Genomic DNA, 57671 nt, shown 5'->3' with positions numbered 1-57671 from the left:
ACCCATTTTGCCCACGCTGCCTGGCACAACACTTCGCCAGCCATCGGCAAAATCCAGTACACCATGATCGGTGACCCAACTCTGACCATCTCCCGCAACTTTGACGTGCTGATCGAAGAAGCTGGCTTGGCTGACCGCGGTACTTTCGTGATCAACCCGGAAGGTCAGATCAAGATCGTCGAACTGAACGACGGTGGTGTTGGCCGTGATGCTTCCGAGCTGCTGCGCAAGATCAAGGCTGCTCAATACGTCGCTGCCCACCCAGGCGAAGTGTGCCCAGCCAAGTGGAAAGAAGGCGAGGCCACTCTGGCTCCGTCCCTGGACCTGGTCGGCAAGATCTAAGTCTGTGAAGACGTATCAAGGGCGGGAATCCGCACTTAAGTAAGCTGCATCCGCCCTCAAAACGCCCGGGCGAGATTCGCTCGGGCGTTTTTTTGTCTGCAATAAACCGAATGAACAGGAAATCGCCCGTATGTTGGACGCCAATCTTAAAGCTCAGTTGAAGTCATACCTGGAACGGGTCACCCAGCCGATCGAGATCGTCGCCTCCCTCGACGACGGCGCGAAATCCCAGGAAATGCTTGCTCTTTTACAGGACGTCATCAGCCTCACCACGCTGATTACCCTGAAAACCGATGGCGATGATGCGCGCCGGCCATCGTTCTCCATCAACCGCCCGGGTGCCGATATCAGCCTGCGCTTCGCCGGCATCCCCATGGGTCATGAATTCACTTCGCTGGTGCTGGCTCTGTTGCAAGTCGGTGGCCACCCGTCGAAGGCCAGTGTCGAAGTGATTGAACAGATCCGCGCCCTTAAAGGTGAGTTCAGCTTCGAGACATACTTTTCGCTGTCGTGCCAGAACTGCCCGGACGTGGTCCAGGCCCTGAACCTGATGGCTGTGTTGAACCCCAATATCCGTCACGTGGCCATCGACGGCGCGCTGTTCCAGGCCGAAGTCGACGAGCGCCAGGTCATGGCGGTGCCCAGTGTCTACTTGAATGGGGTGAACTTCGGCCAGGGCCGCATGGGCCTGGAAGAAATTCTTGCCAAGCTCGACACTAGCGGCCTCGAAAAAGCCGCCGAGAAAATCAGTGCCAAAGAGGCGTTCGATGTATTGGTTGTCGGCGGCGGCCCAGCCGGTTCCTCGGCGGCCATCTACGCAGCCCGTAAAGGTATCCGTACCGGTGTAGCGGCGGAACGTTTTGGTGGCCAGGTGCTAGACACCATGTCCATTGAGAACTTTATCTCGGTACAGGAAACCGAAGGGCCGAAACTGGCCAGTGCGTTGGAAGCGCATGTGCGTCAGTACGACGTGGACATCATGAACCTGCAGCGCGCCAGCAGCCTGGTGCCGGCGAAAAATGCCGGTGAGTTGCATGAGATTCGCTTCGAAAGCGGTGCGACCCTCAAGTCCAAGACCGTTATCCTGGCCACTGGCGCCCGTTGGAGAGAGATGGGTGTGCCGGGCGAGCAGGAATACAAGGCCAAGGGCGTGTGCTTCTGCCCGCACTGCGATGGGCCGCTGTTCAAGGGCAAGCGAGTTGCGGTGATCGGCGGCGGTAACTCCGGTGTGGAAGCGGCTATTGATCTGGCCGGGATCGTCAACCATGTCACGTTGCTGGAGTTTGACAGCAAGTTGCGCGCCGATGCGGTGCTGCAACGCAAGCTTTACAGCTTGCCGAACGTGGATGTGATTACCAGCGCGCTGACCAGCGAAGTCAAAGGCGATGGTCAGAAAGTCACCGGCCTTGCCTACAAGGATCGCGACAGTGGTGAGTTCAAGACTATCGACCTGGAAGGTATCTTCGTGCAGATCGGTTTGTTGCCCAACACCGACTGGCTCAAAGGCACGGTGGAGCTGACGCCTCGCGGCGAGATCATCGTGGATGCTCGTGGCGAGACTTCACTGCCGGGTGTATTTGCGGCCGGTGACGTCACTACCGTGCCCTACAAGCAGATCGTCATTGCGGTGGGCGAGGGTGCCAAGGCCTCCCTGAGTGCATTCGATCACTTGATTCGCACATCAGCCCCGGCATAAGTGACACGCGAAAAACCAAAAAAGCCCCATGAGCAATCATGGGGCTTTTTTATTCCTGCGTACTGCGCGAGACGCGCCGCGTGTTACATCGGCGCCGGCTGGATGATCTCGACCCAGTAACCATCCGGGTCCTTGATGAAGGCCAGGCTCTTCATGCGGCCATCCGTCAGGCGCTTCTGGAAATCGCAGCCCAGCGCTTCGAAACGCTCGCACGCAGCGACGATATCCGGTACCGAAATACAGATATGGCCAAAGCCACGCGGGTCGGTATTGCCGTTGTGATAGGCAAAGTCGGCGTCGTTTTCGGTGCCGTGGTTATGGGTCAGCTCAAGGATGCCCGGAATCGATTTCATCCACTGGGTGCGCTCGGCGGCGTCGGCCGGGATTTGGGCCTTGTCCACCAGGGCGAGGAAATACAGGCTGAATTCGGCTTCCGGGAAGTCGCGTTTTTCAACCAGGGAGAAACCCAGCACGCGGGTGTAGAAGTCCAGCGATTTGGTGATGTCCTTGACCCGCAACATGGTGTGGTTAAACACAAAATTTGCAGTGGCGGTGTCAGGTTGGGCAGTGACGCCCGGGAAGGTGTTCAGTTCGTGCAGGCTCATGGGCCCTCCAGAAAAAATGGGGCAAAGCGGTCCCTTGGCGTGCGGCAAGCATCCGTGCTGCCGGCTCATGATACGCAAGGGCTACCTGCCGCGCCAAATGAAAAAACGCACGCGGCCCTTGCGAGCGGCGGGTCCGGGGCCGCAAACTTTGCGGCTTGAACCCTGGGCGTTTTTCATAATGATCGAGTTTCGTAAATCGCTGTTGAGTACGTTGTGCCTGATGCTGGGGAGCCCGTTCGTATTGGCGGCCGACCCGGAGATTCATTGGCCCAGCGGCTGGCAGGTCGAAGAAGTCATACCTGACGACGAAGTCCCCGCGAAGGCTCAAACAGTGTCTCGCCAGCGCGCGATCAAAAATGATGAAAACGGCGCAACCCTGATGGTCATGGAGTTGACCGGCACGCCAATTGAAACCGGACATAAAGTTAATCTTCCAGGCGTGTTACTGGAAATGCGCAAATCGATTCAGAAAGATTTCGCCCAGGGCGGTTATCAAAGCGTGTGCAGCAAGATGCATCCTACGACACTGAGTCGCCTTGAAGCGTTGGAGACTACTTGCGTGATAACCGAAAATGGACGGCACGTGTTGTCACAAACATTAGTCGGCGCAGTGGATACAGATAAGGCCTATGTATTTTCTTACGCGGGCCAGGCGCAAGCCTACGAGGCGAGCAAAGACGAAGTCAGTTCGGTGCGTAACAGCCTGAAACTTTGAATCGACCCTTTTTAGTGGTTTTGAACAAAATGAACGGCTGGTTAAGTTCGCTTTCGAACCGTCAACTGCAAAAAAGCCCCGCATGTGCGGGGCTTTTTTAGTGCGGGATGATTAGCCGCGCAGCCAGGAATCTACCGTGGCAGCGCCGTACTCTTCTTTCCACGCTTTCAGGCCGCGGTGGTTGCCGCCTTTGGTCTCGATCAGCTCACCGGTATGCGGGTTGTGGTAAACCTTGACGACCCGTGCACGGCGCTGCTTTGGCGCTGCGGCGATGGTAGCACCCGCCTTGCGCGGGGCTGGATCAAGAATGGCGATGACATCGCGCAGACTTTTGCCGTAGCTGTCCATCAGCTTTTTGAGCTTTTCTTCGAATTCGATTTCTTTCTTCAAGCCTGCGTCATTCTTCAAGGATTCCAGCTGGGCCAGCTGCTCTTGAAGGGCTTTTTCTGCTGCGCGAAATTCGGCGAGTCTGGACAAAATCTGTACTCCAATAGTGTAGTGGCTGATATCAACTGCAGACAAAGCTATAAGCCAGAAACGTTAACACGACGTCAACGAAGAAGACCCTTCTGCGAGTTCTGCACAGGCAGAAAAATTGTAGTAGTTAATCCCTCTGGAGTAAATCATGTCTTCTGTCCAAATAACAATCTTTCATCGGTTGCCTAACGATTTAATGAACTCATCGCAGGGTAGCGGCTTGCCGAACAGGTAACCTTGTAAGAAATCCACACCTTGGGCGACGAGGTATTCACACTGTTCTGCTGTTTCCACGCCTTCGGCAACAATGCCAAGGTCAAGCTTGGCTGACAGTTCTATGATGCTGTCCAGAATATGCCGTGACAGTGCATCCACACCGATCATGGCGACAAAGCTCTGATCAATCTTCAAGTAGTCGACATTGAAGTTGCGCAAGTAACCGAGGCTGGAATGGCCGGTGCCGAAGTCATCGATCGCGATCATCACCCCCAACTGATGCAGGGCGTCAAACAGGCTGCGGGTGGTTTCGGTGGGCTCGATCAGTTCGCGTTCGGTCAGCTCCAGTACCAAGGTGACCTGGCCGGGCGGGAAGGCTGCGAGAAACTCCTGGCAATCGTTCACCAGTTCGAGGTCCTGGCAATGCCGCGCGGTAATGTTCACGCCAATATGAAAACCGGGGTTGAAGCGTTCGGCATGGGGCGCCAGTTGCGCGGCGGTCTGGCGCAGCAGGGCGCGGGTCATCGGCACGATGAGGCCGGAGTCTTCGGCCAGGGGAATAAACAAATCTGGCCGCACCAGGCCCTCTTTAGGATGTTTCCAGCGCATCAGCACTTCGCAACCGGCCCACTGACGCGTATCACCGCGCACCACGGGTTGGAAGTACGGGATAAATTCGTTGGCGCTTAATGCACGTTGCAGTTCGTGGGTGGGTGCCGACGAGCGTTTTTGCAGCCAATGGGCGAGGATGCCAGCCAGCAAACCAAAGAACGCCACCAGGCTGAACACCGCCGGATAGCGGGCCTGCATATAACGCCAGGTTTCCCCGGCAGGCATCCCGGCCTCGACGCTGTAGTGATAGCGCGCCGACGCCAGGTGATGATGCGCCACGACGAACACGGGCACTGCGTCGTTATGCACTTTGCCGTCGGCATCCAGCCAATTGGGCCCGACTTGCAGCACCAAATAGGCGTAACGACTGATCAGGCGCAAGGCATTGGTGAGGTGGTAGCTGTCGATCGAGGCAAACGCGCCTTGCTCACCCTCCACCAGGCGGTAAACCAGTAACGCAGTATCTGGCGTGACAGGGTTGCCATTCATCAACCACAACCGGCCATCCACATAGTCGTCCGGGTTGACCGGCGATTGGTAGTCGCCGCCAAACAGTGAGCTGCAATAAATGTTTTTCTGCCAGGACAACGTGGTGGCGCGTACGAACGGCCGGCGCGTGACCTGTTCGCGCAGCGCCAGTTTCGCCGCGTTATCGCACGGCTTGCCTGCCAATGGCAGCAAATCCCGGGCGGCGAGGGCGGTATTGTCGAGCATCAAATCGAACTGGCGCACTGCTTCCTGAGCCGTTTGTGTGGTGCTTTGTTCAAGTGTGCGTTCAGCTTGCCAGTAAAGAATCGCGACCCCCAGCAGAATCGGGAGCAGTCCACAGGTTGCGCTGATGACGTAACGTGTGGCTCGGCCTCGTGGGCCTTTGGAGGTCAGGGGCATAGGGACAGTCAGTCGCTGAAAAAAGAAGGGTATGTGCCGATGATAGATGGCATTGCCCAAGTACGCTCGCTACCTATTGTTGATTCTGGGCTGTGGGCCCATTCACGCGTGTCCCGGGTGCTTAACCAGCCGGCGCGCTTGCTACAAACCTCTTGCACGAAGCAGGGCAATGGGGATTTGATAAGAGTACGGACAAATCTGTTTACGCTGTGTAGAATCGGTTTACGCATACAAGAATATGGACTTGCGCTCACGCAAGCCTCGGCCGTCAGAGACTGATGACACCATGAAGCTACTCGGCTCCCCCCTCATCTTTGGTGACTTCCTCGCCCGCAGCGTGCGGGGTCTTTCCTGTGCGCCACCCTCGAACCTCATCCTTGCTCGCAACTGATCAATTGCTACCTACAAGAATGATGAGGCATCGAAATGACCGACCAATATGAAAACCCGATGGGCCTGATGGGCTTTGAATTTATCGAATTCGCATCGCCGACGCCTGGCACGCTGGAGCCGATCTTCGAGATCATGGGCTTCACCAAGGTGGCGACCCACCGTTCCAAGGACGTGCACCTGTATCGCCAGGGCGAGATCAACCTGATCCTCAACAACGAACCCGGCAGTCTCGCCGCCTACTTCGCGGCCGAACATGGGCCGTCGGTGTGCGGCATGGCATTCCGCGTCAAGGACTCGCAAAAAGCCTACAACCGGGCCCTGGAACTGGGCGCCCAGCCGATTCATATTGAAACCGGGCCGATGGAACTGAACCTGCCGGCGATCAAGGGTATCGGCGGTTCGCCGCTGTACCTGATCGACCGCTTCGGCGAAGGTAACTCGATCTATGACATCGATTTCGTCTATCTCGAAGGCGTTGACCGCAATCCGGTAGGCGCCGGCCTCAAGGTCATCGACCACCTGACCCATAACGTCTATCGCGGACGCATGATCTACTGGGCCAACTTCTACGAAAAACTGTTCAACTTCCGCGAAGCGCGCTATTTCGACATCAAGGGCGAATACACTGGCCTGACCTCCAAAGCCATGAGCGCACCGGATGGCAAGATCCGCATCCCGTTGAACGAAGAATCATCCAAGGGCGCCGGGCAGATCGAAGAGTTCCTGATGCAGTTCAACGGCGAGGGCATCCAGCACGTGGCGTTCCTCACCGACGACCTGGTCAAAACCTGGGACGCGTTGAAGAAGATCGGCATGCGTTTTATGACCGCACCGCCAGACACTTACTACGAAATGCTGGAAGGCCGCCTGCCGAACCACGGCGAGCCGGTAGACCAGTTGCAATCGCGTGGCATCCTGCTGGATGGTTCCTCGATTGCAGGCGATAAGCGCCTGCTTTTGCAGATCTTCTCGGAAACCCTGATGGGGCCGGTGTTCTTCGAGTTCATTCAGCGCAAGGGCGACGATGGATTTGGCGAAGGCAATTTCAAGGCACTGTTCGAGTCGATTGAGCGCGACCAGGTGCGTCGTGGCGTACTGACTGCCGAGTAATTCAATGGATAACGAAAAAACCCGGTTTTTACCGGGTTTTTTTGTGTCGGTTATATCGGGTTGTAATTGCCGGGCGGTGAAATAGGAACAAATGGTTTTTCAAATATCACACAGAGGCGAGGAGCGCAGAAAAACCTGCGCTTCCATTCCGAAGAGGTCCGCTTATGAATGTGAATTGTCCTACCCCTCAACGCCCGATCGAGCCCAGCCTACCAGCGGAACAGACCGAGCCAGTTCGCTATGTGCGTTCATCCGATGATGCAGACCTGGTCAATCAGGCGCGTAAGAAGTTTCTGGATGATGGCGAAACCGAGTTCCTGGGCGACACCCTCAGTGCCGAGGGTTATCAGTTGGTGAAGGCTGTGGTCTCACGCAACAAACCGGGTGCGCCCGGAGTGCAGGTCTCGACATTCGCGGTTGATGGCGCCCAGTCCAATGACATGATGGTGATCAAGCGGGTGCCGCCTACAGAAGATGGGCCTAATCTCGTCCTGTATATGCCGGAAGATGACGTGACCTCGTTTCATGAGTTCAAGGATGCAGAGGAAATGACGGCCTGGCTCAAGGACGTAGCCAATGACCCGACTGAGCGAAAGCGATTTACCCAGCATTTTTCCAATCCTGAAGCACCCAAACAGCAGGAACGGGTCAACAAGCAGTTCGGCGAGTTCGCGGCTGGCGATATTAATGCGGTCGTGGGTAGTTTCGGCCATGAGCGGGGGGATATTTTCGAGCGGTTGAACAAAGACGCCTCGGTCCCACCCGCTCAGGTCGACGGGCTGGTGCGAACGCAGCTCTATAAACTGGAACCAGATGGAAAGGCGTTTTATGTCGGGTATCGGCCAGATGGAGAAGCCATCGTCTATAGCTACGACGCTTATGGAAACTTGCAAGGCGGCGGCCAAAAAAAGGACGCCAAGGCGAGGAGATTTTATTTCGTCCAAAACGGGTTGAACCAAAACAAACCGCTTGAACCCATGACCTTCAACGAGTTCCGCAAGAAAATAACCAGTGTCTCCCTGGACAACGTGCGCGCTAATGACCTAATGGGTCTTTACGACGAGTTCCTGAAGCAACTCAGAAGTCCTGGGCATGGCCTCGCCACCGCGTTGAAAGCGCTGGGTCTTTCTGACAACGTGGCGAATTCCATCGAAACCATCCTGAAAGACCCCATCAAAGGAACGCTGCTTGAATTGAATCACGACAATCGTGTCGGCAAGGTGTTTGGTGTTGATAAGGCAGAGATGGATGCCAACTTGGAAAGGGTGGGCAGTCAAATCCAGAGCAACATCCCCCATTACGGTAAGTGGAGGAAAAGGTTGGAGAACACAGCCGACGTCATTGAACAAAGCGTAGGTACGCCTGAATTACCGACGACCGAAGTCAGGACCTGACTCGACAGAGGGGAATGGATACCCCACGCCATTGCGCCACTTCCATCCAGCCACTCAAGCTCGGTGTTGACGCACTAGATGTTTGAACCCTTCATACACCAGGACCATCACCGCCAGCCAGATCGGGATATAGGTCAGCCATTGCCCGCCTTGGATGCCTTCGCCCAACAGCAGTGCCACCGCCAGCAGCAGCACCGGTTCTACGTAGCTCAGCAGCCCGAACAGGCTGAAGGCCAGCAAGCGACTGGCAATGATGTAGCTCACCAGCGCCGAAGCGCTGATCAAGCCCAGCATCGGAATCAACCCGTATAGCTTGGGATGCACATCGAGCACCGCAAAACCCTGTTCGCCGCTCTGCACAAACCACCAGGCCACCGGCAGCATCAGCGCCATATCCAGCCACAGCCCGCCCAAATGATCGGTGGTCAGGTATTTGCGCACCACGAAATACACCGGGTAGCCTATGATCACCACCAGCGTTGCCCAGGAAAAACCACCAGCCTGATACAACTCGTTCAGTACGCCCAGCGCGGCAAACACCACGGCGATCTGTTGCAACCGTGACAACCGCTCGCCATAGACCAGGCGCCCGGTGAGCACCATGGTCAGCGGCAGCAGGAAGTACCCCACGGACACGTCCAGGCTGCGCCCATTCAGCGGCGCCCACATAAACAGCCACAACTGCACGCCGAGCAAGGCAGAAGACACCAGCACCCCGGCGATCAGGCGCGGCTTGGCCGCCAACATCCGCAACAGTTCCCACACCCGCCGCCACTCGCCGCTGACGATCATGAACACCGTCATGCACGGTACTGTAAGCAACATGCGCCAGCCGAAAATCTCCAGACCACTCAACGGTGTGAGCAGTGACGTGAAGTAATACATCACGGCAAACAACACCGAGGCCAAGACCGATAACACCACACCTTTAGACACACTGTCCTCGCGAAAGCCGATTCATATCCAGTTCCAGGAGGGGAGTATGGCGTTTTTTGCGAGAAATAGAATGCGGGCGGGAGTTTGCTTCCACCCACATTTCAATCTCCATGCTATCAGGCAGATTTCAGTCCGCTCGCAACGCCACGCGGCCGGAAACAAAATGGCCCAGGTCGTTGAACCCCGGAGTGGACGAGTGCCCGGGCGTGACCAGCGAATCAATGAAGGCCTCATCCTCAGGCGTGATGTTTACGTTCAGCGCGTGAGTGTAGGCATCCCACTGCGCCTCGGTACGCGGCCCCACAATCGCCGAACTCACTGCCGCGTTGTTCAGCACCCAGGCAATTGCGAACTCTACAATCCCCACGCCACGTCCCTGGGTGTATTGCTGGATCAGCTGGGCGATGCGTAGCGACTCCACCCGCCATTCGGTTTCCAGGATGCGCTTGTCCTGGCGCGCGGCACGGCTGCCTGGCTCGGGTGTAACGTCAGGTGCGTACTTGCCACTGAGCACCCCACGTGCCAGCGGGCTGTAAGGCACTACACCCAAACCATAGGCTGCCGCCGCTGTGATTTGCTCGACCTCGGCCTGGCGGTTGACGATGTTATACAGCGGCTGGCTGATAATGGGTTTATCTACCCCCAGGCGCTCGGCCACGCGAATCACTTCAGCGATGCGCCAACCGCGATAATTGGACAGGCCCCAGTAGCGGATCTTGCCTTGGCGGATCAGGTCGCCAATGGCCGACACGGTTACCTCCAAAGGCGTGTCGTGATCTTCACGGTGCAGATAGTAGATGTCCAGGTAATCGGTATCCAGGCGCGCAAGGCTGGCTTCCAACGCATTGAAGATGCGCTTGCGGTTCAGCCCGCTGCGGTTGGGCAAACCATCGGCGGGGCCGAAGCCGACCTTGGTGGCCAGCACCCAATCCTGGCGATTGCGCGCAATGGCTTCGCCGACGATCTCTTCGGAGCGCCCGCCGGTGTAGACGTCGGCGGTGTCGATAAAATTGATACCCTGGTCCCAGGCCTTGTCGATGATACGCAGCGAGTCTTCGGTGCTGGTTTGTTCGCCAAACATCATGGTGCCGAGCGTCAGTGCGCTGACTTTCAACCCGGACTGGCCCAATGTGCGGTAAATCATGCAAAGCTCCTCATTGCAGGCAAATGTGAGTCATGCAATACCAGACCCGACGGCTCTGGAACAAGCCCTGGGCGCATTTCTTCATCCGCGCAGCAATGTCTGGCAGCGGGCCTGTAAAAAACGATGCAGCACTTTCACCCGCTCCGATACTTGCAGACGGTGAGGGCACATCAGGTTGAACGGCGTGGGTTCGCCTTGCCAGTCGGGAAGCAGCGGCACCAGCCGCCCGGCCTGGATGTCTCGGGCCACATCCAGGTTGGCTTTATAGGCAATGCCATGGCCGGCCAGCGCCCAGCGCCGAACGATTTCGCCGTCATCGCTGAGGTAGTCGCCGCTGACTTCGACCTCCTGCAGCAGTGTGCCCTGGCGGAAATACCAGGTGCTATTGGCCTGCCCGCGGCGCATGTAGCGCAGCGTACTGTGCTGCGCCAAATCTGCAGGCACCTGCGGTGCACCGTAGCGCGCCAGGTAGTCGGGGCTGGCGCAGACGATGCGCTGGTGGCCGGGCACCACTGGCAGCGCCACCAGGCTGGAATCCCTCGGCACGCCAAAGCGCAGGGCGATATCGACGGTGTCGCGAAACAAATCGGCATTGCTGTCGTTGAGTAACAATTGCAGGCGGATGTTCGGATGCTCGAGCTTGAACTCATCCAGCCAGCCCAGCAGCACATTGCGGCCAAAGTCCGAGGGAGCGGCCAATTGCAATAAACCACTGAGGCTTTGGCCTTGTTGCTTGATGGCATGTTCGCCTTCGCACAGGGCTTCCAGCGCCACTCGCACGCTGTCCAGATAACGCCGGCCTTCTTCGGTCAGGCGCATGCTGCGGGTGGAGCGGGCAAGCAGTCGGATGCCGAGCCGGGTTTCAAGACGCTTGAGGGCAATACTGGCCGCTGCTGGGGTAAGGCCGAGGCTACGGGCGGCAGCGGTCAGGCTACCGGTGTCGGCGCTGCGCACAAAGACTTCAAGGTCGAGAATCGAGCCCATTGATAAAAATCCTTTAAAGATCTTGTCGTTTTACCCGGATTTTTCACCGATTGCCAAGCTGTGAAGATGAAGGCTCACTTTCTTATCCAGGTAGTTTTCACATGGTCTCTTCTCTGAGCGGTAAAACCGTCATCGTTATTGGCGGCAGCAGCGGTATCGGCGCGGCAGTGGCCCAGGCGGCCATCGCTCGCGGCGCGCACGTGGTGCTGGCCGGGCGTCGCTTGACCTCCGGCATCGAGAACGGCGTACGCAGCGAACCGGTGGACGTCACCGATAGCGCGTCGTTGCAGCGATTGTTCGAAACGGTGGGGCATTTTGACCACCTGGTCTACACCTCGGGCCCTTCGGTGCGGGCCAAGCCCCTGATCGAAACCGACCTTGACGAAGCCCAGGAAAATTTCGATGTGAAACTCTGGGGCGCGCTGCGTGCGATTCAACAGGCGCTGCCGTTCCTGAATGAACACGGCAGCATCAGCCTGACTTCCGGTCAGTTGGGGCGCAAGCTGGCACCGGGGCAGTTCATCAAGACCGGCATCAACGCTGCGACCGAAGCATTGGGCAAGCAACTGGCCAAGGAACTGGCGCCACGTCGAGTCAATGTCATCAGCCCGGGCGTGATTGACACCCCGGCCTATGCCGGGTTGGCGCAAGAGCAGCGCGTGGCGATGTTTGCCAACGCAGGCGGGGCATTGCCGGTTGGCCGGGTAGGGCAGGCTGAAGACGTGGCGGCGGGGTATGTGCTGGCCATGGAGAACAGCTTTATAACGGGAAGCATCATCGACATCGACGGCGGCGGGCAGCTGTAACCGCCCACCGCCGGTGCCCTTTGGTTAATGACGGGCCTTGTCCAGTGTAAACGTCCCTATGGCAGTAAACTCAGGCCCGTCATTTCTTCGAAAGGAACAGGCAAACTCACCCGAGCCATGCTCGTCAGTGACTTCTTTGTTCAGTTTCAGCACCCCAGCATGGGCTGTCACCGTCCCATAAGTGTCGAGTCGTTGAAACTGAACGCGGACGTCATTATTGCCGGCCAGGTCATGGATCAATCCCTTCGCGTCGTTATAGACCACGATGGCAAAAATATTCCGAGTCCGCGGCAAGCCGTCATCGTAATAGTCGCCCATGAAGATTCGGCGATCCGGGCGGTGGCCCCCGAAGTCGGAGCTATCAATCCGCAGGTCGGTTTTGAAAGAGTAAGAACCCGGTAGCGGCCCACCCTCGAAAGTCAGGTCCAGTTCACCCTTGGCCGGATACTGGGCGCTGTGAACCATTGACACGCCTGTCAGGTCGACATCACCTTTTGTCAGCGTTATTTGTTTATCGCTACCAAACTGCGCTTTACCCGAGAAAGACGCCTGCATCCGTTCACCGTCGAATGACACTGTTATCTCCCCGGCAGTTGCCCAATAGGGAGAAATGCCCGAGTTTTCATACGCAGAAAAGAGCAACCTGGCTTGCCCATCGGCAAAGCTATAGCTGTGTTCGGTCCCGTCACTCGGTAGCTCAGCGGGAAGATAAATATCAATGCCATAAAAATGGTTGGGCTCTGGCGAGAGACGTTTTGTCGCCACCAAATGCCATATTCCATTTGGCTCCTGGTACATATCCATTTTATCCGCGTCACCTTGGAAGGTCAGGTTGTGTGCGCCTGCTACTGTGACTGTTAACTTACCTTGGGTGCCCTGTGCTGTTTTACTGATCATCTCGATAGCCCTTCAAGAAGTGAAATGAATTCACAGTGAAGGCTAAATGCGATCCAAAAATTTGAATACTGTCAAAAGTGACAGGTATAAAAAGCAAGCCTTTAATTCCATTCAAGGCAGCGTGTGCCGACGCAAACACCCTCACGCCTTCCAAGAGCATCTGCGCCGTCCCATGGAGGTTAAACCTTGAGCGCACGCGTCATCCGCAAAGCCAACATACTCCCACCCACAATCACCGCCGCCAGCAGGTACAACGCCACATCGGTTGAACCAGTGGCATCTTTCACAAAACCGACGATATACGGGCTGAGAAACCCCGCCATCTGCCCCATGGAGTTGATCAACGCCAAGCCACCCGCTGCGGCACCGGCACTGAGCATGGCGGTGGGCACCGGCCAGAACATTGGCAGGCCGGTAAGTGCACCCATGGTGGCGATGGTCAAGCCAAGGATGGCGATGGCCGGGGTGGTGGCGAAGTTAACCGCAATCACCAGGCCGATGGCGCCCATCAGCATCGGCACTACCAAGTGCCAGCGGCGTTCCTTGCGCAAGTCAGCGGAGCGGCCCACCAGCAGCATGAACACCGCCGCCAGCAAATAGGGGATCGCGCTGAGCCAGCCAATCACCAGGTTGTCGCTGAACCCCAGGTTCTTGATGATCGAAGGCAGCCAGAAGTTGATCGCATACACGCCGCTCTGGATGCAGAAGTAGATCAGGCCGAACGCCCAGATCGCCGGGTTCTTGAAGACTTCGGCCAGCGAATCGCTGGTGGTTGCGGGCTTGTTCGCCAGGTCCGTGGACTGGTCGGCTTCCAACACTGCGCGCTCATGGGGCTTGAGCCACTTGGCATTGGCGAAGCTGTCACTGAGCAGAAAGTAGGCGAGGGCGCCGAGGATCACAGTCGGGATGCCCTGCAGCAGGAACATCCACTGCCAGCCCGCCAGGCCACCTTGGCCGGCTGCGAAGTGGTTGAGGATCCACCCAGAGAACGGGCTGCCGAGCAAGCCGGACACCGGGATTGCCGACATGAACAGCGCCATGATCCGCCCACGGCGGAAGGTCGGGAACCACTGCGAGAGGTACAGCACCACGCCGGGGAAGAAGCCGGCTTCAGCGGCACCGGTAAACAGGCGTAAGGTGTAGAAATGCGTCGGCGTGGTCACAAACAGCAAGCAGGTAGACAGCGTCCCCCACACGATCATCATCAACGCGATCCAGCGCCGTGGGCCGAACCGGGTGAGTGCCAGGTTGCTCGGCACGCCGCACAGCACGTAGCCGATAAAGAAAATCCCGGCGCCCAGGCCGTACACGGTTTCGCTGAACTTCAACGCATCGAGCATCTGCAGCTTGGCAAAGCCAACGTTTACCCGGTCGAGGTAATTGAACAGGTAGCAGATAAAGATGAAGGGGATCAGGCGCAGGGTGATGCGCTTGTAGATGGCGTTTTTATCGTCATCGCTGGCCAGTGCTGCAGTGGCGCTCTGTGGCATGGGATTCTCTCTTTATTATGATTTTTCGCGGCGCGAGGGTAACGTTGACCGCCCCAACAGTCTCGGCGACGTAATGGGCGACTGTCTTTGTGCCGGCGCACAGCGAAGCCGCCTTTGCGCTGTGCCGGTGAACAACCCGTCTTTTCAGGAAATTAGCCCCATGTTCGAGTTGGATCATGACTTGGCGCAGGAGATTGTCGATCGCACCATGGCAATCCTGCCGTATAACGTCAACGTCATGGACAGCCAGGGCCTGATCCTCGGCAGCGGTGAGCCGGAGCGTATCAATACTCGTCACGAAGGGGCGCAGTTGGTCCTGGCCAATGGCCGGGTGGTGGAAATCGACGGGCAGACCGCCAAGCATCTCAAGGGCGTGCAACCGGGCATTAACCTGCCGCTTATGCACGATCAGCGGCTGATCGGCGTGCTGGGCATTACCGGCGAACCCGATGGCCTGCGCACCTATGCCGAACTGGTGCGTATGACGGCTGAAATGTTGGTCAGCCACCGCCATCAGCAAGCTGAGCAGCAATGGCGACGCCAGCGTTGCGATGATTTGCTGGCCTTGCTGCTGGCCGACAATGGCGACTCCCCCCGCCTGGTGGACGAAGCCCGGCAACTGGGCCTCAAACCGCATCTGGCGCGCACGCCATACCTGTTCGAACTGGGCCCGGGCCAATCGGCAGAAGCCTTGAGTGCCTGGCTTACCAGCCGCTATCCCGACAGTTGGTGCGTCAGCCCTGCGCAGTTCTCCCTGCTGTGGTGCCGGCCTGCCGCTATGCAGGTCGATAATCCGCGTTTGCTGGAAAAGCTCGACGGCCTGGGTTGGAATATCCTGCGTGTTGCGGTTGGCGGGCAAGCGGATGGCTTGCCAGGGCTGCGCCGCTGTTACCGCAGGGTCAGTGATCTACTTGCCTATGGCCGCGATCTCCTGCCGCAAACACGCCTATTGACCCTCACCCGTTATCGTCTGCCGGTCATGCTCTGGCGTCATCGCAACGACGATGCGCTGGACGAGCTGCTCAACCCATTGCGCAAGGTGCTGGCCAAGGATAGCAATGGGCAACTGCTGGCGACCTTGCGCAGTTGGTGCGAGCACGACGGGCAAAGCCAGGCGTGTGCCGATGCCTTGGGCATCCACCGCAACAGCTTGCGTTACCGCATGGAGCGTATTGCCGAACTCAGCGGCGTCGACCCGCTGACCCTCGACGGTATGCTTGCCTTGTACCTGGGCGTGCAGTTGTTGCCTCACCCTCTGGAGGCGCAGGCTTTGTAGAAATGACCAACAAACCCCATTTGCACTTGTGCATCGGACCGGCGTCATTGCCCAGGCCAACTGGCAGCATGGGCATTATAAAAACCGGAGAAAGCCCATCATGAAGATCATCATCGCGCCCGACTCGTTCAAGGACAGCCTCAGTGCCGCAGGCACGGCCCAGGCCATTGCCGAAGGGTTGGCCCAGGTCTGGCCCGATGCGCAGTTGGTCGAATGCCCGATGGCCGATGGTGGTGAAGGCACGGTGGATGCAGTGCTCGCCGCGTGCAATGGCCAGTTGCGCCGGCAAACGGTGCGAGGCCCACTGGGAGATGACGTAGAGGCACGCTGGGGCTGGTTGGCCGACAGCCATACCGCGATTATCGAGATGGCCGAGGCCAGTGGCTTGCAACTGGTCGCACCGGGCCAGCGTGACGCGTGTTCGACGACGACGTATGGCACTGGTGAGTTGATCCGCGCCGCCCTGGAGGCGGGCGCGCAGCGTATTATCCTGGCGATTGGCGGCAGTGCTACCAACGATGGCGGGGCTGGTGCGATGCAGGCCCTGGGTGTGCAACTTTTTGACGCAGAAAGTCAGCCGCTGTCCCCAGGTGGGCTGGCGTTGGCGCGCCTGGCGCGTATTAGCCTTGAAACGCTCGACCCGCGTTTGGCGCAGGTGCGTTTTGAGATCGCTGCTGACGTCAATAACCCCCTGTGCGGTCCTCACGGTGCCTCAGCGATTTTCGGCCCGCAGAAAGGTGCGAGTCCCGAGCAGGTGGCACAACTGGACGCCGCCCTTGACCATTTCGCCCACCACTGCGCCCAGGTGCTGCCCAAGGATGTGCGCGACGAACCCGGCAGTGGTGCTGCCGGTGGTCTGGGCTTCGCCGCCAAGGCATTCCTCGGTGCGCAATTTCGTCCGGGCGTGGAGGTGGTCGCCGAACTGGTCGGCCTCGAAGACGCCGTACGCGGCGCCGACCTGGTCATCACCGGCGAAGGCCGCTTCGACGCTCAGACCCTGCGCGGCAAGACCCCGTTCGGGGTTGCGCGCATCGCCAGCCAGCACGGCGTACCGGTCATTGTGATCGCAGGCACCTTGGGCGACGGTTACGAGCAGATGTATGCCCACGGTGTGGATGCAGCATTTGCCCTACCGTCGGGACCAATGAGCCTGGAACAAGCCTGCAGCGAGGCGCCACGCCTGTTGCGCGAGCGCGCCGCGGATATTGCGCGGGTGTGGCGCCTTGCTGCTAATCGCTGACCCCCTGCGCCAACCGCTCCACCCACTGCTCCTGAAACGCTTGCAGCGCCGCACCGGGTTGCTGCAATTGCACAAACTCCAGCATTGGGTCTTGCACCGCTGTGCGCACGCCGCTTAATTCCTCGAGGGTCGCCAACCCGCAAAACGGTACGTAGGCTTCGCTGTAACCGCCTTCATGCACCAGCACCAGACGGCCCTGGCACAAACGCTCGGCTGCCTCGCGCAGGCTGCGGGTCATCAGCCGGAACGATTCGCTGTGCAGCAACATGCGCGCCAGTGGGTCGACGGCATTGGCGTCATAGCCGCAGGCGATGATGATCAACTCTGGCTCGAAACGCTCCAGGGCGGGCAGCACAATGCGTTCCATCGTATGCGCATAGGTTGCGTGACCACTGCCCGGCGGCAGCGGGATATTGATGTTGGCGCCCAGGCCGGCACCCCGGCCACGATCCCGTTCGCCGCTGTAGCCCGGTGGGTAGCAAGCGTCCTGGTGCAGTGAAACCGTCAACACATCGGCACGCTCCTCGAAGATTGATTGCGTGCCGTTACCGTGGTGCACGTCCCAGTCGATCACAGCGACTTTGCCGAGCCCGTTATGGACCTTGGCCGCTTCGATGGCAATGGCAATATTGGCGAGAAAGCAGAAGCCCATGGCGCTGTCTGCCAGGCAGTGATGCCCAGGCGGCCGAGACAGGGAATAGGCATTGTGCGCCTGCCCCTTGAGCACCGTGTCTACGGCGGCGATGGTCAAGCCTGCAGACAGTTTCGCGATCTCGTAGCTGCCCGGCCCAATCGGCGCCTGCGGGCCGAGCTCGCCGCCGCCAGCATCGCTCAGGGCCTTGAAGCGTTGCAGATAAGCGCTGCTGTGCACCCGTAGCAGGTCTGCTTCACTGGCCGGCGGTGCGCTAAGCAGGTGCAGATGACGCGTCAATCCAGACACATCCAACAAGCTTTTCAAGCGACGTTTGGTCTCCGGGGATTCGGCATGACCGCTGCCAGCCGGCGGCTGTACCCAGCCGCCTACGGGCAATGTCAGCGCGTGCGCACCTGCGCTGTGCCACAGGCTCATTTCATCGAAGAAAAATGCGGTGGTTCGGTTCATACCGGCTCCAGTTCGGTGAGGTGATTGGGACGGCTGGTGAAGATCATCACCAGGGAAAGCAACGTGATGACGGCAGCGCCCAGCAGCAGGAGGGTGAACCCGCCGCTGGCCTCGATCAGGCGGCCAGCAATCGCCGGGCCGATGGCCAGGCCACCGCCGATCACCAGGTTGGAGGCGTTCATGAGTTTGCCGCTGTGATCAAGATCGGCCAGGCAGGCCAGCACCAACGGCAGGATGAACGTCCAGGTGAACTTGAACAGCAGCGCCGCCAGGGCAAAACGCAGCAGCGCTGGCTCGCCGAGCAAAAGCAGCACAGCCGCCACCATCAGCGCATAACCCCCGAGCAACAGCATTGCTCGGGGCAGTCGCCTGCCAATCAGCGACGCGCTCGCGGCGCCGGCAATGCCCATTACGGTTGCGATGGCGAGTACCTCGCCACTGTGTTGTGGGGAAATCCCGACACGGGCGCCCAAGGCACCGATAAAGGTCCAGACACCGCCCAGGCTGATGTAAAAGGCCAGGACTGCGCCGACCCCCAGCACGGCTTTCCAGCGTGAGCCAGGCAATGAAGGGCCGCGGTTTGCCGGTGCCGTGGCATTGCCAGCGGGAAACGCCCGGGCCAGAGGCAGCAACAGGGTCATCAAGCCCGCCAGGATCAGGTAGCAGGCGTTCAGTCCAAACCGCTCGAACAAGCCCGGCAGTACGATCAGCCCGAGTGCACCGACGACTAATTGGCCCATCACCCACAGCCCGTAGACACGGCTGGGATTGGCGGTAGTGGCGGCGCTGGCCAGGCAGAGGATCATCAATGAGCCGCCGGCCAGGGCGCTGGCACAGCGCAGCGCCAGTAACGCTGCATAGGTTTCGGCGTGCATCGACAACAGATTGGCCACGATAAATAGCAGCGCTGCAATCAGGGCCGCGGCGCGCCAGTCAACCCGCTTGAGCCACCACCAGGCAGGCAAGGTCGCCAGGCTCATCGCGCCCAGCTCCACGGAAAACAAATCGCCGATGCGTGCCGGGCTCAGTTGCCATTCGCTGGCCAACTGCGCGGCCACGGCGGGTGCGGTCATCAGGATGGTTGGGGTGATGGCGGCAAACAGCACGATTGCCGCCAGCCGTGCCTTTGCCCCAGAGGGTTGAGTAGGCATTTTCAAACTCCAGGAATGGGGATCAGAACACATGGACCAGGCGCAGCAAGGCCTCGGTCCCGGCATAGCCGTTGGAGGCAGCGACGTTTTGCGAAAGGCTGACCATCAGTTGGTTCTGGGTGTCGAGCCAATGCCCCAGTTCCAGGCCCAGTTGCGTGTAGCGTTTGTGGGTATCGTCGATACGGCGATTGTTGATGCGCAGCGCACCACCATCCGCCTGGACCAGGCGCAGTGCCCCGTAAGTGGCGGCGCTGAAGTCATAGGACGCGAAGGCTTGCAGGCGATACAGCGGGGCTTGCTTGAGTTCGCTGCCAAAATAGTCGTCATTCTTGGCGTAAAATTGGGCTTCGAGGTTGGCTTCCAGCACCCAGTTATCGCCGATGCCCTGGGTGTAGTTGTAGACAAAGGTGGCGCCCCAACGGTTGGCACCCGGGGACACATCCGGGTTCTGGCTGTGGTACTCACCTAGAGGCACGGTGATCAGGCTCAACAGGCCACTGTAGGTGCGCGATGCCGGGTCGTTGATGAAAAACAGCGTGCCGCCCACTTGTGGATCGCCCAGGCCGCGCTCGCGGGTGCGCTGCTCAGTGCCGGGCAAGCGCGCCGTAATGTCGGCAAATGGCAGGATGAACTGCGGCGTACACAGCGTGCCGCAGGCGTCGGTGAAATACACCTGGCGGTAGGCCAGGGCGTTGACCTTGAGGTCGGCCTTGCCGGTGCTGTCGGCGGGCCCATGGAAATCGCCGGCACGGGTGGCGGGCAGGTACACCACCCCCAGGCTGGTGCCCGCCGGTGCGCCAAAAAAGTCCCGAGCGTTAAGGTCGGCAGCCTGGTTGTCGAGGCTGAGCAGCGTGCCGCCAAGCAACACTGTGATCTTGCGTAGAGGTGAATGAATCATGGCAAGGCGTCTCTTGTAAGGGGCAGCCAAAAAACGGGCAACAGTTGCCCGCGACCGTGAAAACGAGCGTGGCAAAGGCTTAAGTTGAAAGGGCGAGGATCAGTCGGGTGGGGCGTGTACCAAGTGCGCTATACGCGCCTTGTCGTTGACCCCCAGCTTGGTGTAAATGGCGCGCAGATGGTGACGTACCGTATTGGGTGAAAGGCCAAGGTCGCGGGCCACTTGCTTATAAGTCTTGCCCTCGCCAAACCCCTGGGCCACGTCGTTCTCTCGCGGGCTCAACTGGGGCAGTGCACGGTTGAGGCGCGCCGCCAGCAGCAACTGGTCGCCCACTGCCGAAACCTGGATGTGAATGTGCTTGCCGGCATGGCCGCGTTCATCCAGTTGTACCGGCAGGGTAGGGCCGCTCCAGCGCGGCCACTCACTGAGCAAAATGTCGATAAAGCCGCGCTCGGCGCATTGCAATACGCCTCGAGGGTCGCATACAGCCAAGGCGAGGTTGCGTGGGCTGGTCAGGGTTTCACGCATGGCCACCAGCGTGCGGATCTGGTTCGCGGACACTGCCGCCACCAGATGCAACATCAGATTATTGAGCAGCAGGCAGTCATGGGTGTTGAACCTGGGCGCACCGGGTTTGCGGTATAGCGTCAGGTGGTCGCTGAGGTGGGTTTGCGGGTCGATATGGATCACGCACAGCAATTGGCCCAGGCCGTGGCGCTGCCCCAGCCAATTCAAGGCGCTGCCATTGGCCGGGTCGCGCATGTCGATGATCACGGCCTGGCCGGGTGTTGCATGCACTCGGCCGACGGTCACGTCCAGATGGCGGATCGACTGCCAGTCCGCCAGGTAGTGTGGTGGTAAATGGTACAGGTAGCTGTTGTGCTCCTCCGGCATACCGTCAATCACCGCCGCGCGCCCCCACCAGGCACTGTCAAATGCCAGCAACTGGCTCAGCCGTGCGAGGGCATGGTGCTGGAAATGTTCGATGTCTTGATGTTGGGCCAGGCGCTGCAGATCCAGGGCCAGGGTACTGAAGGCCTGCAACAGGCCATTGGGATCAAGGCGACTCATAGGTATTCCTCTGTGGGACTTTTTTTGTTGTTCTCGTCACAGGGTGAAGGCCGGGGCCTGGGGTCAGGGGGCAGGGCCTGGGTTGAGTATCGATGTTGCACGGCTGGACTGCCATCGTTCAGATGCAGGATGGCGCTGGTTGATGTGTGGGAAAACGCCGGGCTCGTCAGGCGGCTGACTTTGCCCCTACACTGGTCCGCCATTGGTCTTTCAAAGGATGAAACGCAATGCACACACCTGAGCCCCATATCGTGATCCAGCGCTTTACCGAGGCCCACCTTGAGGGCGTCGCCGCGCTCTACAACGAACCGGCGGTCTGCCGTCAGGTGCTGCAAATGCCTTTCCAATCGGTGGAAGCCTGGCGCAAGCGTTTGGTGATGGATAACGAGCGGCGCTTGCAACTGGTGGCAGTACATGGCGGTGAAGTGGTTGGCCAACTGGGCCTGGAACAGTACCTGCGCGTGCGTCAGAGCCATGTCGGTTCATTCGGCATGGGCGTGGCGACTGCCTGGCAGGGCAAGGGCGTCGGCTCGCGGCTGTTGACCGCCGCGCTGGACGTCGCCGACAACTGGATGAACCTGCACCGCGTGGAACTGACGGTGTATGCCGACAACGAAGCCGCGCATCACCTGTATCGCAAGTTCGGCTTCGAAGTGGAGGGCCGGTTGCGCGATTACGCCCTGCGTGACGGTGCGTTTGTCGACACCCTGAGCATGGCGCGCCTGCGCAAGTCGGCTTAATCCGCTAGAGCAAACGCCACCGCAGCCTGCGCATGCAGCGCGGTGGTATCCAGCAGCGGCAGGGCGCTGTGTTCGGGCTGGATCAACAGGCAGATTTCCGTGCAGCCGAGGATGACCGCCTGGGCGCCGCGCGCGGCGAGCGCCCGGATCACCCGCTGATACACCTGGCGCGAAGCGTCGCTGATGACTCCCACGCACAACTCTTGATAAATGATTCGGTGCACTTGCTTGCGCTCTTCCGCGTCCGGTATCAGCACGGTCAGGCCCTGGGCGGCGAGGCGGGATTTGAGGAAGTCCTGTTCCATAGTAAACGCGGTACCGAGCAGACCCACCGTCAAGGTTCCGGCCTCAAGGGCTGCGGCCGCCGTGGCGTCGGCAATATGCAGGAATGGAATCGACACCGCCGCCTCAATACGCGGCGCCACCAGGTGCATGGTATTGGTACACAGCACCACGCACTCGGCGCCCCCTGCCTGCAAACGGCGCGCGGCGTCCTCCAGGATCAGCGCGGTATCGTCCCAGCGCCCGGCGTGCTGGGCCTGCTCCACCGGGCCGAAGTCCACGCTGTACAGCAAAATCTGCGCGCTACGCAAAGGGCCAAGCTGGTCACGTACGCGCTGGTTGATGAGGCGGTAATACTCGGCGCTGGATTCCCAACTCATGCCGCCGATAAGGCCGATGGTGCGCATGCAATGCTCCGGACAAGGGGGTAGGGCACCACCTTACTCATCGACGGTGGGTTCGTCATACGCAGTTGCCGACAAAATCACCGGAGCAGTTTTTAACCCATACGGTAATGCTCTGCATCTGCCATGATCAGGCTTGGCAACCTGGCTCACCCAAGGAAATCCGCAATGGACGATGTACAGCAACTGGGCGAGATGCTTCGTCATTACGCCGATAGCGAAGCACACAAACAACAGCAGTTCGACCTGCAATCAGCACGTTGGGCGCAGAAGCTTGGCGAGCTGTTCGGCCAGATTGAACAGTGGCTGGAGCCGGTAAAAACCGTAGGTTTGCTGGAGGTTCAGCGTGAGGCTTACACCGCCAGCAGCCCGAGCGTGCCGGTGGAGAGTTCACCCTTCAAGAGCGAAAAACTCAGTGTGCACATCACTGGCAAAAGCGTGGAGTTCGTGCCGGATGTGATGGGCGTCGGTGGTTTGATTTCAGTATCGGTGATGGGCCTCACCGCCGCTCGCCACGGCAGTGTGTCGCTGGTCCTGCCGGTGGATAAGCACGACTGGCTGTGGAAGAAAACCAACGGCCTGAAAGACCCGGACACCTTCGGTTTCGACGCCAACTTCCTGGCCACTCAGCTACAGAGCCTGATCCCGCGCGAACGCGCATGATCGGCACAGAAAAAAACCGGCTCTGCATTTAATCAGGTGCATTGCCCAAGTATTGGCTATACCTAAAACTCATTCTTACGATGATGGTCGCCAGGGAGTTCAACAATGAAATTAAGGCTCATGATCAGCACACTGTGCGTCGCCTCGCTCGGCATGGCAGGCTGTGCCAGCAAGGTGCCGCAACCGGATGAGTATTCAGGGTTTCTCTCCAATTACAGCCAGCTCAAGGAAGCCAAGTCGCCCTCCGGGGCAGAGGTGATGCGCTGGGTCGATCCGCAGTTGGACTTGAGCCGCTACACCGCGGCGTACATCGAGCCTACCCAGTTCTATCCCAAACCCCAGGCCACCGCAAAGATTCCGGACAGCACCCTGCGGGGCATCAGCGACTATTACAACCAGGCGCTCAGGCGTGAACTGGCCAAGTCACTGCCCCTGGCCAATGCTCCAGGCCCAGGCGTGATCGTGGTGCGTGCGGCGATTACCGCCGTGAGCAGCAAGACCGAAAGCCTCAAGCCCTATGAGTTTATCCCCGTGGCGCTGGTGGCCGCAGCAGTCAGCACCGGCACGGGCATCCGCGATCAGGAGACCACGCTGGGCACTGAGGCGCAGTTCCTCGATGGAGGCACGAACAAAGTGGTGGCCCAGGTGGTACGCAAAGGCACCGGCAAGCCATTGGCCAACGACTCACAGGTGCTCAAGGCCGACGACGTGAAAGTCGTCATTGACGGCTGGGCGTCGGACCTGCATCAGTCCTACGTGAAGCTCAAAAAACATTGAGCCTCGGCAAGCCCAGGTGCTATTTCAGCGGTGTCAACGGGGGCAGCTTCCATTGACCGTTACCCACCTCGGGCTTGGGCAGGTAAATACGCAGGATCGCATAGAACGGACCGGGCGGGGCCGGCAGCCAATTGCTCTGTTCGGCCTTCGGTGGCTCGTGGTGTTGCAGCGCCAGGGTGAGGCCACCGTCGGCGTCACGCTGGAGGGTCGATAACATCCGCGAGTTGATCAGATAGCGTTTCTTGTGGTTAGGCACCAGCATTTTGGTCTTGTCGTCGTACAGGGTCAGCGACCAGAACGCATCGGTCGGTGGCAGCTGGTCCTTGGCAAAATGCACGGTGTAGCTGTGGCGTGCGCCGTTGGCCGGCTTACCCTCACTGTCGACGTCGTAGGTCAGGTGAGCCGCTTCGTCGCTGGAGTGACCGAAAATGCCTAACTCGGCACCGGCGTAGCGATACAGGTAGTTGTTTTGCAGGCGGTCGCGGCTACCGAACAGATCAGCCTGGGAAACCTGATGAGTGTCGAGTTTGTCCTTCTTGAACGCGGCAAATTCGGCCCGGCCATCGGCGATGCCTTCTTCCAGGGCCTTGCGCTGTTCTGCTGTCAATTGGTTGACCTTGAACGGCGCACCCGGCGCTATGCCGATTTTGGCAAAGCGCGCCAGCAGGTCTTTTTCGCTGTCCTGTGGGGCGGCGAAGGCCAGTATGAAGTTCAGGTAGCGAAACAGTTGCGGGCCTTCGGTCATGGTCGCCGTCGGCTTGGGCCATTCGATCTTCGGCACCTTGGCTGGGGCAGGCTGCTTCACATAGCTGCTCAGGGGCTGCACTTTATAGCCGCTCTGGATTTGCTTGACCTTGCCCAGGTCCTTGTCATCGAACAGCTGCGTGCGGTATAGGGCGTAGGCGATGTTGCTTTCGCTGTAGACCACGCGGTCGATGTCCACCGGTTGCTGACCTTTCCAGTCAGGCCCGGCAATCATGTAGTGACCGCCGTTGTTACCGGTGCTGCGGGTGCCCAGATAAGCAATGTTCTGGGAATAGAGGTCGATCAACTGCACCGAGTAGTAGCGCTCGTCTTCAATCCTGGGCAGGGTCAGTACCAGAGGCTCTTTGCGCAGATCCATCCATACGAATGAGTAGGGTGTGTCCGCGTTCGGGCTAGGGAGCGCGGTGTCCTTGGGGGTCAATACCTGCGCGGTATTACCGATATGGTTGAACGGCGCCTTGAAGTGGGCGCCGCCCTTGTCAACGGCCTGGGTGTAGAGCGTCTTGTACATTTGCACCACCGGGAAACCGTACAGGTAGGCTTCCTTGGCGATGGCCCGGGCTTCACTCGGGCTGGCGGTGAAGTCAGCCCAGGCGCCGGTACTCATGAATATCGAGAGGCTCGCCAACAGCAGGCGCGTCGGTTTTCCAATCATGTTGTTGCGTCCTTCCTGAGTTCTGTCTAAGAGCGTGAGGTGAAGGCGCAGAGTTTCCAGTTTTATTGGCCGAACGTCACGTTAATCCCTTCGCCGACGCGGACAGATCACTAAAGGAGGGGGCAGGCTCAAAGCATGGATTTGACTTTGTCACGTAGTTGGTCGATGGAAAATGGCTTGGCGATCACCTGCATGCCGGACGTCGCATCAATATTTTCGGCATAGCCACTGGCAAATAGAATAGGCAGGGTGGGGCGCAGTTCGCGGACCTTGGTCGCCAGCTCCCTGCCATTCATGTCTGGCAGGCCGACGTCGGTCATCATCAGGTCGATCACCTGGCTAGTGTCCTGCACCATAGAGAGTGCCTCTTCGGCGTCAGCGGCCTCAAGCACCTTGAACTCCAACTCTTCGAGTACATCGACGATCAGCATGCGCACGATGGCATCGTCTTCGACTACAAGGATGGTGGATGCTTCAGCGGACATAAGGGAGATTCCTGAAAAATAAAGGGCGTGTCTTCAACGCTTGAAAGACCATTCTCTAATGAGTCGCGCCGATCTCGGCAAGTTCCGTTGCGGTGGGGCATTGTGAAGGGTATGCGAGCAAATGTCGCGGGAACAAAGGGAAGAACGTCAATGGCACTGCGCAACCATGCCATTGACGCAAGTGATTCAAATGAAGGTCAAAGATTTGCGGTGATCAGCGGATAGGGCTCGTTGTACGGCACGGTGTTGACAAAGCTCTGTTCGTTGAAATAACTGACGTTGAACTCTGGTACGCCGCTGGCAACGTCGACGGGTTTAAGCGTGCCGGCGGCCCATCCACTGTTCAAAGAGACCTCCAGCCCCCGGCGCATTGAGGCCTCATCCGCAAACGTCGCCAACCCGAAGTTGGGGTTGAAGAAAAACCATTCTTTCTCGTTGTTTTTGTTCAGGGTGACGCCTGCGAGCAGCCCATGATCTTTGGTACTGATCGCCAAGAGTGTCGGAGGAGTTGCCTTGCTGAGATTGTCGATAATGTCGGTGTACGGCAATTGGCTGAAAGGTTGCGTACCGTGATACTGACTACTCAGAACCTGATGCATTTGGTTCAGTTGCTTACGAAAAGCCTTTACGTTGGGGTCGTCAGCATTCCCAACTGCTTTCATGAAGTTACTGATGAACTGGTCCCTGCGACCGTGCAGAATCGCCAGCGCCATGGTATTCACGATAGCTGCGCACTCCCCATTAGAAGCCAGGTCCGTTTGGCTGAGGTAGAGGTTTTGCGGCATTGCGTAGGCTTTACCCCCTTGGGCAACTATCTCATTTTGAAAAGCTTTGTAATGTTCAAGGCTAGTGTGCGCCATGCGTTTCTGTATTTCCTTGGCCAATGTGCCTACCGCCTCAGGATCATTGGTCTTCGTGACTGCCAGATCCCTAACCTCCGATTGCTTCATCGTTGGGTGGTAGCCTGGGACATCTTCGACCCGGCCCGAGTTAAAGCCTCGCATGTAGGCAACGCTATCATTTCTCTGGGCGCTCTCTAATGTGTCTCTGAATATCTCGCGACTGGTGGATGGATTGGGCGCGGCATACCTGGCTATCCAGTCAATAAAGTTACTGTTTATTTGACCATTGGCGGCAACGGTCGCAGGTGTGAAATCATCCAGCGCAGCTCCATAAGGCTTCTGCGTGATAGGGTCGTAGGCGTACCACTTGCCCTCTCGAAACACAGCGCCGCCTTCGACCGTCTGCTCTGTAACCTTGTAGGTGCCGGTTGCGACGATGCCCTCCTGTTTACTGGCGGCTTTAAGCAGGTCATAACTACCGGTTGCGCCTTTGAGCATGTTCACGCATTCGAGCCCCTTGGTCGCAATTTTATGTAGCACGGTCCCAACCCCGGTTATCCCGCCGACCAGACCGCCGAGTACGTTGAGTGAATCAATTGCCATTGCACCGAAGAGCTTTGCTGTCTTCACGGCCCTGGCGCCAGCGCTCAAGGTCCGCACGCCCTTGAGCGCGGCATTGCCGGCTTGCGCAGCTTTGCCCACGCCAAACGTGAGGAATCCGAGGATATCGAAGGCCAGGTCAGATACCGCCTCGCCGTAGTTGCCTTGCCGAATGTTGTTAACGGCAGGCCGAAATGGGATCAAATTGAGCAGGAACTCACCCACCTGACTATCGCCCATCCGATCATGCTCGAAGGAAGTAACGCTCTTGGCGTAATTGAGCAACTCCTTGCGGTCGAGGTCCATTTTTTCCAGGTAGAAACTGGCAATCGCATTGGTTCGGCTGGAGTCGAAGCTATTGGGAATCGCATCACTGCCAGGTTTTTCTGCAGAGTCAGGGGCGGGCGAGTTAGTGAAAGGGTGATAAGGCCTTGATATCGCGTGGAGTTGTTCCCCGGCTTTATTGGTTTTTTCTAGGGTGAGCAGGCCAGGGAAATTTGAGATCAGCCCGTTTTTTTTCTCGATACTGCCGGTGCTAGTGTTGATGTGGTAGAGATTTTCCACGCCCTCTCGGGTGGTTTTCACATATAGAGTACGATCACGCTTGACCAACTCTAAGTGGCCATCCTTTGTTTTGCGGTATTCATCGCTGTAGAAGTATTCAAGTTTGCCGAATTCGAAGTTTTTGCGATCTTCCAATGGCTGCTCGCCAATCAGATGTTTGACCATCCCATGGTGGCCTTTCTTTTGTGCTGTTATAGCCTTTTCATATTGGTCCATGAAGTTTGCGGTGATGTCACACTCTTCGGTGCGTGCAAAGCGATTGAATGCAGTGATCGGAAGCCGCTTGTCGTTGGTGATCCATGCGTATTTCTCCCCTAGACGCTCCCCCTCCAGCAGAATATCGAGCATGGAGCGCATTCTCGGGTCACCGCGCAGAGGGCCGTCTCCGGTGTAACGCATGGCCAATACTCGGGCTTCGAAAACCGCCGGATCTACGTCGGGAAACTCGGCTTTCAGGCAGTCAAGCGCCATCTCCGTGCGATTGGGAATAGGCACCTGTATGGAAGAAGAGATATCCGTCAACGATTTCAGATGGTTGTTGTAAGCCACCCTGACCTGTTCGATTTGTGAAGGTGTAGGTTCGCTGTTATGGCGGGACAGCAGGTTTCGGGTTATCCCCCAAAGTATCAAGGCATCGCGCTGGGCCGTTTGAACGGCGTGGGTGTTGGCCGGCAAGGACTCTGCTGCAATCAGCACTTCGGCATACGTCATGCCGGAAACCCGGCCGGGCGTCTGGGCTTCGATTTTGGCGGCGGCGATGGTCAACTGGACCCACAGGGTACTGCCGAACGTCACCCTGGCAGGGATATCCTTGATGAGCAGTTGTGGGGCCGCCCGGGACAACAAGAGGTGCATCACCAGTTTCACGATGTTGGGTGTCGCTCGGTTTTTCTGGATCAGATGAGCACTCAGCTTTTCAAGTACCGATGAGGCGGATTGCCCCCAGTGCTCGGGGGCCGCCAGGTCGAAATCGGTTATTCTGTTGCTGACTTGCCCCCCGCTGATGCTCCAGGGGTCCAGTACGGTGTGAATAGCGGCCAATATATAGTCGTACACACTGGTGCTTGAAGAGACGCCACCCAAGTGCGCTTGCAGGGCTCGTCCCAATTCCTGGGACCTAGGGGCGTCGAGCAACTTCTGCAACGCTGCTTCAGGATTTTGCAGGTCGCTTTGCGTCACCGAACTGCCGTTCAGCAAGTATGTCAACGTACCTTTGTCAACGTCCGGTAGCGGCAGGTCGGATAAGCCAGTGTCGCGGCTGAACATGAACTGGTAGACCTTTTGCTTATCCTGCTCTGACATCGGTATTGGCCAGGACAGTGCTCCACCGAGATTCCCCAGAGGGAACTGCGCGGCTTTTTGCTCCAATACACGGGCCAGCGCCCTGGCGTCATCGATTTGACGTGGCAGATCAAAGCCGAGGTCGGTAATGACGGTAGCCAGCGTCGGCGGCGTAGTTTGTGCCGAGGCGTAGGATGAGTCCGGGTGAGGTTCCAGAGTGGTTCTGTTCAACCAGGACAAAAGCCCGAAATCAATCCAGGTTTTCGGAAGATCAACGTTCATCCTTCTTGAAATACTTCCATTCACCGAGGGGTCAAGCTTCTGAAGTTGCTCAGCCACTTTCCGCACATTTTCCTGGTCTGCCAGTTGTCTGCGCAGGGTGGCGAGAGGCGGCGCTTGAACTGCTGGAGTGGGTTGGGCATTGGTCGTTGCTGGCGCGCTTGAGGTGCTTTGCGCTTCAAATTCAGCGGCTTTGACGAAGAAAGGGGAGGCGGGGATGTTTACTACAGAAGTCATGCTCATTAGGTCTGCCTTGGCGGGTCAAAAAGGACGCCTTCCAATAGGTCTTCCGTGTTCCTGAGGCGCATTTATGAGTGTCAGAACAAGCGAGGTGCGTTCCGTGCTCTGTTTGAACCTATGTAAATGGGCGAATGAAATAGACCTGATTGCGCACGAAACTCGACATGCATTGAGTAGGCAATCGCTTCGAATCAACGCACAAACATAGCCTTGACCCTTGTTGTTCGGGCAAACTCCCCCTTTTTCGCATTTGGCCAAGGCATCCCCATGACTCCCACGTCGTCCGTCGATGAAAAGAGCTTTCGTACTCTGTTGAGCCGTAACGTGGCCCTACCCTTGGGCGTGGGGGTGCTCAGTGCGGTATTTTTCGTCTGCCTGATTACCTATCTGCTTTCGGTGATCCAGTGGGTGGAGCACACCGATCGGGTCATCAATAACCTCAATGAGACGTCCAAGCTGACAGTTGACCTGGAGACCGGCATGCGCGGTTTTCTGATCTCCGGTGACGAGCATTTTCTCGACCCTTATGAAGTGGCCAAGCCGCGAATCATTGCCGACCTGCGTAATTTGCAAGACCTGGTGGCAGACAACCCCCAGCAGGTCGACCGCCTCAAACGCCTGGAAGCCTTGCAGAACGAGTGGAACACCTACGCCCAGTCGATGATTGATATGCAGCGCCAGAACGGTGACTACCGTGGCGCCGTCAAGGCTGGCCGTGGCAAACGCCTGACGGACGAGATTCGCCGGGAGTACGAAGACGCGGTGGCGATGGAGCAGCAGTTCCGCATCACCCGTAACCAAGAGGTCACCCGCACGACGGTGCTCAGCGTCACCCTGTACCTGGTGTTCGTACTGGGACTGAGTGGGTTTCTTGCTTATATCGGTAGAAAGAATTTAGTTTCACTTTCAGACAGTTACAGTAATAACCTCGCGTCACAACAGAAGATTGCGCGACGCCTCGAACAGCAAGCCTGGCTACGCAATGGCCAGACCGAACTGGCTGAACAGGTGCTTGGCCAGCTGACCCTGAACATGCTCGGGCGCAACATCCTGCAGTTCTTCGCTCAGTACATGGGCTCGGCCGTTGCCGCTTTGTATGTGCGCGATGAGCACGGCGGCCTCAAGCGCGTGGCCACTTATGGGTTCTCCCGCGAGCAAGAGCAGCAGGAGCAGTCGATCTATAGCGACGAAGGCATCGTCGGGCAGGCCGCCCAGCTGGATCGCCTGATTCGCCTGGACGATGTGCCGGTGGATTACTTCAAGGTCAGCTCCGGCCTGGGCGAAGGCGCTACCCGCAGCGTGCTGGTGATGCCGACCAGCGATGAAGACCGCGTCAACGGTGTGGTTGAACTGGGCTTCCTGCGTGCGCTGGATGAGCGCGATGTCGAACTGCTGGAACTGATCGCCGGCAATATCGGCACCTCTATCGAAGCCGCCCGCTATCGCCAGCGCTTGCAGGAAGTACTGGCCGAAACCCAACAGCTCAACGAAGAGCTGCAAGTGCAGCAGGAAGAACTCAAGACCGCCAACGAAGAGCTGGAAGAACAGTCGCGTATCCTCAAGGAATCCCAGGCCCACCTGGAAACCCAGCAGGCCGAGCTTGAGCAGACCAACGAGCAACTGGCCGCGCAGACCCAGACCCTTGCCGAGCAGCGCGACGCCATGGATCGCAAGAATATCCAGCTCAACCAGGCCCAACTGGAGCTCGAAGATCGCGCCGATGAGTTGCAACGCTCCAGCAAATACAAGTCCGAGTTCCTCGCCAACATGTCCCACGAGCTGCGCACCCCACTGAACAGCTCGTTGATCCTGGCCAAGTTGCTGGCAGAAAACCCCCAGGAAAACCTCAGCGCCGAGCAGGTCAAGTTTGCCGAGTCGATCTATTCGGCCGGCAACGACTTGCTCAACCTGATCAACGACATTCTGGATATTTCCAAGGTTGAAGCCGGCAAGCTGGAAGTGCGCCCGGAGAACTCCAGTGTGGTACGCCTTGTCGACGGCTTGCGGGGCATGTTCGAGCCGCTGGCGGCAGATCGCAAGCTGGGCTTTGAGGTGGACGTGCAGGAGGGTGCACCGACTTTGCTGTTTACCGACCGGCAGCGTCTGGAGCAGATCCTCAAGAACTTGTTGTCCAACGCCATCAAGTTCACCGAACAGGGTGAGGTCAGCCTGACGGTCTCCAGGGCGCCAGGGGAGGGCATTGCCTTTACCGTGCGCGACTCTGGCATCGGTATCGCCCTGGACCAGCAGGAAAGCATCTTCGAAGCCTTCCGCCAGGCTGATGGCACCACTAATCGCCGTTATGGCGGCACCGGCCTGGGCCTGTCCATTTCCCGCGACCTGGCGGCGTTGCTCGGCGGCTACATCAGCGTGACCAGCGAAACAGGCAAAGGCAGCATTTTCACGCTGGTATTGCCGGAGCAGTACGTGGAGCGTGAGGAAGACGCAGCACCTATCGAGCAACCGCGCCAAGCCGTGGTCGCGCCAAACCCTGCGCCGGTGAAGATTTCTGCGCTGCCAGTCACTGATACCCAGCAGATCCCACGTTGTGCCGATGACCGTGAAAAGGCCCCTTTCAGCACCCGCTGCATCCTGGTGGTGGAAGACGAACCCAACTTCGCGCGCATCCTGTTCGACCTGGCGCATGAGCTGGGCTACCACTGCCTGGTCGCCCACGGCGCCGACGAAGGCTACAGCCTTGCCGAGGAATACATCCCGGACGCGATCCTTCTGGACATGCGCCTGCCAGACCATTCCGGGCTGACCGTGCTGCAGCGTCTCAAAGAGCACGCCAACACCCGCCACATCCCCGTGCACGTGATTTCCGTGGAAGACCGCGTCGAAGCTGCCATGCACATGGGCGCCATCGGCTATGCGGTCAAACCCACCACTCGTGAAGAGCTCAAGGACGTGTTCGCCCGCCTGGAAGCCAAGCTGACCCAGAAGGTCAAGCGCGTGCTCCTGGTAGAGGACGATGATCTGCAACGTGACAGCATTGCCCGCCTGATCGGCGACGATGACATCGAGATCACTGCCGTAGGCTTTGCCCAGGAAGCCCTCGACCTGCTGCGCAACAACATCTACGACTGCATGATCATCGACCTCAAGTTGCCGGATATGCTCGGCAATGAGCTGCTCAAACGCATGGCCACCGAAGACATCTGCTCGTTCCCGCCGGTAATCGTCTATACCGGGCGCAACCTGACCCGCGATGAAGAAGCTGAGCTGCGCAAGTATTCCCGCTCGATCATTATCAAGGGTGCACGCTCACCTGAACGCCTGCTGGATGAAGTCACACTCTTTCTGCACAAAGTCGAATCCCAGCTGTCCCATGACCGCCAGAAGATGCTCAAGACTGCCCGCAGCCGCGACAAGGTCTTCGAGGGGCGCAAGATCCTGCTGGTGGACGACGATGTACGCAATATCTTCGCCCTGACCAGCGCCCTGGAGCACAAGGGCGCCGTAGTGGTTATCGGACGTAACGGACGCGAAGCTATCGACAAGCTCAACGAAGTCGAGGATGTCGACCTGGTATTGATGGACGTCATGATGCCCGAGATGGACGGTTACGAGGCCACGGCCTTGATCCGCCAGGACCCGCGCTGGAAAAAACTGCCGATCATTGCGGTGACGGCCAAGGCCATGAAAGACGATCAGGAACGCTGCCTGGCGGCCGGGTCCAACGACTATCTGGCCAAGCCGATTGACCTGGACCGTCTGTTTTCGCTGATTCGCGTATGGCTACCGAAGATGGAACGTATTTAAGTGGAGCAGTGTTTTTTGGACAAAAGCAGCGACATTGAGCTGCGCCTGTTGATTGAGGCGATTTACCTCAAGTACAGCTACGACTTTCGTGACTACTCCGGTGCGTCGGTCAAACGGCGCGTGGCCCACGCCTTGCGCCAGTTCGACTGCGCGACTATTTCGGCGCTGCAGGAGCGAGTGCTGCACGACCCGGCAGCGTTCATGCAGTTGCTGCAATTCTTGACGATCCCGGTGAGCGAAATGTTTCGCGACCCGTCGCACTTCCTCGCCATCCGCCAGGAAGTGGTACCGCTGCTCAAGACCTACCCGTCGATCAAGATCTGGATCGCCGGCTGCAGCACGGGCGAGGAGGTATACTCCATGGCCATCCTGTTGCGCGAAGAGGGGTTGCTGGAGCGCACGATCATCTACGCCACGGACATCAATCCGGCATCGCTGGAGAAAGCCAAGCAGGGCATCTTCTCCCTTGAGAACGTTCGCGCCTACACAGCCAATTATCAGCAGGCAGGTGGGCAGCGTTCATTTGCCGACTATTACACCGCAGCCTACGATTATGCGATCTTCGACAAGACGCTGCGCGAGAACGTGACCTTCGCCGACCACAGCTTGGCGACCGACAGTGTATTCTCAGAAACACAATTAATTTCATGTCGTAACGTATTGATTTACTTCAATAAAAAGTTGCAGGATCGAGCATTCGGATTGTTTCATGAGTCGCTGTGTCATCGTGGCTTTCTCGTCTTGGGCAGCAAGGAAACCCTGGATTTTTCTGCCTACAGCAAGCAATTCGAACCCTTGGTCAAACAGGAACGGATCTACCGAAAATCATGAGCGAGGCGCATGACCCCCCGATGCGTGGGATTGAAGCTATCGTTGTCGGCGCTTCCGCCGGCGGCGTTGAGGCCTTGCTGAGCATTTTTGGTGAGCTGCCTGTGACCTTCAGCCTGCCGATCATCGCCGTGCTGCACCTGCCGGATGAGCGTCGCAGCCAGTTGGCAGAAGTCTTTGCGCGGCGCCTGAGCATTCCGGTCAAGGAAGCCCGGGACAAAGAGGCGGTCGAAGCGGGCACCTTGTATTTTGCCGGGCCTGGTTATCACTTGTCGGTGGAACATGACCGCAGCCTGTCCCTGAGCCAGGAAGACCGTGTGCACCACTCACGGCCCGCCATCGACTACCTGTTTGCCTCGGCTGCCGATGTGTATGGGCCGCGCCTGCTGGCGATCCTGTTGACCGGCGCCAACCAGGACGGCGCGCAGGGGCTGGCCCACGTCAAGCAATCCGGCGGCACCACCATCGTGCAGGATCCCAAGCAGGCACGGATCGCCGTGATGCCCCTGGCGGCCCTGGCCTTGCATACACCTGACCATATTCTTTCCTTGAGCCAGATCGGCTCATTGCTGGCTTCCCTGGAACCCTTCCCATGTTAAGTACTGTCCAGGCCAAACTGCTGATCGTCGACGATCTGCCGGAAAACCTGCTGGCCCTTGAAGCGCTGATCAAGCGCGAGGATCGCCAGGTCTTCAAGGCATTGAGTGCCGACGAGGCGTTGTCCTTGTTGCTGGAACACGAATTCGCCATGGCGATTCTCGACGTGCAGATGCCCGGCATGAACGGTTTCGAACTGGCCGAACTGATGCGCGGCACCGAAAAGACCAAGAACATTCCCATTGTGTTCGTCAGCGCCGCCGGCCGCGAACTCAACTATGCCTTCAAGGGCTATGAAAGCGGGGCGGTGGACTTCCTGCACAAGCCGCTGGACATCCACGCGGTCAAGAGCAAGGTCAATGTGTTCGTCGACCTGTATCGCCAGAGCAAGGCGATGAAGCTGCAAGTCGAGGAACTAGAGCGCAGCCGCCGCGAGCAGGAGCTGTTGCTCACGCGCCTGCAAGCTACACAGGCCGAGCTGGAGCAGGCGGTGCGTATGCGAGACGACTTCATGTCGATTGTCGCCCACGAAGTGCGTACGCCTCTGAACGGGCTGATTCTGGAGACCCAGCTGCGCAAGATGCACCTGGCCCGTGACAACGCCGCCGCGTTTACCCTGGACAAGATGCATGCGATGGTCGACCGCGATGAGCGGCAGATCAAAAGCCTGATCCGCCTGATCGAAGACATGCTCGATGTGTCGCGCATCCGCACCGGCAAGCTGTCCATACGCCCGGCGCGTTTTGATCTGGCGCAACTGGTGCGCAACCTCGTACATAACTTCGAACCACAGGTCGCCGCTGCCGAGTCGTCGATGCAGTTGGTGGCCGACGAGGCTGTGGAAGGCAACTGGGATGAGTTTCGTATCGAGCAGGTGATTACCAACCTGCTGACCAATGCCCTGCGCTACGGGGCTAAAAGCCCGGTGGATGTGCGGGTGTATACCGAGCATGGCGAGGCGCGCGTTGAAGTACGCGACCGTGGCATTGGTATCAGTGAAGCCAACCAGAAGCGCATTTTTCAGCAGTTCGAACGGGTTTCTGCCAACCATGCCGCCGCTGGCCTGGGCCTGGGGCTGTTTATTTCCGAGCAGATTGTTGCCGCCCATGGCGGCACCATTGAGGTCGAGAGCCAGATAGGCGAGGGCGCCCTGTTTCGGGTGTGCCTGCCCCTTGAGGCGGCTGCGTGAAATCAATCGTCAGCTCAACGCAACCTCTGCGTGACCCCATGGTCGTAACTGCAGCAATTGACCGGACAAAGGCTTCCCATGAGTGAAGATGCGCAAGATGTCGTACTGATCGTCGAGGATGACGAATCCATTATGTTTGTGCTGGGTGAATACCTGGCAGGTTTGGGCTACCGGGTCTTGAAGGCAATCGATGGGGAGCAGGCCTTTGAAATCCTAGCGACCAAGCCGCACCTGGACCTGATGGTCACCGATTATCGCCTGCCTGGCGGGATTTCCGGGGTGCAGATTGCCGAGCCGGCGCTCAAGCTGCGACCGGAATTGAAAGTGATTTTTATCAGCGGCTACCCGCAGGAAATCCTCGACTGCAACAGCCCGATCACGCGCAATGCACCTATCCTCGCCAAGCCGTTTGATTTGGATACGTTGCAAGAGCATATCCAGCGTTTGCTTGCATAAGTACACGTCCTCCACCGCGAGGGAAAATCCTCGCGGATGAGTCCAACATCAGCCGATGGAGTAATAACTTCAGGTTGGGCAACTCTGCTCACCCGGTGAAAGGCTGACTCAAGCAAAAAGGTAGTGGCAACATTCATATCGATCTTGGTTTTTTAAGCGAGGAAAGTGGTAACAATGTCGGATGACATAACGAAAGTATATTTCAGCCTGTCATGACGGCCTTTTGCCAAGGCGGCGTCGAAATATCGTTGCTTTATATATCCTGATCGGAACCTTCTGACAGATTCAGCCCATTAATCTCGTCGGCGATGAGCCACATTCATCACTGACTTTATTAATTTGTCTTTCAGAAGGTTGACCCATGACCCTATCCAATATTTCCTCAAGCAACCGCCTGTCTGATCCGGTAATGAACTCGTACCCGCTTTCTATCGAGGCGCCCATACAACAAGCCCAAGCCACCGGGGAAACTGGCGATAGGCGGCTGTTGGAGCTTTATGCGAGTGCCATACGCCAAGCAACGCAGACAAACACGGGCGATGAAACAATTGACAATATTCCTAATGACTCGCGGTTTGGCGCATGGTGGCAGCAACTGTACAACGCTACCCATAGCCCGGTTTTCCTGGAATGGGCGAAATCGAAGAATATCGATACCTCACAAGCCATCACCATCAACCCTCACAGTGACGTGCTGACCGTTACGATCAATGGCGAACGTACTGAATTGCGCGGTTCGGAACAAGGCCCCGGCTGGCGGGAGGCTACGGGCCCGATCATGGTGGCCGCGAAAGCGTTGGGGTCTTCCACCGTCGACGCGCCAACCCGCCCAGCGCTGGCGCCGTTGATTCTGGTTGCTCGATTTTATGGTGAGGTACTGCTGCCTTACAGAAAAGAAGAAGTGCTCGCCCGAGCCACGCAGCTTGAACATAATCAGGAATTCGATGTGTTGGGAGCTGAGACTTATGTCGATCTTGGCGCTCAATCGCCCGAGATACTGGAACAGCAAAAGCGCGAGCTAGGCGATAGCGCCAACAAATTCGCGTTGCTTGAAAAACTGAAGAAATTCAACCACGTCCATCCTCAGTTCCTTGCCGGGTATCTGGCCGATACACGGGTCTCGGCCCACCCAGACTCATCCTACCGAGAAGACACTCAACAGCCCGACGCCAGTCTGCAAGACCTGCTTCATGCAAACGGCTGGTACGTGCCAAATAATGTGGACGAACTGAAAAATCTGATCCATGTTCTGGGCTCCCCTGCATTGCCTCAAACAACCGACGGAAACTTTGCCGGCGCATTGGCATGGCCCACGCCAATGTCCGCCGAGGACCAGTCTGAACTGGTGCGCATAGTCATTGACAACCAGCCGCCATTGCCTGGCTTGAGCAGCGACGCTCGGCTTGGCAGCGCTGATGTGTTGGGGGCATTGGTAAAGCAGGTCCCCCGCGCCGTACTCGATCAAGGGGATCCAGTCGCCACCGTAGAATGGATCCTCAACAGCGGTGTGGGCCAAAAATTAGGCACGGAGCTGAAAAAGCGAATGGGGGAGGTGGCGCAACACTCCACACCACGGGAAGTATTGTTGACGGTATTGGCTGTGACACTGGACTCACAAAGTCTGGTTGAGGCAAAACCCGATCACATTGCCGGGTTTAATCTCACCGCGCCCGAGTTCAATCACCAGCCCTTGTCCGTCATCAAACAAGGGCTGATCGATCATCTGGTGCAGACCAACAAAACCACACCAGAGGCCGCGCCAGTTGCAGCAATGCTTCTACTGAGTCGTGCCGCACCAGAGCTATGTGTCAAAGACATTCCCGAAGACGTGACCTATCTCTCAGCTAACTGGCTCAAGCTCAAGGCAGCGGTAGGCCGGCTCGAAGCAACCAGCCCGGGTGCCGCGACACGCATGAGCTTTAGCGAAATTGTTAATTTCGACGCTATTGAGCCTATTACAGACCATGAGCAAGAGATTCAAACGCTGACGGCCTTGCCTGGGCTCCGCGAATGGGGCAAAGCTCATGGCAAGCTCTCGATAACAAAGGAGCATACAGCTCAACAGCTGGAAGAAACCCAGAAGGCATTCAGTCAGGAGCAACAGCAGATATTGAGCGCCGCTGACGTATTGACGTCCTCACCCCCGACGCAGCGTTCTATAGCACTGGCCGAGCTCAAGGCGCACTTCGGTGAGGACATGCCGTTTGAAGAAAAGAGTATCCGTAGCCACGTCACTCGGACGGATGGCTACAGGTTAACTCCATCGCTTACATTAGATCCTGAAGGCAGTTATTCATTGCTGGACCTTTATCTGGCGAAGAAGGCAGGGTTGACGGTGGGTTGGTACTCCACCAACCCCAAGATTACTGAAACAGTCATCAATAAACTTTTAACGTTGCCGGATCCGATAACAAAACACAGCGAGGTGTTCGATCAGTACGCCGAGGATTTGTCGCAGGCCTGGAGTACAGTGACAAAAAAGCTTATTTCCAACTTGCCTCTGGAAGACCGCAAAAACATCGAATGGGGCGATTTGGAGTTTTATGAAAAAGGTCAGACAACGCGTACGGAAACAATCGCAGGCCGTGCGGGAACTCTACACTATTCCAACGGTTTTTCACGGCCTAAAGAAGACAGGTCACTGATTATTAAAACCGTTCGTAACGGTGTCGAGACTTACTATGAGTTTGATCCTCAACGCAAGGCGATACGAAAACGAGACGATTGGAAGGACACCTTCCATGAGGGGCCTCAAGGTCCAGAGACTGAAATCCAGTACGGCGGTCTTGGCAAACAATTCACCGTTGATACCATTCGAAAACATCCGGCCTCTGATGACGCCGCCACTAGGCGGGGAGCCCCAGAGAACGAAGATTTCCTACCTGATTCATTTTCCAGTGACCGAAGTAATTTTTTGGGCATGCTGCTCTCTAAAAACATTATAAGATCCTACGGCATGGAGGAGGTGAAGGCCTCCACTCGCGAAGTAACAACGTTTGATCAAGAAAAAGAAAAACAGACGTTTTTTCGTAACCTGATCCTGGGTTTAATCCCCGGAGGGTCTGCCGTGTGGAATTTGGCACACGGCAATTACAAAGATGCAGCTGCGGATATCATTTTTGATATCGTGTTATACGCCGCCACCGCAGGGCTAGGAAAGCCGGTTAGTGGAGCATCTCGTGCGGGGTCAAGCCACTTCGGAAAGTTCCTGACTGCTGGTAAATCGACAGCTGGCGTGGGTAACTTGCTTAGGTCGACAACAAACGGTGGGGGGAAACTGGTATCCACAGGCCGTCAGTGGTTCGGCAGGTTGACAGGATCCTCCGACAGTGTCGACTTACTTAAGCTCTCCAATAGACACGATATTGCAATAGGTACTTATAAACCGCTCAACGGCGAGCCAATATCGAACGTCGCTGCGAAGTTCGATGAGGCGACTGGCAGATGGTCACCTTATGATGTAACCAAAAACAAAGTCTATGGCAAACCCCTGGAAAACTTCACCCCTGAAACCGCCAGGTATTTTGAGGACAGCTTGGGCGTTGCAGATGATGTTGCAGATGGCGTCGGTGAAGTGGTACGCCGCAGAAAAAAAACCAATCACCTGGAAAAAAGCCTGGCCAATGATCGCGCAATACATTTAGGGCGCGAAATCAAGGACTTCAAGGTGCTCGGCGATGGTATTTTTTGCTATGTGGATAAATATAAAGGCGTGGAGAGGCTTAATATCTGTGCCCATGGCGTCAATCCGAACTTTAAACAACTTCTCACTGATGAGCCAATGAGTATGTTTTTTAATGGTAAGAAGAACACGCCCGCTGATCTGCTGGAGCATCTTCGCGCTTCGGGTATTAGCCCTGAAAAGTTCAACAATGTACGCTTGTTGATGTGTCACTCAGCCAATGGTTCTGCCAATTCTTTTGGGAGTCAGTTTGGGAAATTAATAAAGCGTGATGTCAAGGCGTTTCAAGGGCCTGTTCGTGCGTATGTCGTGCCTGAACATGTTGATGCTTTAAAGGCAGATATAAACCTGACAAGTCCCGGAGCTTCAACCGCTGATATTAACCAGAGGATCTACAATCAGCTTCAGCTGAATTTATCTCTTGGCACAAGTAAAACCAGCTCTAAAGGAATTAGCGGCTCTCGGTCTGGAAAGGAAATACCCTTTTATTATCGCCCAGTAAAGTTTAAGGCAAGCTAAAACATGATCAGCCCCTTCGTCACAGCGAAAGGGCTGTCAGTTCTGATAAAGGCCCTTACTCCCGAATCATCTCCCGTACTGTGGCCGTTAATAAATCAAACGTAAACGGCTTGGTGATCAACTGCATCCCTGGGTCCAGGAAACCACCGCGCACCGCTGCGTGTTCGGCATAGCCTGTAATGAACAACACCTTGAGTTCAGGTCGAATTTGCCGGCCGATTTCCGCCAATTGCCGGCCATTCATACCGGGTAACCCGACATCGCTGATCATCAGGTCAATGCGTTGTTCGGACTCAATGATTGGCACCGCCGTATTCGCGTCCTCAGCCTCGATAAACCCATAACCCAGTTCCTTGAGCACGGCGCTGACCAGCACCCGTACTGCGGGGTCATCCTCGACGATCAACACCGTTTCCCCTGCATTGGCAAACGGTAGCAAAGTCGGATTGAGCGGTTCCTGGGCTTGGGGCTCGCCGATAAAACGCGGTAGGAACAAGCTGACCGTGGTGCCTTTGTTGACTTCGCTGTGGATGGTCACATGCCCACGAGACTGGCGAGCGAAGCCATAGATCATTGACAGCCCCAGCCCGGTGCCCTGGCCGATGGGTTTGGTGGTGAAAAACGGATCGAACACACGGCCCATCAAGTGTTGCGGTATGCCGCAACCGTTGTCGCTGACACTCAGCTCTACGTAATCGCCCGGTGTCAGGGAGCCGTAGGCGGCGGTGAAGACACTGTCGAGGTGGCGATTGGTGGTTTCCACCCTGAGCGTGCCCCCCGTGGGCATCGCGTCGCGTGCATTGATTACCAGGTTGAGCAGGGCGCTTTCGAGTTGGTTCGGGTCGGCTTCGGCTGTCCACAACACCTCGCTCAAGCGCATGTCCAAGCTGATACTTTCGTTGATGCTGCGTTGCAGCAACTCGCCCATGGAAATGACCAACTGATTGATCTGCACGGGTTTGGAATCCAGCGATTGTCGACGGGAGAACGCCAACAGTCGGTGGGTAAGGCTGGCCGCACGGTTGGCGGAGGTCACGCCCAGGTCGATCAGGCTGTCCAGGTCATCCAGCTTGCCGCGGGACACGCGCCTGCGCAGCAATTCCAGGCTGCCGATAATGCCGGTGAGCATATTGTTGAAGTCATGGGCGATACCGCCGGTCAACTGGCCGACGGCTTCCATTTTCTGCGATTGGCGCAACGCTTCTTCGTTGTTGCGCAGTTGCGCAGTGCGTTCTTCCACTTGCTGTTCGAGGGTTTCCAGGGTGCGCTGCAAACGCAGTTCGCTCTGGCTCAAGTCGATCAGCCGGTCGCGCGCTTCGTATTGGCGTCGACGACCGCGCAGTGCAGTACTGACCAGACTGATAAGCGTCACAGGATGGAATGGGCGCTCAAGGAACGTGACGTTGCCCAGTAGCCCGCTCAAGTGTGAAGAGCCATTTTGTTCACTGCCGCCGTGATGGGTCATCAACACAATGGGCAGGTCCGACCAGGCCGGCTGTCGGTGCAGGAACTCCAGCAAAGGTTCCAGGTTCACGCCACGCAAGGCTTCAGCCGCAATGATGAGCAGGCCGGCACCCTCGTTCAGCGCTGCGCACAAATCCTCAAGACTGCCGGCAACCACACCTTGGTAACCGGCTTCATTGAGCATCATCAGCGCGAGTGAGCTGTCTCGCCCCAGGGGCGCAAGGATGATGGCTCGTTCGAAGGCAGAAGGAGGCGGGGTCACACGTCCTCTTCCTTGAGCAGGGGTGAACCGGCGCCCATGTAGGTCGGAATGCCGCGCAACACGCCCTGGAAATTATCCAGTGGTTGGCCTACGGTCATGCCGCGACTGCTGATACGGTACTCACGTATGGTCGACTCGTGGGAACCCGTGCGTTTCTTGATAATGGAAATCGCGCGGCGGACCTTGCCCAGTGCTTCGAAATAACGCAGCAGGATAACGGTGTCGGCCAGGTAGGTGATGTCTACCGGGGTTTGCATATCGCCGACCAGGCCGTGCTGGGCAACGGTCATAAAGGTCGCAGCGCCGCGGCGGTTGAGATAGAGCAGCAGTTCGTGCATATGCAGGATCAGTGCATTTTCTTCCGGCATCGCCGCTTGATAACCATTGATACTGTCAATTACCACCGTCTTGATGCCGCGTTCGTCCACACAACGTCGTACCCGATGGGAAAACTCACCCGGGGACAACTCGGCCGCGTCCACCTGTTCGATCAACAGATTGCCGGTAGCTTGCATAGCCTCCAGGTCAATACCCATGTTCCTCATGCGCTCGAACAGCAGACCCATCTCTTCGTCAAAGATGAACAGTGCCGCCTTTTCTCCGCGCTCTACGGCGGCGGCGGCAAAAATCATCGAGATCAAGGATTTGCCGGTACCGGCCGGACCGAGGATCAGACTGCTGGAGCCGGTCTCGACACCGCCGCCCATCAAGGCATCCAGTTCGGCAATGCCGCTGCTCATGGTTTGCCGTACATAGCCACCACGGTGCTCGGCCGCTACCAGACGCGGGAACACATGTACACCGTCGCCCATGATGGTGAAGTCGTGGAAGCCGCCCCGGTATTTCTGCCCGCGGTACTTCACGACTCGCACACGACGGCGTTCGGCGCCGTAGTCAGGGGTCAACTCTTCCAGGCGGATGACGCCGTGAGCCACGCTGTGCACGGTTTTGTCGAGAGACTCGGTGGTCAGGTCATCGAGCAGCAGCACCGTGGCGTCATAACGCACGAAGTAGTGCTTGATCGCCAGGATTTGCCGGCGATAGCGCAGCGAGCTTTGCGCCAGCAGACGGATCTCCGACAGGCTGTCGACTACCACGCGGGTCGGTTTGACGCGTTCCACCACTTCGAAAATCTGCCGAGTGGCTTCGCCCAGCTCCAAGTCGGAGGAATACAGCAAGCTCTGCTGATGCTCTGCATTGAGCAAGCTTTCGGGCGGGGTCAATTCGAAGATATGGATATTGTCGTCCAGGTCCCAACCGTGGGACTTGGCACCTTGGCGCAGTTCCCGCTCGGTTTCTGACAAGGTGATATACAGCGATTTTTCACCGTTTTTCGCCCCTGCCTGCAAAAAGTGCAGGGCGACGGTGGTTTTACCGGTGCCCGGCTCACCTTCAAGGAGAAACAAATGGCTACGTGATAGCCCGCCGGAAAGAATGTCATCAAGACCTTCGATGCCGGTGGCCGCCTTTTCACTTAAAAGCGCATTGGATGTAGACAAGAAGTGCCCTCAGGTCACGTACAAGTTGGGTGCACGCCGAAGGGGCGCGCCATATTCACTTGACCGTATCGGCATGTGGCGGTTCAACGTTTCTTAAGAATTGCAGTCGTGTAGGAGCGCGCAAGCTCGTTCCTACAGGCCTTGCTGTAAGGCTGGATCATCCGGGTTCTGCTGCTCCAACTGTGCCAGCAGCACCTGGACGTTCTGCAATTGGCCGCTCTCTTTCCAGTAATTGACCAGCAGTACACGTGCTTTGCGATTGGCCGGGTGGCGCTGAACGATCTCTTCCAACTGGCGCTGGGCCGCCTCCAGTTCATCCTGGTCGTGCAGTGTGGTGGCCAGGTCAAAGCGATAATCCTGGTTGTCCGGCTCAAGCTCCACCGCCTTGGACAGGCCGAGCAAGGCATAGGGGCGCTCGCCGTGGTGCAGCAACCACATGCCCAAGGCGTGTTGCAGGTAGGCCGACTCCGGATGCGCCGCCAATTGCTGCGCCAACAGTTGGCGCGACTCCTCGCTCTTGCCTTGCTTGTCCAGCAGTTCGATTTGCGCCACGCCTGCTTGCAGGTTGTCCGGCTCCAGGCGCATTGCCTGTTCCAGAGCGTCTTGCGCCGGTGCCAGCATCGCGCTGTGGATGTACAGGCGCGCCAGTTGGATCCAGCCTTGCGCGGTTTCGGGCTGGGCCTTGAGGGTTTTCACAAACTCGTCGAGTACCTGCTGCAAGGGGCCGAAATACAAGCCCAGGGTGTCCGGCGACAGACCGAGCAGGGCATTGGCCGCAGCAAAGCGCACAGCCTGTTCGGGATCATCCAGTACCGGACCGAGCAACAGGGTGCGCTGGCCGCTAGGTACCAGGCCGACGATGCTGTGGATCGCCGCTTCGCGAACCATTGCAGATTCATCGGCCAGGTCTTTATCCGCCAGCTTCAGCGCTTGGGGGCTGGGGTAATTGGGCAATTGGGCGTGCAGGGCGGCACGGCGCTCAGGCGACAGATCAGGCCGTCCCAACTGTTGGTACAACACGCGCGCAGCGCCCGGCTCACCGTTTTGGGCCTGTTTCAACGCCTTGGAATAACCGTGGGCAATGGCGGGCGCCACGGTGACTTGAGGGGGACGAGAGAAAAACCAAGTGATCGACACGATCAACAACAGGGCGCACAGGCCGATGATGGAGTTACGGCGTGACTTTGACATGCGGGCGTCCGAAAGCTGTGGTTGCTAGTGCAAAGCCATCAGCTTCGGTCAGTGCAGGGCCAGTGTCAAACCGGCGTCAAGTCAGCACGTACTCCACCGGTTGCGGCGCAGCAGGCAAGTCGACTTCACCGAGGGCCGCCAGGATCTCGCGCTCCAGGGTTCGCAGGATGGCATCGCACGGCAGGTCGTTTTCGTCAAAGCCAAACGGGTCTTCCAATTCATCGCCGATCGCATCCAGACCAAAGAAGGTGTAGCTGACGATTGCAGTGAACACCGGCGTCAACCAGCCCAGCGGTTCGGCCATGGCGAAGGGTAACAGGATGCAGAACAGGTAAATGGTGCGGTGTAACAGCAAGGTGTAGGGGAAGGGCAGCGGAGTGGTCTTGATGCGCTCACAGGACGCCTGCACCTGGCTGAGGCCGACTAGCCGAGCTTCCAGCTGGGTGTAGCGCCATTCACTGATCACACCCTGCCGGGCCAGAACGCACAACCGCGCACCGAGCATCTGCAGCACGCTGTCAGGCAAGTTGGGGTGGCTCGCGCGCACGGCAACCCAGGGCTGCATGGCGCGTACCTCATCTTCATGGCGCAAATGCGCGATCAAGCCATGGGCAAAACCGCATAGCTCACGCAACAGCCCGGCCCGCTCGGGGGTATCGCCGAGCACCTGGGTTTCACGAATCAGCGAGCGTACCTCGATGATCATTTGCCCCAGTTGCTTGCGGCCTTCCCACCAGCGGTCATAACAGGCGTTATTGCGAAAACTCATGAAAATCGACAACGACAAGCCCAGCAAGGTAAAGGGCGTAGCGTTGACCTTGGAAAAATAGGCGGGGTGCAGGGTTTCCACCAGCACGATGACTGAAGCCAGCAGCGTGACCAACAGGCTGCGCCAGGCAATGCGCTTGGCAATCGAGCCCTTGAGGGAAAACAGGATGCCCAGCAGGTTGGGCTTGGGGCGAACGATCATGGCAGGCTTCTGTGAGGGTGCAGGCATCAGGGTAGAAGCTGGCTTGCAGAGCGTCCAATCACTTGGATCGACCGTTTGATCGGTGGGACCAATGATCGGCGTAGCCGCCGATAGCAGGATTGGCCAAACCAGTCAGCCAAGTTGAAGGCTTTGACCATTGCCCCTGCAACGCTCTGGAGCGACTATTTCAGCCGATTTATCCAGTTAAAAAGTCCTGAAAATAAAAATACAGAAGGATTGAAACGATGCGTGAGTATTTGGCCGCCACCACCGAGTTTGATTATCAGCGCACTGTCGATGCCGCACTGGCTGGCAACCTGCAGGCGCTCAATGCCTGCGTGGAGTGCTGTGACCGCCACGCGCTGCCAGGGCGCATCGCGTTGTTCTGGGAGGGGCGGGACGGGCGCAGCGCCACGTCGACCTTTACTGAATTGCAGTATCAGGCCGCACGCTTCGCCAATTTCCTCCTGGCCCAGGGCGTCAAGCGCGGCGACAAGGTGGCGGGCCTGCTGCCACGTACGGCCGAGTTGCTGGTGGTGGTGTTCGCAACCTGGCGCATCGGCGCGGTATATCAGCCGCTGTTTACCGCCTTCGGCCCCAAGGCCATTGAACATCGCCTGACCAGCTCCGGCGCGGCGCTGGTGGTCACCGACGCGGTGAACCGCCCCAAGCTGGCCGAAGTCGCCGGCTGCCCGACCATTGTCACGGTCACCGGCGCCAAGGGCGAGGGCATCGTGCGTGGCGACTATAGCTTCTGGGCTGAGCTGCCCAACTACTCCAACGTCTGCGAGCCGGTGTTGCTGGGCGCGGAGGATCCGTTCCTGCTGATGTTCACTTCGGGCACCACCGGTCCCTCCAAAGCACTCTCGGTGCCGCTCAAAGCCATTGTCGCGTTCCAGGGCTATATGCGCGACGCCGTGGACTTGCGCCCTGAAGACGCGTTCTGGAACGTCGCCGACCCCGGTTGGGCCTATGGCATCTATTTCGGTGTGACCGGGCCGTTGTCCATGGGGCATCCGATTACCTTCTACGACGGCCCGTTCACCCTGGAAAGCACCTGCCGGGTCATCAATAAATACGCGATCACCAACCTGACCGGCTCGCCCACGGCGTATCGATTGCTGATTGCCGGCGGCGAGCAGTTCGCCCGTTCAATCAAGGGCAAGCTGCGCATCGTCAGCAGTGCCGGCGAGCCGTTGAACCCGGAGGTGATCCGCTGGTTCGCCGACAACCTGGAGGTGACCATCCACGACCACTACGGTCAGACCGAGCTGGGCATGGTCTTGTGCAATCACCACGGCCTGACGCATCCGGTGCATGTGGGCTCGGCGGGGTTCGCTTCGCCCGGGCACCGCATCGTGGTGCTGGATGACAACCACCAGGAACTGCCAGCCGGGCAGCCCGGCATTCTGGCCATCGACCGCGAGCAATCGCCGATGTGCTGGTTTGCCGGCTACGACGGTGTGAAAACCAAAGCCTTCGTCGGCAACTACTACCTCAGTGGCGATACGGTGGAATTGAACCCCGACGGCAGTATCAGTTTTGTCGGGCGCAGCGATGACGTGATTACCACTTCCGGCTACCGCGTGGGGCCATTCGATGTCGAAAGCGCCCTGGTCGAACACCCGGCGGTGGTCGAGGCCGCCGTGGTCGGCAAACCATGCCCTGAGCGTACTGAACTGGTGAAAGCCTTCGTGGTGATCAGCGAGCAATACCGCGCCACCCCGGAACTGGCCGAAGAGCTGCGCCTGCATGTACGCCAGCGCCTGGCTGCCCATGCTTACCCACGGGAAATCGAATTTGTCAGCGACTTGCCCAAAACCCCGAGCGGCAAGCTGCAACGCTTCATTTTGCGCAATCAGGAAATAGCCAAGGCCCAGGCGGCCGTGGCTTGATCCCTTTCAAAGGAAACAACGATGCAGATTGAAAACAAGGTATTTCTGGTCAGCGGCGGTGCTTCTGGCCTCGGCGCGGCCACGGCTGACATGCTCATCGCGGCCGGCGCCAAAGTCATGCTGGTGGACTTGAACGCTGACGCCGTTGCCGCCAAGGCCACGCAACTGGGCGACAACGCTCGTAGCACCGTGGCAGATATCTGCCAGGAAGCCGCTGCCGAAACTGCCGTGAAGGCAGCGGTGGAGGCGTTTGGTGGTTTGCATGGCCTGATCAACTGCGCCGGTGTCGTGCGCGGCGAGAAAATCCTTGGCAAGAACGGCCCGCATGGGCTGGCCAGCTTTGCCCAGGTGATCAACGTCAACCTGATCGGCAGCTTCAACCTCTTGCGCCTGGCCGCTGCGGCGATCGCAGAAACCGAAGCGAATGCCGACGGCGAGCGCGGTGTGATCATCAATACCGCCTCGGTGGCGGCATTCGATGGGCAGATCGGCCAGGCCGCGTATGCCGCGTCCAAAGGTGCGATTGCCAGTTTGACCTTGCCCGCCGCTCGGGAACTGGCGCGTTTCGGCATCCGCGTGATGACCATCGCCCCGGGCATTTTCGAAACCCCGATGATGGCCGGCATGACTCCGGAAGTTCGCGACTCCCTGGCCGCTGGCGTGCCGTTTCCACCGCGCCTGGGCAAGCCCGCCGAATATGCCGCGCTGGTGCGACATATCCTTGAAAACAGCATGCTCAATGGTGAGGTGATCCGTCTCGACGGTGCCTTGCGTATGGCCGCCAAGTAAGGAGTGCCTGTATGAACGACCCTATTGTGATTGTCAGCGCCGTGCGCACGCCCATGGGCGGGTTCCAGGGCGACCTCAAAAGCCTGACCGCACCGCAGCTGGGCGCCGCAGCGATTCGTGCCGCCGTTGAACGCGCCGGTATCGCCGCCGATGCGGTAGACGAGGTGCTGTTTGGCTGCGTACTGCCGGCCGGGCTCGGGCAGGCACCTGCACGCCAGGCGGCCCTGGGCGCAGGGCTGGACAAGGGCACCCGCTGCACCACCCTGAACAAGATGTGCGGCTCGGGCATGGAGGCGACGATTCTCGCCCACGACTCATTGCGCGCCGGCAGCGTCGATGTGGTGATCGCCGGCGGCATGGAAAGCATGTCTAACGCACCGTACCTGCTGGATCGTGCGCGCAGCGGCTACCGCATGGGGCACGGCAAGGTGCTTGACCATATGTTTCTCGATGGCCTGGAGGATGCCTACGACAAGGGCCGCCTGATGGGCACCTTTGCCGAAGACTGCGCCGAGCACAACGGCTTTACCCGGGAAGCTCAGGATGCCTTCGCCATCGCGTCCCTGACGCGCGCGCAGGAGGCCATCACCCATGGCAGCTTCGCCAGCGAGATCGTCCCGGTGCAGGTCACCGTGGGTAAGGAACAAAAAACCATCCTGCACGATGAACAGTCGCCTAAAGCCAGGCTGGACAAGATCGCCAGCCTGAAGCCGGCGTTCCGTGAAGGCGGCACCGTCACCGCGGCCAATTCCAGCTCGATCTCCGACGGCGCCGCGGCATTGCTGCTGATGCGCGAGTCGGACGCCCATAAACGTGGCCTCAAGCCGTTGGCGGTGATCCACGGGCACGCCGCGTTTGCCGATGAGCCGGGGCTGTTTCCGGTGGCGCCGGTGGGGGCGATACGCACGTTGATGAGCAAGACTGGCTGGCGCCTGGAAGACGTCGACCTGTTCGAAATCAACGAGGCCTTTGCCGTGGTCAGCCTGGTAACCATGAGCAAGCTTGCGATCCCTCACGACAAGGTCAACGTGCATGGTGGTGCCTGCGCCCTAGGCCATCCTATTGGTGCTTCGGGTGCGCGGATCCTGGTGACACTGCTGTCGGCCCTGCGCCAGAAGGGCCTCAAGCGTGGCGTCGCGGCCATTTGTATCGGCGGCGGTGAAGCCACGGCCATGGCCGTTGAATGCCTCTACTAAGGATGACTTATGCTGCCCAATGACGAACAACTGCAAATCAGCGACGCCGCCCGGCAATTTGCCCAGGAACGCTTGAAGCCGTTCGCCGCCGAATGGGATCGCGAGCATCGCTTTCCCAAGGAAGCCATCGCTGAAATGGCCGAACTGGGCTTTTTCGGCATGTTGGTGCCGGAACAGTGGGGCGGTTGCGACACCGGCTACCTGGCCTACGCCATGGCCCTGGAAGAAATCGCCGCAGGTGACGGCGCGTGCTCGACCATCATGAGTGTGCACAACTCGGTGGGCTGCGTGCCGATCCTCAAATTCGGCAATGACCAGCAAAAGGCCCAATTCCTCACGCCCCTGGCCAGTGGCACCATGCTCGGTGCCTTCGCATTGACCGAACCCCAGGCCGGTTCCGATGCCAGCAGCTTGAAGACCCGTGCACGCCTTGAAGGCGATCACTATGTGCTCAATGGCTGCAAACAGTTCATCACCTCCGGGCAAAACGCCGGGATCGTGATTGTGTTTGCCGTCACCGACCCGGCAGCGGGCAAGCGCGGGATCAGTGCCTTCATCGTACCCACTGACTCTGCGGGCTACACCGTGGCGCGAGTCGAAGACAAGCTCGGGCAACATGCTTCCGACACGTGCCAGATCCTGTTTGAAGACGTGAAGGTGCCCGTGGCCAATCGCCTGGGCGAGGAGGGCGAGGGTTACAAGATCGCCCTGGCCAACCTTGAGGGTGGCCGTGTCGGCATCGCTTCCCAGTCGGTGGGCATGGCCCGCGCCGCCTTCGAAGCAGCCCGCGACTATGCCCGTGAGCGGGAAAGCTTCGGCAAACCGTTGATCGAGCACCAGGCCGTCGCCTTTCGCCTGGCGGACATGGCCACGCAAATTGCCGTGGCCCGGCAGATGGTGCATTACGCCGCGGCCCTGCGTGACAGCGGCAAGCCGGCGTTGGTGGAGGCGTCCATGGCCAAGCTGTTTGCTTCGGAAATGGCCGAGAAAGTCTGTTCGGCCGCCTTGCAAACCCTGGGCGGTTACGGTTACCTGAGCGACTTCCCCCTGGAGCGGATCTACCGCGATGTGCGGGTCTGCCAGATTTACGAAGGCACCAGCGATATTCAACGCATGGTCATCTCACGCAATCTATAAGGAGCCGATACATGAGTTATGAAACCATCCTGCTTGACGTCCAGGGCCGCGTCGGGCTGATTACCCTCAACCGCCCGCAGGCGTTGAACGCCTTGAACGCGCAACTGGTCAGCGAACTGAACCAGGCGCTGGATAACCTGGAGGCCAACCCAGAGGTCGGCTGCATCGTGCTCACCGGCTCGAAAAAAGCCTTTGCGGCCGGCGCCGACATCAAGGAAATGGCCGAGCTGACTTACCCGCAGATCTACATGGACGACCTGTTCAGCGACAGTGACCGTGTGGCCAACCGCCGCAAGCCGATCATTGCGGCGGTGAATGGCTTTGCCCTCGGTGGCGGCTGTGAACTGGCGTTGATGTGCGACTTTATCCTGGCCGGTGACAGTGCCAAATTCGGCCAGCCGGAAATCAATCTCGGCGTGCTGCCGGGCATGGGCGGCACCCAGCGCCTGACCCGCGCCGTGGGCAAGGCCAAGGCCATGGAAATGTGCCTGACCGGGCGCTTTATCGACGCCGTCGAAGCCGAGCGTTGCGGGATCGTGGCGCGTATCGTGCCGGCCGATGAGTTGCTGGAAGAAGCGCTGAAAGTCGCTGCCCTGATCGCCAGTAAGTCAGTGCCGATCAGCATGATGGTCAAGGAGAGCGTGAACCGCGCCTTTGAAGTCAGCCTGTCCGAAGGCGTGCGCTTTGAGCGCCGGGTGTTCCACGCGGCGTTTGCGACCCAGGATCAGAAGGAAGGCATGGCCGCATTCGTGGCCAAGCGGGCGCCGGAGTTCAAGGATAAGTAAAACGCTGTGGGAGGGGGCTTGCTCCCGATGGCGGTGGATCAGTCAGCACATCAGCTACTGAACCACGGCCATCGGGAGCAAGCCCCCTCCCACATTTGAACTGCAGCGTTTGACACAGTTTTTTGCAGTGTGTCAGTCAGAGCTGGTAGTGCTTGAGTTCCCTGGCAATCACCATCCGCTGAATCTCGCTGGTGCCTTCGTAAATCTGCGTGATCCGCGCATCCCGGTAGTAACGCTCCACCGGATAGTCTTCCAGATACCCATACCCCCCATGAATCTGCATCGCCTTGGAGCAGACACGCTCGGCCATTTCCGAGGCAAACAGCTTGGCCTGGGAAGCTTCGGACAAGCATGGTTTGCCGGCACTGCGCAGGCGCGCAGCGTGGAGGATCAGCAAGCGTGCTGCGTTCAGCTGCGTTTGCATGTCAGCCAACAGGTTGGCCACGCTCTGATGTTCGATGATCGCCTTGTCGAACTGCACGCGATCCCGGGCATAAGCCAGCGCTGCTTCAAAGGCGGCGCGGGCGATGCCCAAGGCCTGGGCGGCAATACCGATGCGCCCACCTTCCAGGTTGGACAGGGCGATTGCAAGGCCCTTGCCGCGCTCACCCAGCAGGTTGGCTTGTGGCACGCTGCATTGGTTGAGCGTAACGGCACAGGTGTCCGACGCACGGATGCCCATCTTGTGCTCGGTGCGGTCGACCACAAAACCCGGGGTGTCGGTAGGCACCAGAAACGCTGAAATACCCTTCTTGCCCAGTTCCGGATCGGTCACCGCAAACACGATGGCCAACCTGGCGCGCTTGCCGTTGCTGACAAATTGCTTGGCGCCGTTGATCACCCACTGGCCGTCTTTCAATTCGGCACGGGTGCGCAGGTTGTGGGCTTCGGAGCCGGCCTGAGGTTCGGTCAGGCAGAAGCAGCCGATGGCCTGGCCGCTGGCGAGTTCAGCCAGCCATGTGTGTTTTTGCTCAGCTGTGCCGTAGTTGAGGATAGGCCCGCAACCCACTGAATTGTGGATACTCATCAAGGCGCCAGTGGCGCCGTCACCCGCGGAAATTTCCTCCACGGCCAGCGCGTAGGCCACGTAGTCCACATAGGTGCCGCCCCATTCTTCCGGGACCACCATGCCGAGCAGGCCCAGTTCGCCCATCTTCGCCACCAGCGCGTCGTCGATCCACCCGGCTTTCTCCCAGGCTTGGGCATGGGGAGCAATTTCGCCACGGGCGAAGTCCCGCGCCATGTCGCGGATCATGATTTGTTCTTCTGTGTATTCAAGATCTTGCATGGCTTATTTCTCAATCTGCGCGAAGCTGTGGAAGAAGCTCTCGACGTGGCTGGCATCCAGCGCATTGAGCGTGGGCGGGTTCCAGCGCGGGGCTTTATCCTTGTCGATGATCAGGGCGCGAACGCCTTCAATCAGGTCGCCACGTTCGAACCATTGACGGTCCAGGTGCAGCTCCAGAGCAAAGCACTGTTCCAGCGGGAGGTGCCGACCACGACGCAGCATTTGCAAGGTCACGGCCATGGCCAGGGGCGAGCGGGTCTGCATCAGATGGGCGGTAGTCAACGCCCATTCGTGGGTGTCGGCGACCGTAACTGCCTGCAATTGCTCGACGATGCTAGGTACATCCGGCAGGGCGAAGAAGTGATCAATGACCGGGCGCAGGGCCGCCAGCGGCGCATCGGGCAATTGCTGCACCGCCAGTTTGGCGAGCACACCTTGCAAATCCTTGAGGGGGGAATCGCTCCATTGCAACTGGTCGAGCTTGTTGTCCAGGGCGGGGAGTCTGGCGCTGTCGATAGACCAGTCGGCCAACCCGCAATACAGCGCATCGGCGGCACGTATCTGCACCCCGGTCACGCCAAGGTAAGTCCCCAGCTCACCGGGAATACGCGACAGGAAATAGCTGCCGCCTACATCAGGGAAGTAGCCGATAGCCACTTCCGGCATCGCCAGGCGACTGCGTTCAGTGACGACCCGCAGATCCGCGCCTTGTACCAGGCCCATGCCGCCGCCGAGGACGAAGCCGTCCATCAGTGCCACGACCGGTTTACGGTAATGGTGGATGGCCAGGTCAAGGGCATATTCCTCCACGAAGAAATCCTGGTGCAGGGTGTCGCCGTTCTTGAAACTGTCGTACAGCGAGCGGATATCGCCGCCAGCGCAGAAGGCTTTTTCGCCGGCGCCACGCAGCACCACGGCATAAACCTGCGGGTCATCCGCCCACGCCTGCAGCTGCGCCGTCAACTGGCGGACCATGTCGAGGGTGATGGCATTCAAGCCGGCGGGGCGATTGAGGGTGAGGTGGCCGATATGGTTACGCACTTCACTCAGTACTTCCTGCTGAATATCGGCGTGGCTTGCTTCGGATGAAACCTGAGCAGTCATCACTAACTCCCTGCTTTTATTGTTCTTTATCAAGATGTTCGCGGGCGAACCTTCTCGCGATCCTACCAGTGCAAATTTGCCCAGTACAACCGGTAATCATGCAGGTCGTTTTTGCATTTATGCAGCAGGGATCAAGCCGCGCGGTTGGCCAGGACCTCACCGATACTGCGACGTCGTGCATGGCCTTCTGCTGCGTGGATCAGTTGTTCCAGCTCAGTGGGCTCGACATCGTAAAATTGCTCCATTTCGGCCAGCGCCAGCTTGAGGTCGGCCGCTGTAATCGATGGATCGCTCACGGGCTGAATGCCGAGGACGACAGGAGCAGGCTCGGCTGGCCCCTTGGGGTAACGTGTGCGCGTGGCATTGTTATAGAGCAGTGCGCATCCCAGCAGAGCGCCGGCACCCAGCATGACCGGCGCCAGTTCATGCCAGCCCAGGGCGATGGACGCAGGGTCGGCCAGTACCAGGGTCATGGCCAGGCCACCGGCCGGTGGGTGCAGGCAACGCAGCCAACAAATCAGGATTACCGTCATGCCCGCCGCCAGGCACGCGCTACCCAGGGTTCGCCCCAGTACCCGTGCCACCAGCAATGCAACGATGCCGGCACACAGGTAACTGCCCATGATCGACCATGGCTGGGCCAGCGCTCCCGATGACACCGCAAACAGCAACACGGCCGAAGCGCCAAGGGGGCCGAGCAAATGCAGGGCGACCTCCATGCCGAATACCTGGGCGCAAGCCCAGACACTGAACATTGTGCCCAAGGCCATGCCGATGCCGGCACGACTCCATTCAGCGGGGCGGGTGTTGATTGCAGCGGGTAACCAGCGAGCGAGCATTTAAAGACGATCCATAAACGGCGGGCGAAAAAAAAGGCCTGCCTGGTTTCCCGGTGCAGCCCTTTGAACGTTCCAACATTTGGGGGAGGAACCCGTGCAGTGTGCCGAGGTTGGTCTGATCGCACCACTGCATATTAATGAAGGTTAAACGCAAATATTATGCAGTTAAAGGGTGTCTCCGAAGGTAATGGGGCCTGCCACAGTGGGCGCTGGTGTGCAGAGTTTGCCCAGCACCCGGTTATTGGCCTCTTCATTGAACAAGCGCTCATGCAGGTTTTCGCGCAATTTGGCGTCGTCGGCCAGTGGCCCCTTCAACGCCACCAGCGCGTCGCGCAATGCCATCAAACGATCCAGTCTTGGTAAAGGTACATTCAACAGTTCCTCTCGCACGGCATTGTCCTCTCAATGAAGTAAGCCATCGCGCTTGGGCAGCCTACAGCGTCCTTGTAGTTATGGCGTGCCTTGACCCAAGCGCTTTCGGGACAGCCCTGACGATCGGGTGGTAGATACTTAACGCACGTGGCAGCGAGTCTACCGTCGGGTTCCAGGCACAGGAAGGGAAAGTGCACCAGCTATTACGCAAAGGAATGTAGGTGTTTTCTTGGTGCTTGTGATGAAAGACGCCTACTGGTTAAAGAGTCGGCGTTCTTTCTTACAATGCCCCTGGAAAAGTGCTCATGGCACCGTGGTTTTTACCAGATGCAACAATACGTAGGGGTTCTTGTCGAACTCGCCGGTCAGCGTGGGCGCGATCGAACGCAAGCGTGGATCGTCCAGCCCTTCGAAGTCGGCCTGGCTCATGACCAACCATGCCGGGGCCTGGATCGGCTTCAATTCAATGGGCAATTGGGTAAACAGCGGGACCTTGTCACAATCGAAGTTGACCATGAACTTGATGGCTTTCGCGTCTTTACCCAGCGCGTGCAGCACCACGGGCGCCGGTTGCTGCAGGACTTGAGCCTTGACGGCGAGGCTGAACGTGCGGGTGTCGTATAACCGACGCTCCAGGGGTTCGACCACGAGGATGTAGGTTGTCCAAAGGGCCAGCACTGCAGCCAGGGCCGGGCCATACGTACGCAGTCGGGACTTGAGCAGTGTCAGCAGCGCCAGGATCTGAAGCAGCCCAAGCACGGCGAAGATCACTTCGAGGTGGGCCAGCGGCTCCGGATAACGCCGCCGCGCCACTAGCAGGCCAATCACCAACAGCGTCGGCAATAGCGTCCAGACGCCCAGCATCAGGCCGCGCAGCCAGGCAAACAGTCGCCCCTGTGTCGCCTGGAACGGATACGCGGCAATGATCGCTGCCATCGGCAACATCGGCAGGATATAGCGCGCTTTTTTCGCCTGGGGCACCGACAGGCCCACCATCACCAGCACACCCGCGGCTGCGCAATACAACACCAGCTTCAATGCCGGATCCGGTGTGCGCCGCCCGCCGATCATGACCGCCACCAATACCAATATTGCCAGCGGATAAGCCAGCGCGTAGTTACCCATGGAGCTGGTGAAGTAATACAGCACACCGCCGGAGCCTTCGCTGCCATCCATGCGTCCCAGGAACTGCATACGAATCACGTCATGCATGAAGTCTTCGCCGCCGCTGAGCTTGGCCAGCAGCAGCAACAGACCGACGCACGCTGCCAGCAGCGCCAACGCCAGCAGGCCGAAGCTGAACAGGCTGCGCCATTGGCGGTTGATCAGGTAATAGCTGCACAAAACGCCTGTGGGGATCACCAGGCCAATCGGCCCACGCAGTGCAAACCCGAGCAGCAGCAACACAAACACCCAATGCAAGCGCTTCGCCGCAGCGAAGTGATCATGGGCATAGCCCAGATAGAACACCGCCAGAGTCACGGCGGCGAGCATCTGGTCCAGGGAGACCGCGCGGGTTTCGCTGACAAAGGTGCTGCTGAGCAGCAACATTGCCAGGCTCAAGAGCCCCCAGCGCGGGGAGTAGGGCGCAGTCAGGCGGTAGACCAGCATTACGATCACTGCTGACGCGACCGCGGTGGGCAGCCATGCCGTCAGGCTGGTGACCTGGCCCAATGGCAATGACAGCAGCCAGGTCAGCAGCGTTGAAGTCGCCAGGTAGTCGGCATACGGTTGGCCGTAGGTCGTGGGGAAGAAGCCTGGCCCGTGGCGCAGCATTTCCTGGGCAAACACCACGAAGCGTGAATCAAAGCCGATGATCGCCTG

General features: G+C 58.4%; 47 protein-coding genes (2 of these 47 running past the window's edge). 22 read left to right on the top strand and 25 right to left on the bottom strand.

From position 1 onward, the window contains the following. On the top strand, positions 1–342 hold the 3' portion of the coding sequence (gene ahpC, locus E4P01_RS21120; RefSeq protein WP_005788226.1) for an alkyl hydroperoxide reductase subunit C. 222 nt of this gene lie to the left of the window's left edge; only the last 342 of its 564 coding nucleotides appear in the window; the start codon falls outside the window, past its left edge; the stop codon is at positions 340–342. Positions 343–472: 130 nt separating this feature from the next. Beyond that, complete coding sequence (ahpF, locus tag E4P01_RS21115; protein ID WP_216091409.1) at positions 473–2038, top strand: alkyl hydroperoxide reductase subunit F; 1566 nt, start codon at positions 473–475, stop codon at positions 2036–2038. 83 nt (positions 2039–2121) lie between these two features. On the opposite strand, the gene gloA is transcribed toward ahpF, so the two are convergent. Next, positions 2122–2643 (bottom strand): lactoylglutathione lyase, encoded by a 522-nt coding sequence (gene gloA / locus E4P01_RS21110; protein ID WP_005788230.1) that lies wholly within the window; start codon positions 2641–2643, stop codon positions 2122–2124. A gap of 178 nt (positions 2644–2821) precedes the next feature. On the opposite strand from gloA, the gene E4P01_RS21105 reads away from it, so the two are divergent. Then, a complete protein-coding gene (locus E4P01_RS21105; protein WP_078821338.1) occupies positions 2822–3358 on the top strand; it encodes a DUF4946 domain-containing protein in 537 nt (178 codons plus the stop codon). A gap of 111 nt (positions 3359–3469) precedes the next feature. Here E4P01_RS21105 and E4P01_RS21100 read toward each other — a convergent pair whose 3' ends face one another. Together E4P01_RS21100 and E4P01_RS21095 are read right to left on the bottom strand one after the other, a co-directional pair. Beyond that, positions 3470–3835 carry a histone-like nucleoid-structuring protein, MvaT/MvaU family gene (locus tag E4P01_RS21100; protein WP_032875443.1) on the bottom strand — a complete coding sequence of 122 codons (366 nt, stop codon included), beginning with the start codon at positions 3833–3835 and terminating at the stop codon, positions 3470–3472. Positions 3836–4009: 174 nt separating this feature from the next. Continuing rightward, positions 4010–5551 (bottom strand): EAL domain-containing protein, encoded by a 1542-nt coding sequence (locus E4P01_RS21095; protein WP_216091408.1) that lies wholly within the window; start codon positions 5549–5551, stop codon positions 4010–4012. Between the two features lie 426 nt (positions 5552–5977). Between E4P01_RS21095 and hppD the strand changes: the two genes are divergently transcribed. Together hppD and E4P01_RS21085 are read left to right on the top strand one after the other, a co-directional pair. Next, positions 5978–7054, top strand: a complete 1077-nt coding sequence (gene hppD / locus E4P01_RS21090; protein ID WP_032875438.1) for a 4-hydroxyphenylpyruvate dioxygenase — start codon at positions 5978–5980, stop codon at positions 7052–7054. Positions 7055–7218: 164 nt separating this feature from the next. After that, positions 7219–8448 carry a DUF6543 domain-containing protein gene (locus E4P01_RS21085; protein ID WP_216091407.1) on the top strand — a complete coding sequence of 410 codons (1230 nt, stop codon included), beginning with the start codon at positions 7219–7221 and terminating at the stop codon, positions 8446–8448. 54 nt (positions 8449–8502) lie between these two features. Here the strand turns inward: E4P01_RS21085 and rarD are convergent, their stop codons facing one another. The 3 genes from rarD to E4P01_RS21070 form a co-directional block, all read right to left on the bottom strand. Then, on the bottom strand, positions 8503–9384 hold the full coding sequence (rarD, locus tag E4P01_RS21080) for an EamA family transporter RarD (protein ID WP_032875435.1): 882 nt from the start codon (positions 9382–9384) through the stop codon (positions 8503–8505). Positions 9385–9511: 127 nt separating this feature from the next. Continuing rightward, positions 9512–10528 carry an aldo/keto reductase gene (locus E4P01_RS21075; protein ID WP_032875432.1) on the bottom strand — a complete coding sequence of 339 codons (1017 nt, stop codon included), beginning with the start codon at positions 10526–10528 and terminating at the stop codon, positions 9512–9514. Positions 10529–10609: 81 nt separating this feature from the next. Continuing rightward, positions 10610–11512 (bottom strand): LysR family transcriptional regulator, encoded by a 903-nt coding sequence (locus E4P01_RS21070; protein ID WP_216091406.1) that lies wholly within the window; start codon positions 11510–11512, stop codon positions 10610–10612. A 101-nt stretch (positions 11513–11613) separates the two neighbouring features. On the opposite strand from E4P01_RS21070, the gene E4P01_RS21065 reads away from it, so the two are divergent. Beyond that, positions 11614–12318, top strand: a complete 705-nt coding sequence (locus E4P01_RS21065) for an SDR family oxidoreductase (RefSeq protein ID WP_216091405.1) — start codon at positions 11614–11616, stop codon at positions 12316–12318. Positions 12319–12342: 24 nt separating this feature from the next. Here E4P01_RS21065 and E4P01_RS21060 read toward each other — a convergent pair whose 3' ends face one another. Together E4P01_RS21060 and E4P01_RS21055 are read right to left on the bottom strand one after the other, a co-directional pair. Beyond that, positions 12343–13215 carry a hypothetical protein gene (locus E4P01_RS21060; protein ID WP_216091404.1) on the bottom strand — a complete coding sequence of 291 codons (873 nt, stop codon included), beginning with the start codon at positions 13213–13215 and terminating at the stop codon, positions 12343–12345. Positions 13216–13394: 179 nt separating this feature from the next. Beyond that, positions 13395–14705: an MFS transporter gene (locus E4P01_RS21055; RefSeq protein WP_216091403.1), complete on the bottom strand. Its 1311-nt coding sequence runs from the start codon at positions 14703–14705 to the stop codon at positions 13395–13397. 160 nt (positions 14706–14865) lie between these two features. On the opposite strand from E4P01_RS21055, the gene E4P01_RS21050 reads away from it, so the two are divergent. Further along, complete coding sequence (locus E4P01_RS21050) at positions 14866–15981, top strand: sugar diacid recognition domain-containing protein (protein ID WP_216091402.1); 1116 nt, start codon at positions 14866–14868, stop codon at positions 15979–15981. A gap of 100 nt (positions 15982–16081) precedes the next feature. Next, positions 16082–17221 carry a glycerate kinase gene (locus tag E4P01_RS21045; RefSeq protein WP_216091401.1) on the top strand — a complete coding sequence of 380 codons (1140 nt, stop codon included), beginning with the start codon at positions 16082–16084 and terminating at the stop codon, positions 17219–17221. Here E4P01_RS21045 and E4P01_RS21040 read toward each other — a convergent pair. From E4P01_RS21040 to E4P01_RS21025, 4 genes are all read right to left on the bottom strand, one after another. Then, on the bottom strand, positions 17211–18323 hold the full coding sequence (locus E4P01_RS21040; protein ID WP_216091400.1) for a class II histone deacetylase: 1113 nt from the start codon (positions 18321–18323) through the stop codon (positions 17211–17213). The genes E4P01_RS21045 and E4P01_RS21040 overlap by 11 nt on opposite strands. Beyond that, positions 18320–19474, bottom strand: a complete 1155-nt coding sequence (locus tag E4P01_RS21035) for an MFS transporter (RefSeq protein WP_216091399.1) — start codon at positions 19472–19474, stop codon at positions 18320–18322. Before E4P01_RS21035 ends, E4P01_RS21040 begins: the two co-directional genes overlap by 4 nt. A 22-nt stretch (positions 19475–19496) precedes the next feature. Continuing rightward, on the bottom strand, positions 19497–20372 hold the full coding sequence (locus E4P01_RS21030) for a transporter (RefSeq protein ID WP_216091398.1): 876 nt from the start codon (positions 20370–20372) through the stop codon (positions 19497–19499). Between the two features lie 99 nt (positions 20373–20471). Beyond that, entirely contained in the window at positions 20472–21443 is a 972-nt protein-coding gene (locus E4P01_RS21025) for a LuxR C-terminal-related transcriptional regulator (protein WP_216091397.1), read from the bottom strand. A 227-nt stretch (positions 21444–21670) separates the two neighbouring features. Here E4P01_RS21025 and E4P01_RS21020 point away from each other — a divergent pair, with 227 nt between their 5' ends. Beyond that, the gene (locus tag E4P01_RS21020) at positions 21671–22183 is read left to right on the top strand and encodes a GNAT family N-acetyltransferase (RefSeq protein WP_032875400.1); all 513 of its coding nucleotides are present in this window, start codon (positions 21671–21673) and stop codon (positions 22181–22183) included. Here E4P01_RS21020 and E4P01_RS21015 read toward each other — a convergent pair. Next, positions 22180–22872, bottom strand: coding sequence for an aspartate/glutamate racemase family protein (locus E4P01_RS21015; protein ID WP_032875398.1), 693 nt, complete (start codon positions 22870–22872; stop codon positions 22180–22182). The genes E4P01_RS21020 and E4P01_RS21015 overlap by 4 nt on opposite strands. Positions 22873–23037: 165 nt before the next feature. Between E4P01_RS21015 and E4P01_RS21010 the strand changes: the two genes are divergently transcribed. Next, complete coding sequence (locus E4P01_RS21010) at positions 23038–23532, top strand: hypothetical protein (RefSeq protein WP_032875395.1); 495 nt, start codon at positions 23038–23040, stop codon at positions 23530–23532. Between the two features lie 105 nt (positions 23533–23637). Further along, positions 23638–24309: a DUF3313 domain-containing protein gene (locus E4P01_RS21005; protein ID WP_005788271.1), complete on the top strand. Its 672-nt coding sequence runs from the start codon at positions 23638–23640 to the stop codon at positions 24307–24309. Between the two features lie 19 nt (positions 24310–24328). On the opposite strand, the gene E4P01_RS21000 is transcribed toward E4P01_RS21005, so the two are convergent. The 3 genes from E4P01_RS21000 to E4P01_RS20990 all read right to left on the bottom strand — a co-directional run bounded on the left by E4P01_RS21000 (position 24329) and on the right by E4P01_RS20990 (position 30023). Then, a complete protein-coding gene (locus tag E4P01_RS21000; RefSeq protein ID WP_216091396.1) occupies positions 24329–25729 on the bottom strand; it encodes a DUF1254 domain-containing protein in 1401 nt (466 codons plus the stop codon). A gap of 128 nt (positions 25730–25857) precedes the next feature. Further along, positions 25858–26214: a response regulator gene (locus tag E4P01_RS20995; protein WP_216091395.1), complete on the bottom strand. Its 357-nt coding sequence runs from the start codon at positions 26212–26214 to the stop codon at positions 25858–25860. Positions 26215–26411: 197 nt separating this feature from the next. Then, positions 26412–30023, bottom strand: coding sequence for a hypothetical protein (locus E4P01_RS20990; RefSeq protein WP_216091394.1), 3612 nt, complete (start codon positions 30021–30023; stop codon positions 26412–26414). Positions 30024–30287: 264 nt separating this feature from the next. On the opposite strand from E4P01_RS20990, the gene E4P01_RS20985 reads away from it, so the two are divergent. From E4P01_RS20985 to E4P01_RS20960, 6 genes are all read left to right on the top strand, one after another. Beyond that, a complete protein-coding gene (locus E4P01_RS20985; RefSeq protein WP_216091393.1) occupies positions 30288–33785 on the top strand; it encodes a response regulator in 3498 nt (1165 codons plus the stop codon). 15 nt (positions 33786–33800) lie between these two features. Further along, positions 33801–34616 carry a protein-glutamate O-methyltransferase CheR gene (locus E4P01_RS20980; RefSeq protein ID WP_005788281.1) on the top strand — a complete coding sequence of 272 codons (816 nt, stop codon included), beginning with the start codon at positions 33801–33803 and terminating at the stop codon, positions 34614–34616. Beyond that, on the top strand, positions 34613–35212 hold the full coding sequence (locus E4P01_RS20975; protein ID WP_005788283.1) for a chemotaxis protein CheB: 600 nt from the start codon (positions 34613–34615) through the stop codon (positions 35210–35212). The genes E4P01_RS20980 and E4P01_RS20975 overlap by 4 nt, the downstream gene beginning before the upstream one ends. Next, entirely contained in the window at positions 35206–36399 is a 1194-nt protein-coding gene (locus E4P01_RS20970) for a hybrid sensor histidine kinase/response regulator (protein ID WP_078821356.1), read from the top strand. Before E4P01_RS20975 ends, E4P01_RS20970 begins: the two co-directional genes overlap by 7 nt. A 78-nt stretch (positions 36400–36477) precedes the next feature. Then, on the top strand, positions 36478–36855 hold the full coding sequence (locus tag E4P01_RS20965; protein ID WP_005788286.1) for a response regulator: 378 nt from the start codon (positions 36478–36480) through the stop codon (positions 36853–36855). A 361-nt stretch (positions 36856–37216) separates the two neighbouring features. Continuing rightward, positions 37217–41056 (top strand): hypothetical protein, encoded by a 3840-nt coding sequence (locus E4P01_RS20960; protein WP_216091392.1) that lies wholly within the window; start codon positions 37217–37219, stop codon positions 41054–41056. Between the two features lie 55 nt (positions 41057–41111). Here E4P01_RS20960 and E4P01_RS20955 read toward each other — a convergent pair whose 3' ends face one another. The 4 genes from E4P01_RS20955 to E4P01_RS20940 all read right to left on the bottom strand — a co-directional run bounded on the left by E4P01_RS20955 (position 41112) and on the right by E4P01_RS20940 (position 46442). Then, positions 41112–42707, bottom strand: coding sequence for an ATP-binding protein (locus E4P01_RS20955; protein WP_228309906.1), 1596 nt, complete (start codon positions 42705–42707; stop codon positions 41112–41114). A gap of 71 nt (positions 42708–42778) precedes the next feature. After that, entirely contained in the window at positions 42779–44281 is a 1503-nt protein-coding gene (locus E4P01_RS20950; RefSeq protein WP_216091391.1) for an ATPase domain-containing protein, read from the bottom strand. 132 nt (positions 44282–44413) lie between these two features. Beyond that, positions 44414–45472, bottom strand: coding sequence for a tetratricopeptide repeat protein (locus E4P01_RS20945; protein WP_078821360.1), 1059 nt, complete (start codon positions 45470–45472; stop codon positions 44414–44416). Between the two features lie 76 nt (positions 45473–45548). Continuing rightward, the gene (locus E4P01_RS20940) at positions 45549–46442 is read right to left on the bottom strand and encodes a bestrophin family protein (protein WP_148853339.1); all 894 of its coding nucleotides are present in this window, start codon (positions 46440–46442) and stop codon (positions 45549–45551) included. A 245-nt stretch (positions 46443–46687) separates the two neighbouring features. On the opposite strand from E4P01_RS20940, the gene E4P01_RS20935 reads away from it, so the two are divergent. The 5 genes from E4P01_RS20935 to E4P01_RS20915 are packed head-to-tail and all read left to right on the top strand — an operon-like array spanning position 46688 to position 52244. Continuing rightward, positions 46688–48337: an AMP-binding protein gene (locus E4P01_RS20935; RefSeq protein ID WP_216091390.1), complete on the top strand. Its 1650-nt coding sequence runs from the start codon at positions 46688–46690 to the stop codon at positions 48335–48337. Positions 48338–48358: 21 nt separating this feature from the next. Next, positions 48359–49126, top strand: a complete 768-nt coding sequence (locus tag E4P01_RS20930; RefSeq protein ID WP_005788301.1) for an SDR family NAD(P)-dependent oxidoreductase — start codon at positions 48359–48361, stop codon at positions 49124–49126. An 11-nt stretch (positions 49127–49137) separates the two neighbouring features. Next, complete coding sequence (locus tag E4P01_RS20925; protein ID WP_216091389.1) at positions 49138–50322, top strand: acetyl-CoA C-acyltransferase; 1185 nt, start codon at positions 49138–49140, stop codon at positions 50320–50322. A 9-nt stretch (positions 50323–50331) separates the two neighbouring features. Beyond that, complete coding sequence (locus E4P01_RS20920; RefSeq protein ID WP_032875350.1) at positions 50332–51459, top strand: acyl-CoA dehydrogenase; 1128 nt, start codon at positions 50332–50334, stop codon at positions 51457–51459. A gap of 11 nt (positions 51460–51470) precedes the next feature. Further along, positions 51471–52244: an enoyl-CoA hydratase gene (locus tag E4P01_RS20915; protein ID WP_032875347.1), complete on the top strand. Its 774-nt coding sequence runs from the start codon at positions 51471–51473 to the stop codon at positions 52242–52244. A gap of 136 nt (positions 52245–52380) precedes the next feature. Here E4P01_RS20915 and E4P01_RS20910 read toward each other — a convergent pair whose 3' ends face one another. The 5 genes from E4P01_RS20910 to E4P01_RS20890 all read right to left on the bottom strand — a co-directional run. Then, a complete protein-coding gene (locus E4P01_RS20910; RefSeq protein WP_005788309.1) occupies positions 52381–53532 on the bottom strand; it encodes an acyl-CoA dehydrogenase family protein in 1152 nt (383 codons plus the stop codon). 3 nt (positions 53533–53535) lie between these two features. Then, a complete protein-coding gene (locus tag E4P01_RS20905) occupies positions 53536–54636 on the bottom strand; it encodes an enoyl-CoA hydratase/isomerase family protein (RefSeq protein ID WP_005788310.1) in 1101 nt (366 codons plus the stop codon). Between the two features lie 131 nt (positions 54637–54767). Then, positions 54768–55475: an HPP family protein gene (locus E4P01_RS20900; RefSeq protein WP_216091388.1), complete on the bottom strand. Its 708-nt coding sequence runs from the start codon at positions 55473–55475 to the stop codon at positions 54768–54770. Between the two features lie 165 nt (positions 55476–55640). Continuing rightward, positions 55641–55829: a type VI secretion system contractile sheath small subunit gene (locus E4P01_RS20895; protein WP_256584644.1), complete on the bottom strand. Its 189-nt coding sequence runs from the start codon at positions 55827–55829 to the stop codon at positions 55641–55643. A gap of 321 nt (positions 55830–56150) precedes the next feature. After that, positions 56151–57671, bottom strand: the 3' portion of a protein-coding gene (locus E4P01_RS20890) for a phospholipid carrier-dependent glycosyltransferase (RefSeq protein ID WP_216091387.1). Its footprint extends 102 nt past the window's final position; the window shows 1521 of its 1623 coding nt (coding positions 103–1623); its start codon lies off the right edge, out of view — the gene reads right to left on this strand; the stop codon is at positions 56151–56153.

This window comes from Pseudomonas sp. NCIMB 10586 (genome assembly GCF_023127895.1).
GTDB lineage: Bacteria > Pseudomonadota > Gammaproteobacteria > Pseudomonadales > Pseudomonadaceae > Aquipseudomonas > Aquipseudomonas synxantha_A.
The sequence above is the reverse complement of the archived record's forward strand: the minus strand, read 5'-3'. Positions and strand labels throughout refer to the sequence as shown.

Coding starts and splice junctions, on each gene's coding strand:
- ahpF (WP_216091409.1), top strand. CDS start 473: ATGTTGGACGCCAATCTTAAAGCTCAGTTGAAGTCATACCTGGAACGG.
- gloA (WP_005788230.1), bottom strand. CDS start 2,643: ATGAGCCTGCACGAACTGAACACCTTCCCGGGCGTCACTGCCCAACCT.
- E4P01_RS21105 (WP_078821338.1), top strand. CDS start 2,822: ATGATCGAGTTTCGTAAATCGCTGTTGAGTACGTTGTGCCTGATGCTG.
- E4P01_RS21095 (WP_216091408.1), bottom strand. CDS start 5,551: ATGCCCCTGACCTCCAAAGGCCCACGAGGCCGAGCCACACGTTACGTC.
- hppD (WP_032875438.1), top strand. CDS start 5,978: ATGACCGACCAATATGAAAACCCGATGGGCCTGATGGGCTTTGAATTT.
- E4P01_RS21085 (WP_216091407.1), top strand. CDS start 7,219: ATGAATGTGAATTGTCCTACCCCTCAACGCCCGATCGAGCCCAGCCTA.
- E4P01_RS21075 (WP_032875432.1), bottom strand. CDS start 10,528: ATGATTTACCGCACATTGGGCCAGTCCGGGTTGAAAGTCAGCGCACTG.
- E4P01_RS21070 (WP_216091406.1), bottom strand. CDS start 11,512: ATGGGCTCGATTCTCGACCTTGAAGTCTTTGTGCGCAGCGCCGACACC.
- E4P01_RS21065 (WP_216091405.1), top strand. CDS start 11,614: ATGGTCTCTTCTCTGAGCGGTAAAACCGTCATCGTTATTGGCGGCAGC.
- E4P01_RS21060 (WP_216091404.1), bottom strand. CDS start 13,215: ATGATCAGTAAAACAGCACAGGGCACCCAAGGTAAGTTAACAGTCACA.
- E4P01_RS21055 (WP_216091403.1), bottom strand. CDS start 14,705: ATGCCACAGAGCGCCACTGCAGCACTGGCCAGCGATGACGATAAAAAC.
- E4P01_RS21050 (WP_216091402.1), top strand. CDS start 14,866: ATGTTCGAGTTGGATCATGACTTGGCGCAGGAGATTGTCGATCGCACC.
- E4P01_RS21045 (WP_216091401.1), top strand. CDS start 16,082: ATGAAGATCATCATCGCGCCCGACTCGTTCAAGGACAGCCTCAGTGCC.
- E4P01_RS21040 (WP_216091400.1), bottom strand. CDS start 18,323: ATGAACCGAACCACCGCATTTTTCTTCGATGAAATGAGCCTGTGGCAC.
- E4P01_RS21035 (WP_216091399.1), bottom strand. CDS start 19,474: ATGCCTACTCAACCCTCTGGGGCAAAGGCACGGCTGGCGGCAATCGTG.
- E4P01_RS21030 (WP_216091398.1), bottom strand. CDS start 20,372: ATGATTCATTCACCTCTACGCAAGATCACAGTGTTGCTTGGCGGCACG.
- E4P01_RS21025 (WP_216091397.1), bottom strand. CDS start 21,443: ATGAGTCGCCTTGATCCCAATGGCCTGTTGCAGGCCTTCAGTACCCTG.
- E4P01_RS21020 (WP_032875400.1), top strand. CDS start 21,671: ATGCACACACCTGAGCCCCATATCGTGATCCAGCGCTTTACCGAGGCC.
- E4P01_RS21015 (WP_032875398.1), bottom strand. CDS start 22,872: ATGCGCACCATCGGCCTTATCGGCGGCATGAGTTGGGAATCCAGCGCC.
- E4P01_RS21010 (WP_032875395.1), top strand. CDS start 23,038: ATGGACGATGTACAGCAACTGGGCGAGATGCTTCGTCATTACGCCGAT.
- E4P01_RS21005 (WP_005788271.1), top strand. CDS start 23,638: ATGAAATTAAGGCTCATGATCAGCACACTGTGCGTCGCCTCGCTCGGC.
- E4P01_RS21000 (WP_216091396.1), bottom strand. CDS start 25,729: ATGATTGGAAAACCGACGCGCCTGCTGTTGGCGAGCCTCTCGATATTC.
- E4P01_RS20995 (WP_216091395.1), bottom strand. CDS start 26,214: ATGTCCGCTGAAGCATCCACCATCCTTGTAGTCGAAGACGATGCCATC.
- E4P01_RS20990 (WP_216091394.1), bottom strand. CDS start 30,023: ATGAGCATGACTTCTGTAGTAAACATCCCCGCCTCCCCTTTCTTCGTC.
- E4P01_RS20985 (WP_216091393.1), top strand. CDS start 30,288: ATGACTCCCACGTCGTCCGTCGATGAAAAGAGCTTTCGTACTCTGTTG.
- E4P01_RS20975 (WP_005788283.1), top strand. CDS start 34,613: ATGAGCGAGGCGCATGACCCCCCGATGCGTGGGATTGAAGCTATCGTT.
- E4P01_RS20970 (WP_078821356.1), top strand. CDS start 35,206: ATGTTAAGTACTGTCCAGGCCAAACTGCTGATCGTCGACGATCTGCCG.
- E4P01_RS20965 (WP_005788286.1), top strand. CDS start 36,478: ATGAGTGAAGATGCGCAAGATGTCGTACTGATCGTCGAGGATGACGAA.
- E4P01_RS20960 (WP_216091392.1), top strand. CDS start 37,217: ATGACCCTATCCAATATTTCCTCAAGCAACCGCCTGTCTGATCCGGTA.
- E4P01_RS20955 (WP_228309906.1), bottom strand. CDS start 42,707: ATGATGCTCAATGAAGCCGGTTACCAAGGTGTGGTTGCCGGCAGTCTT.
- E4P01_RS20945 (WP_078821360.1), bottom strand. CDS start 45,472: ATGTCAAAGTCACGCCGTAACTCCATCATCGGCCTGTGCGCCCTGTTG.
- E4P01_RS20940 (WP_148853339.1), bottom strand. CDS start 46,442: ATGATCGTTCGCCCCAAGCCCAACCTGCTGGGCATCCTGTTTTCCCTC.
- E4P01_RS20935 (WP_216091390.1), top strand. CDS start 46,688: ATGCGTGAGTATTTGGCCGCCACCACCGAGTTTGATTATCAGCGCACT.
- E4P01_RS20930 (WP_005788301.1), top strand. CDS start 48,359: ATGCAGATTGAAAACAAGGTATTTCTGGTCAGCGGCGGTGCTTCTGGC.
- E4P01_RS20925 (WP_216091389.1), top strand. CDS start 49,138: ATGAACGACCCTATTGTGATTGTCAGCGCCGTGCGCACGCCCATGGGC.
- E4P01_RS20920 (WP_032875350.1), top strand. CDS start 50,332: ATGCTGCCCAATGACGAACAACTGCAAATCAGCGACGCCGCCCGGCAA.
- E4P01_RS20915 (WP_032875347.1), top strand. CDS start 51,471: ATGAGTTATGAAACCATCCTGCTTGACGTCCAGGGCCGCGTCGGGCTG.
- E4P01_RS20910 (WP_005788309.1), bottom strand. CDS start 53,532: ATGCAAGATCTTGAATACACAGAAGAACAAATCATGATCCGCGACATG.
- E4P01_RS20905 (WP_005788310.1), bottom strand. CDS start 54,636: ATGACTGCTCAGGTTTCATCCGAAGCAAGCCACGCCGATATTCAGCAG.
- E4P01_RS20900 (WP_216091388.1), bottom strand. CDS start 55,475: ATGCTCGCTCGCTGGTTACCCGCTGCAATCAACACCCGCCCCGCTGAA.